Source organism: Acidithiobacillus albertensis, assembly GCF_001931655.1.
GTDB lineage: Bacteria > Pseudomonadota > Gammaproteobacteria > Acidithiobacillales > Acidithiobacillaceae > Acidithiobacillus > Acidithiobacillus thiooxidans.
This window is the reverse complement of record NZ_MOAD01000001.1, coordinates 354,839-410,085: the sequence shown is the minus strand read 5'-3', so window position 1 is coordinate 410,085 and position 55,247 is coordinate 354,839. Positions and strand designations below refer to the sequence as shown.

Below are 55,247 nucleotides of genomic sequence, written 5' to 3'. Positions count from 1 at the left end.
AAAATCCACAAGGTACCGCCGGCTTTTTTGACAATCTGACCATTATGGTTAGCCACTTCCTGGCTGAATTGCGCGGTAATGGTGTGCGTACTCTGAAAAAAATGATGCAACATATCCAGACCGGAGGCGGCATTCGCCCAGGCACTCCAGCTCAGCAAGCAGGCCGCGCCCAGTATTTGCAAATAGCGTGAAACACTACGCCGCTTTAATTCAATCACGACTGGGTGGTGCTGCTGCATAAATTTCTCTGCTCCCGTTACTTTGCAAAGGGCCAACAACACCCACTCTTTCCATTTCTTCGATCATGCGTGCGGCGCGATTATAGCCTACCTTCAGTTGGCGCTGCACGTAAGAAATGCTGGCCTTGCGACTGGTGGTGACAATAGCCACCGCCTGATCGTAAAGGGGATCAGCATCTTCACCTCCGCCACCATCGATATCCTCACCATCTATACTTTCACCACCCTGTAAAATGCGCTCATCATATTGGGGTGCGCCCAACTGGCGTAAGGATTCCACTACGCGATGGACTTCGTCATCACTCACAAAGGCGCCGTGCACGCGCTGGGGATAGCCGGAACCCGGCGGCAGATACAGCATATCCCCCTGGCCCAGCAGGGTTTCTGCACCCATCTGATCGAGAATGGTGCGTGAGTCAATGCGGGAAGAAACCTGAAAGGCAATACGGGTTGGGACATTGGCCTTGATCAGGCCGGTGATTACATCTACAGAAGGACGCTGGGTAGCCATAATCAGATGCAATCCTGCCGCTCTGGCTTTTTGGGCGAGCCGGGTAATCAGCGTTTCCACCTGCTTGCCGACTACCATCATCAAATCTGCAAATTCATCGATAATCACTACAATAGCCGGCAACTTGCTCAAGCTGACAGGTTCGCCATCCAGATCCTTATCGGGACCCGGCAGAGGATGTCCTGCACTCAGGGCCTCCTGGACTTTTTGATTATATCCGGCCAGATTGCGCACCCCGACAAAAGCCATCAGCTTGTAACGTCTTTCCATTTCGGCCACACACCAGCGCAGCGCATTGGCCGCCTCTTTCATATCGGTGACCACCGGCGCCAACAGATGGGGAATACCCTCGTAAATGGACAATTCCAGCATTTTGGGATCAACCATGATAAGGCGTACCTCTTCAGCAGTCGCTTTGAAGAGGATGCTGAGAATCATGGCGTTGACACCCACCGATTTCCCCGCGCCCGTAGTGCCTGCTACCAAAAGATGCGGCATTTTGGCGAGGTCAGCCGAAACAGGCTGGCCACCAATATCCTGGCCCAAAGCCAAAGTCAGAAAACTTTTACTGTGGCTAAAACCGGAGCTGGAGAGAATTTCAGAAAGTCTTACTGTGCGTCGCTTAGGGTTGGGCACCTCAATGCCCATGGTCGCCTTACCCGGAATCGCTTCCACTACGCGTACCCGGGCTGCCAACACCCGCGAGAGATCCTTGCTGAGCCCAGCCACCTGACTCACCTTGACACCGGGAGCGGGCTCAATTTCAAAGCGGGTAATTACTGGGCCGGGATTGGCAGCGACTACCGAGGCCTGGACACCAAAATCCGCCATTTTCTCTTCCAGCATGCGTGACTGCTGGGCGAGTGTTTCTGGATCCAGTTGTCCCGTGGGATCCATAGGATCTGCCGGATCCAAAAGCGCTAGATCGGGAAGACCATCAGCCCGAGGCGGGCCGACCGGTGCCGGTAGCGGCATCTGCCGGGTATTTTTAGCTGCTGATGAAGCAGTCATTGGACGCGGTTTTTTCGCCGCAAAAAAACCGGGGGCTTTCTCAACAGCGGGTTTTGCTTTTTCCGGAATAGCTGCCGGAAGCGGCGCAGAAACCTTGGGTTGCGACTGGCCTGTCTGCCGCCGCGAGAAGCGGGGTAGCGGCAAACGCGCGAACAAGTTCAGGCCACTCAGCCGGTTCGATTCCTGCTGGAATTTTGCCAGCATTTCCCGTGGCCCAAGGCCCGTCAGTAAAAACAGGCCGAAGACAAATACTGCAAAAAACAGCAATGCACTTCCACCGGAACCAATGAGAGGCTCAAAGAACTGAGCAATTTCCTGGCCCACGATACCACCGGCAAGGGTTCCTGTGACCGACCACCAGGCAGGTGGCCAAACTATCGCCAAAAATGTCATCAAGCCCAAAAAAATGGCCAGCCCCCCCACCGGGGCAAGACGTCGGCCGGGTCGTTGGCGAAACCAGTGATTCCAGAGTTGCGCGACCCACCCGATCAACGCCAGAGGGAGCAACCAGGCCGACATCCCCAAAAACTGCACCAGAAACTCTGCCAGATAAGATCCGGCCTCTCCTCCCCAATTTTGTACAGCCTCGCCTTTACCACTGTTGAACCAGCTGGGATCTGCAGGAGAAAAACTCAGCAGGGACATGGCCATGAAAAGGGCGATGGCCAGCATGACCAGTAACAGGGCTTCACGGCGCCAGGATTTTCCGGGCATGGCTTTGGATGGCCCGGCCGGGGTCGGTCGGGTGGTTCGGGAGGCATTACGGGCAGCAGAACTCATGATCGCAAGCTAAACGAGGCATACGCCAGTGTCAAGCTTCAGGAGCATAAGAAACACTTACAAATGCCGCTGTTAGCGCTTCATAATGAAGCATTCGGAGAACTCATTGCGGGTCGCGAACAGTACCCAGATGGTGCCGATGATCGGGATGAATGCGGCCATGAATCCGGAACACATAGGCCAGAACCAAAAGAGCAAAACCCAGCCAGGCGGCCAGCGACCAGTCCAGTGGATAGGCCAGCGGGACGATGGATTCATATAACACCCACCAGAACAGACCGGTGGCCACGACCGGCAGGAGAAAATGATAGAACAGACGTGTGCTGGTTCCTTCGTGATCCGCATGGGCCAGACGCATCAAGGACACATTCATGAAAGTATGTGCGGTGACCAGACCAAACAGGACCGCCGTGGTCAGAACATTAAAGCCATTACTGGCCCCAAATACGGCGACGGCCAACACCGCAACAAAAATGGTCAGCCCGGTAATGACCGAAATGCTGCGTTGTGGAGCCTGGGTATTGCTGACCTGGGCAAAGCGTTCGGAAATCAGCGCATCGCGACCAATGGCAAATAATACCCGGGAAGAGCTGTTCAGCAAGGCAAGACTATCGGCCATGGCACTATTAATGGCGAGAATGACCAGCGCCATGCCACCCACCGGGCCAAGATAACGCAGAAATACGGTCACACCCGGCGCGTCGGCATGAGCAAAACTCGCCATATCGGCGGGACCCCAGCCAACGGTCAAGGCGTAGGCAGAAAGCACCAGCGCTGCGCCCACCAGCGTTAAAGACAGTAATGCCGCCTTACCGATGAGCCTGCCACGCTGAGTTCGGGGTCCGCGCACTTCCTCGCCGAGGGGCGTGTGGCTGCCTATCCCGATAAAACTGGTGATGGCGAAAATCATACCCATGGCCACGCCTTTGAAACCATCGGTCGGAATACTAAACGGGGCCAGAGGATGCACGGGTGCCGCTTTGACAATAATAAGCATGGACGCCACTACCAGAAACGCTACTTCCACAAAACTGGTAATGGCCACCACGCGAATACTGGGGCGAATCCCGGAAATACTGAGTAACCACGGAATACCAATGAAAAACACAATAGATACCAACCAGAACCAGGCAGGTAAGGGATAACCCAGACTTTTTGCCAGCCCCGGCAGAAATACCCCACCCACATAAACCGGAATAGCAGCAACACTGAGCAACTGGTAGAACACCACCATGAAACCGGTCAGCAAGGCTGGTCTGGCCCCCAGACCAGCCGCCACATAGGCGTAGTATCCGCCGGCTGAAGCCCGATGCTTGCTGAGGTGATAAATAGTGTTCATTTCGATGAACATGAGCGCAAAGGCCCAGAGGTAGGACAGGGGTAGAGCCACCAGCGCAAAGGCCGCACCCGCCGTCATGAAGGCCACCACATCACAGGTGGGCGCCATACCGGAGATGCTCTGGCTGATCAGCCCCCAGAGACTGACCACATCCACTTGCAGGGTTTCGGGAGCGGCGGATGCTTTTTCCATAACTACAACCTTTCTATTTGCAACTTTGTTGCATTATTGCCAAGCGCAAACCTTACTGTCAACTATGCAATTTCTGGACACCAAAAACCATCAAAACAAACCCGCGAATAATACTTGTAGTATTGACAAATAGCCGACACTCATCAACACTGCTTACAAAATGTGTAGGCATTTATCATTTGCCGAGCTGTTCATCATGGAGAACTGTTGTGTCTGATGATCTTCCCAACATCACCGAGAGCCTGCTGCAGCAACCGGATATAAACCGTCTGACCGGTACTGCGGCCACTCAACATCCGCCTCGTATATTGCTGCTCTATGGCTCCAATCGGGAAAAATCCTACAGCCGGCTGCTGACCCTGGAAGCAGAGCGACTATTACGCCATTTTGGGGCGGACACGCGGGTATTTCATCCCAGTGGCTTACCGCTGCCCGATGATGCGCCCGCAACCCACCCCAAAGTCATTGAGTTGCGGGAGCTGGTAGAATGGTCGGAAGGGCAGGTTTGGTGTTCACCCGAACGGCATGGCGCAATGACCGGAGTATTCAAGTCACAAATCGACTGGATTCCGCTGAACTCCGGAGCAGTAAGACCGAGCCAGGGAAAAACCCTGGCATTGCTGCAGGTTTGCGGAGGCTCACAATCCTTTAACACGGTTAATCAGATGCGCATTTTAGGGCGCTGGATGCGCATGATCACCATACCGAATCAGTCCTCGGTGCCCAAAGCCTTTCTGGAGTTCGATGAGGCAGGACGCATGAAACCCTCTGCCTACTATGACCGGGTGGTGGATGTGATGGAAGAATTGATGAAATTCACCTTACTGACGCGAGGTCAAAGTGATTACCTGACAGACCGATATTCCGAACGCAAGGAATCTGCTGAGGAGTTATCGCGAAGAGTGAATCAGAAAGAAATATAAATGATGAAAACGGCCCGCAACCGATAACAGCGTGGCGGGATAAATTCACCCTGCATTTGTTACAGGCCTTCCCGGTTGATGTTAAACTGAATCCACACCCTGACTGATGAGGAACCCGATGAGCGACTCCAAAAGCATCATTGATAGCAAACACGCCCGATTAATGATTCTGGGTTCAGGCCCCGGTGGCTACACGGCTGCCATTTACGCAGCGCGGGCCAATCTCCAACCCCTGCTGGTGCAAGGGATGGAGCCTGGTGGTCAATTAATGACAACGACCGATGTAGACAACTGGCCTGGTGCTGCAGAGGGCATCATGGGTCCGGAACTGATGCAGGAACTGGAAAAACAGGCACGGCGCTTTGATACGGAAATGGTGTTTGATCATATTCATAAGGCCGACCTGAGCCAGCGACCCTTCCAACTCAGTGGGGATCAACACAATTACACCTGTGATGCCCTGATTCTGGCGACTGGGGCCTCTGCCAAATATCTGGGTCTGCCCAGCGAAGAAAAATTTCGCGGCAAAGGCGTTTCAGCTTGCGCCACCTGCGACGGCTTTTTCTATCGTAAACAGGATGTCGCAGTCATCGGCGGTGGAAATACGGCCGTCGAAGAAGCGCTTTATTTGAGCAATATTGCCAAGCATGTCACAGTAGTCCATCGTCGCAATAAGTTTCGTGCCGAAAAAATCCTGCAGGACAAGCTGATGGCCAAGGAAAACGTGACCATCATCTGGGATCATGCCGTAGATGAAGTGCTGGGCGATCAGTCGGGCGTCACCGGACTGCGGATCAAGCATATAGAAAACGGTAATACCCAGGACCTAGCTTTGATGGGGGTATTTATTGCCATTGGCCATAAACCCAACACCGACATTTTCAAGGGACAACTGGAAATGGATGCAGGTGGTTACCTGATTACCCGTGGCGGGCGTGACGGGATGGCTACAGCAACCAGCATTGAAGGCGTTTTTGCCGCCGGTGATGTCCAGGATTATGTGTACCGGCAAGCGGTCACCAGCGCCGGAACGGGCTGTATGGCGGCTCTGGATGCAGAACGCTGGCTGGAGCAACAGGAGGATTGAAGCATGAGACGGCGGCGACCACCCAAGACAACACCGGTATCGCTCGCCGTCCATCCTGCTGAAAAGGCTTGCTTTGAAGAAGCCATGGCAGATGTAAAACGCTTTCCGGCGCCGCCCATCCCCGCACGACCCAGCCCCCCGGCACCTTTGCCCTTGCAACGGCAAAAAGACGAACTAGCCGTGCGGACGGCGCTCAGTCGCACATTGAATAGCGACGAAATCCTGGAAGCAGGAGATGAATGGCTCTATTTGCAGCAGGGGCAATCTCCTGCTCTCCTCAGGGATTTACGCAAAGGGCGTTTCCGGATCCAGTCCAGGCTGGATTTACATGGTTGCACGGTTGAAGAAGCCCGACTCGAACTGGCGGCCTTTTTGCACGAAGCCCAGCAGTGGCGCTGGAATTGCGTGTGCATTGTGCATGGTAAAGGGTTGGGTTCCCCGGGACGCATACCAGTACTGAAAAGACTGGTAGGTGGTTGGCTGATGAAGCACCAGGAGGTCCTGGCTTTTACTCAGGCCCGTCCCGGAGAAGGCGGGGGCGGGGCCTTGCAGGTATTGCTCGGCTGGCGCCGCCACCAACATCGTAATTATCGGACTTGAGCCGTATAGCCTTCGCTTTCAATGGCCTGAACTAATGCCTCAGTGTCCATGGAGTCACCCTCCACGGTAGCGCTGTTAGCGTCAAGATGTACTGCAACAGTCTGTACCCCGGGTACTGCCCGAAGTGCTTTTTCTACAGCAGCCACGCAGTGATTGCAGGTCATTCCCTGAACAGACAATTCAATCAGTGCCATATGCTTTACTCAACGCTGGGCAACGCTACGCGGTGCGGAAGGATCCCGACTCACATCCCAGCGCCGGCGAACAGCCATGTCACCTTCCGCCTCGGCCAGGGAGGCCAGAATAGGGCAATTGTCTACTGAACCATGGCCGGGGCAACGCTCTGCCTGGATAGCCAGAGCGCTACGCATTCTCTGCAGATCTGCAATTTTGAAATCAATCTCTGCAATTTTCTGTTCGGTCAGCGCCTTCACATCGCCCATGTCATTTTCGGTGCTGCTACTGATGTCCAGCAACTCTTTCACCTCTGTCAGGGAAAAACCCAGATTCTGGGCGCGGCGGATAAAGCGCAGACGCGACTCGGCGTGACTATCATAAAGACGATAATTGGATTGGGTGCGCTGTACCGGCTGAATCAAGCCAATACGCTCGTAGTAACGCAATGTTTCTGCAGCCAGCCCAGCTTCACGGGCCAAGCGACCTATTGTTACAGGTGTATCCATCTTGTCTCCCTCCTTATATTGCTTATATTGACTGAATTTTCACGCTCCACACGTATAGTGTCCTCATTCTAAAGCATCTAGTCAACACAAAGGTCAAGCCTATCGGCGCGAACTTGCTCATGGCCCAGTAATGCTTCAATACAACTGGTTGCAAATACGCCCGCAGGTAGCGAAAACTCCAGAATCAGGGTGCTGGCATCCTGCCAGTGGTATTGCAGCGAATCCGGACGCGCACGCAGGGCGCGGCGGGCAGCGTCCACGTCCTGCGCGGCTAATTGTTGTGGCCAATGACGGATATTACCCAAAGTCTCTGACTCCTCGGGCAAGGCATCCAGGGCCTGCTTTTCTACGAGGGCAGCCTGATTTTCAGGAGAGAGCCCTCCCCGGCCCGGCAGGGGTCCACTGGGGTGCACATCCCACTCTGCAGAACGCTGCTGCAAGCTCTCCTGCTCATTAGCCTGGGCCAGAAAAATGCTATGCGAACCATTTAATTGCACAATTTCTCCCGCCAAGAGAACATTCCAATTATTTTGGCGTACCCGTTCGGCCAGCACCTGATTAAAAAGTGCAGAGCGCGCCGCTGACAGCAGTAGGCCACGTTGATGACGATCCATTTTGCGCGCTGTACCGGACAACAGGCGACTGACCTCCTGCAAATTACGGTGGCCAAAGCGTTGCGCTCCAAAATAATTGGGAAAGCCCGTTTTTTGCAAATGCTGCAAACGCGTCTCCCACAAAGCTGGTTCGCCCTGACAATGGCGCAAAACCAGGCGAAAATGATTTCCCTTGAGCACCCCCCTGCGGAGCTTGCGGTCATGGCGGGTCATCTCCAGAAAATGGAGATTTTCACTTTCCAGGCTCAGCCAATCCGGCGTTGTCCCGGCTTGTACCGGCACGGAAAAACTCTGTCGGGTAATGGCGTGCCGATCTTTCATTCCCGCATAACCCACATCACGCACGGGGATGCTGGCAAGTTGTGCCAGTCGTTTGGCTACTTCCTGGGTATTCAGTCCGCGCTTTTCAATGAAAAACCAGTAATGCGACCCCGTACCGGAAGGCGTAAAAGGCAGCATTTCCGTAACCTGAAAATCCTCTTCCGTCGATTTGAGTTCGGCTTCCAGCAGGACATCCACATGCGGATAAATGCGTGGGAATAATTCAGACATGTTGAATCAAGGTCACGGCGTGGGCAGCGATTCCTTCACCCCGACCGGCATAACCCAGCTGCTCAGTCGTCGTCGCCTTGATGTTGACCGCATCCTCAGAAACCTGCAGATCTTCGGCAATGTGCGCGCGCATTTGCGGTATATGGCTCGCGAGTTTGGGTCGCTGACAAACAATAGTGGCATCCACATTCCCGACCGAAAAGCCCTTTTCCTGAATCAAAGCATGACAATGCCGGAGCAAAAGACGGGAATCGGCGCCGGCAAAACGTGCATCCGTGTCGGGAAAATGGCGGCCAATATCTCCCAATGCTGCGGCACCCAGCAAGGCGTCACAAATGGCATGCAGCAAGACGTCCGCATCGGAGTGCCCGGCCAGACCCCGCTCATAGGGAATCTTGACCCCTCCGAGTATCAACAGGCGCTCGGGAACCAGAGCATGCACATCAAAACCATGACCAATACGCAGCTGCATCATTTCTCCTCGTCACGGGCCGCCAGGATGGCTGCGGCCAAAGCCAGATCATCTCCCAGGGTAATCTTGATATTATCCCCATGCCCCTGAATCAGACGCGGACGCCAACCCTGAAGCTCCATCGCCGAAGCTTCATCGGTAATGGGCATTGCGGCACCCTGAGCAGATTGCAGAGCTGCAAGCAATGCTGCCAGGGGGAAAGCCTGAGGTGTTAAAGCCCGCCATAACCCTTCCCGATCCACCGTACCCAGGGAAAGGCCGTCTTTTTCGCGCTTGAGGGTGTCGGCAACCGGAATTCCCAGCAATGCCCCCTGCGGTGATTCTCTCAGACTATCCAGCAAATTGCCCAGGTCTTCGGCGCGCAAACAGGGTCGTGCAGCATCATGTACCAGCACCCAGTCCTTATCGGCAGCACCAGCTTTCCGCAAGGCCTCCAAACCGCGACGCACGGAATCAGCTCGTTGCTTCCCGCCTCTTACAGGGGCCAAAGGCAACGCCAAATCATCGCTCAACAAGTCCCGCCAGACTCCGCTTTCCAGATCCTCACCCGGCAACACCAACTGCACTCCGGATATCCGCTTTTCGTGCAGAAAAATGTTCAGGGTATGCGCAAGAACAGGCTGCCCGCGCAGCAAAACATATTGTTTAGCCTGGGTTCCACCAAAACGTTGGCCCCGCCCTCCGGCTGGAATAATGACCCAGATCCGCTCCATCAATTTTCCTCAACTTATGGATTTCAGACGCAGTATCCGCAGTCTATACAGCAGGCGCAAGCGTTTCAGCTTTTGCAGTTTGGGCACGGGCACCTTACACTAGGCTCCCTGAATTTGCTGATATGATATCCCGGATATTTTGGACTTTCCTCTCGCTTTGGGCCCTGCCCCCCGTGCAGGTAATGCACGCAGTTTCAGCCATGTTTTCGGAGCCGCAGATTGCTGGCTGGCAGCCGAAATGCTCCGCAAATGGAAAAAACCTCTGTTGGTGCTCCTGCCCAATCCCCGTGATCTGGAAGAATGGCAGCGCGAGTGGTCATTTTTTGCGCCGGATCTGGATGCGCCCCTGATTTTCCCGGATCGGGAAATTTTGCCCTATGATCGTCTGGCACCTCCGGCTGATGCGACCGCCACCCGTCTCGCGACATTGGCGGCCTTACCCAATTGGCGTGGGCTGTGTCTGGTCCCTCTGGCGGCCGCTCTACAACGTCTTCCGCCCAGGAGTTTTCTTGATCAACATGCCTTTGTACTGGCGGTGGGAGACAACCTCCAGCCCGAGCGCTTTCGACAACGCCTGATTGATGCGGGCTACCGCAATGTCAGCGAAGTTTCCGAACCCGGAGAGCTCGCCTGGCGCGGCGGCATTATTGACCTGTTTCCCAGTGGTAGCCCGCTGCCCTACCGGATTGAGTTATTTGACACCCAGGTAGAAAGCATCCGGGCATTTGATCCGGAAACCCAGCGGACTCTGGAGAAAGTATCCAGGGTATCCCTGCTGCCGGCGCGCGAAATTCCTGTAGATGCCGCAGCACTGAATGAATTCCGCAGCCAGTTTCGGGCCAAATTCAGTGGTGACCCGCAACGTGCCGAAGTCTATCGAGCGGCAAGTCGCGGACAGGTTCCCCAGGGAGCAGAGCATTACCTGCCTCTGTTTTTCCCGGAAAGCAGCCATCTGCTTACCCATTTTCCTCCGGACGGGATCATTTTCATGCCCCCCGGTCTGGAAAGCGCCAGCCAGCAGATTCGCCACGACTGGCAGGAACGCCATGAAGAGCGGGCATACGACACCAGTTATCCGATTTTGCCACCAGACGCACTTATTTTGACGCCTGCCGAATGGGAAACAGCACTCCAGAGTCGTGCACAGGTGCATGGCGAGGTAGAAGGCCCCGGTGCAAGCCTACCCTGCGGACCACTACCAGCCCTGCAGGGAAACAGCGAAACACCCCTGTCCGCACTGGAAACTTTTCTGCGTCTCCTCCCCCAGCAGGGCCGCGCCCTGATTGCTGCAGAATCTCCGGGCCGTCAGGAAGCGCTGTCTGAGCGCCTGAACAAAGCGGGTTTAGGTGCCACCCGCCTGAAAAACTGGCCGGATTTTCTCCTGTCCACAGAAAAAATCGCCATTACCGTAGCCCCTCTGGAGCGCGGTCTGCTGCTGAAAGAGAAAAATCTGGTCCAGCTTGCACTCATCTCGGAAGCGCAGATTTTCGGTGACCGGGTATTTGCGCAAAGACGAAGTGCGCAGGTCCGCCAACGTCATGTGGAAGGCATGGTTCGCGATCTGGGCGAACTGCAGCCCGGCGATGCGGTCACCCACGAGGAATATGGCATTGGTCGTTTTCAGGGGATGAGTACCCCTTTTGCGGCGCAAGGCGATGTCAACGAATATGTGGTGCTGGAATATGCCCAGGGAGATTTGGTGTATGTCCCGGCAGATCATCTGGATCGCATTGCCCGTTATGTGGGAAACGGGGCCGTTGAGCCCGTTCTATCCCGCCTGGGCAGTCCGCATTGGGATAAGGCTAAAACCAGAGCGCGGGGAAAAGCCATTGATGCAGCCAGTGAGCTGCTGGACATATACGCCAGACGAGCGGCCCGCCAGGGCCGTGCTTTTGCAGCTCCAGATGAGGCTTATTGGGACTTTGTTTCCCGTTTCCCCTTTGAAGAAACGCCCGATCAACAACAAGCCATTGACGCCGTCATTGCCGACATGATCAGCCCGCATCCCATGGATCGTCTGGTTTGTGGTGATGTAGGGTTCGGCAAAACCGAAGTGGCGTTGCGGGCAGCCTTTCTGGCCGCCCATGGCGGGGCACAGGTCGTGGTTCTGGTACCGACCACTTTGCTGGCTCAGCAGCACTATGAAAACTTTCAAAACCGTTTTGCCGGAATACCGCTGCGGATCGAGGTCCTGTCCCGTTTTCAGAAGGGCAAAACCCACAAGGAAATCCTGGCCGCCACCCAAGCCGGAGACGTCCGGATTCTGATCGGAACCCATCGCCTGCTCCAGAAAGATGTGGCTTTTAAAGACCTTGGCCTATTGATTCTGGACGAGGAGCACCGCTTTGGTGTGCGGCAAAAGGAGCAGATCAAGGCCCTGCGTGCCGAAGTGGATATTCTCACCCTGACGGCCACGCCTATTCCCCGCACCCTGAATCTGTCCCTGGCCGGATTGCGGGATTTATCCATCATCGCCACTCCACCCCAGCGTCGGCAACCAGTACGTACTTTTGTGCAGATCTGGGAAGACGCTGTGGTCGTCGAGGCCTGTCAGCGCGAATTACATCGGGGCGGACAAATTTATTTTCTGCACAATGAAGTACGGGATATCGAACGCATGGCCAGCAACCTCAAGCGTCTGCTTCCCGAAGCCCGGCTCCGGGTCGCCCACGGGCAAATGCCTGAAGGCGAGCTGGAGGCGGTCATGCTGGATTTTTATCATCAACGCTTCGATATTCTGCTCAGCACCACGATTATCGAATCCGGCATCGACAATCCCCACGCCAATACCATACTCATCAATCGCGCCGATAAATTTGGTCTCGCGCAACTCCACCAGCTCCGGGGCCGGGTGGGACGTTCCCATCAACGGGCCTATGCGTATCTGTTTACCCCCGATGTACGCGCCATGAGTGATGATGCCCGGCGCCGCCTGGATGCCATTCAATCTCTGGAAGATCTGGGGGTCGGCTTTGCCCTGGCCAGTCATGATCTGGAAATTCGTGGAGCCGGTGAACTTCTGGGCGAAGAGCAAAGCGGGCACATGGATGAAGTGGGTTTCACGCTCTTTATGGAATGGCTCAACGACGCAGTTGCCGCCATCCGTGCGGGCAAGGACCCCCGCAGCCTGGCCGAACAACGCGCCAGCGGACCGGAAATTCATCTGAATACGGCGGCACTGATTCCCGACGATTATCTGCCCGACGTGCACTTGCGTTTGCAACTATACAAGCGCCTCAGCGATGTCCGCAGTGATTCCGCCATTGGTGAAATCATGGTGGAAATGATCGACCGATTCGGGCCGTTGCCAGACCCGACTAGAACCTTGCTGTGCCAGACCCAGCTCCGCCTCCTGGCCAGCCAAATCGGCATTGATCAGATTGATGCCGGACCTTCCGGAGCACGCCTGCAATTCGCCCAGGAAAATCAGGTATCCCCGGAAAAAATCATTGCGCTTATTCAGCGTCCGCACAGTGTCTATCAGCTGGATGGCGGCCAACGCCTCAGAATTCGCCAGGATTTACCCGACGGCGAGGCACGCTGCCAAAAGATCATTCAACTCATTGAACCATTAAGGAGTAATGCATGAGCAGCACGCGCCTTGCCATATTGAGTCCCGCCGGACGTGGCCCCATGACTTTACCCTCCAGCATGGGACAATTTGTTCATAGTACGGAAAGCCATCAGGAACTGTGGGGATGCTGGCTACAAAGCTGGAATTTACCGGTTGCCGTCAGCGAAATTGCGCCGTTTCTGGATGAATTATCGCGGCAGGCCTTGCATCAGCAAAGAGAAGTTTTCTGGTCCCCCATGTCCAGTGTAGACAGCGTCTCCCGTATGGTATTGCGCGGCGCCGCGCAGCCCGAGGCGCTGCGCCGTGCATTGACGACCCTGCATCTTCAGAACAGCATGCCTGGCCGCATACTCCATGCCCAGGGCGATAGCCTGGCCATTGCCATTCACGGTCCTCATGGTCCGGTTCCTGCCGCCAATCGTGCCTTGGCCGACGCTCTGGAAGGCATCCAGCTTGATCTGGCCATAACACCACTCTGGGAAGCTGGTCACTTTAAGCTGTTGTTGACCGACATGGACTCCACCTTGATCAGCATTGAATGTATTGATGAAATGGCGGATCACCTGGGTCTCAAGCGGCAGGTTGCCGCCATTACCGAACGCTCCATGGCGGGTGAACTGGACTTTCAGACCTCCCTGCGCGAGCGGGTGCGTTTGCTCCAGGGCACACCCGCCAGCACTATCGACGCCATCATTCGCGAACGCCTGCAACTGAGTCCAGGCGCCCGGGAACTCATCCAGGCGGCCAAGTCTCGGGGTCTGGAAACCGGTGTAGTTTCCGGTGGATTCACCCAGTTTACCCGCCATCTCCAGGAAATGCTGGATCTGGATTATGCCTTTGCCAATACCCTGGAGATTGTCGATGGTAAAATCACCGGGCAGGTTTTGGGTGATATTGTCGATGCCAACGCCAAGGCCGACCTTCTCGATTTGCTGGCCATCAGTGCCGGAACCGATGCCAGTTACTGCATTGCCATTGGCGATGGTGCCAATGATCTGCCGATGTTACGCAAGGCAGGTGTGGGTATTGCCTATCATGCCAAGGCGGTTGTCCGCGCCCAGGCCGATTTTCAGATTCGCTATGGCGGACTGGATACTGCAGCGCATTTTCTTGGCTGGTTCTAAATGGAACCACCCCGAGCATACCTTTCCGGTGGACAGCCCATCCGACGTTTGAAAGCCACGCTGAAGGCACTTTCAGATTCGTAACCCAACGCGTAGGCTATGCTGGCAACGGATTCTTGCCTGCGCACAAGTCGATCAGCAGCGAGCTGCATACGCCAACTGGTGAGATATTCCATAGGTGCTTCGCCAACAGTGGCTTTGAAGCGTTTAGCGAAACTGGAACGAGACAAACCAGCGTGTTGCGCAAGCGCCAACAGGGTCCAGCGATAGCCTGGGTCAGCATGTAGGACGACCAGCGCCGCGCCGATATGGCGATCAGCCAAGGCGAACAACCACCCTATTCCCTGTTCAGAACCATCAGCCAGGAATAGGCGCAAAGCTTGTATCAGCAGCATCTGCGCAATGTGGCCAGCTAATAACTCGCCACCGGGCTGTGGTTCACGGAGCTCCTGCATCAAACGCTCTATCGACTGACGCAAAGCAACACGGTCTGACTCTTCGCGTACCTGTATCACAGGCGGCAACAGGCTAAGCAGCAGATCAGCCTGTGGATCTATAAACTCAAAATAACCGCCCACGCCGCTACATTCTCCCCCGCCGTTGAGAGTAATCACGGCCCCCATCTGCGTATCGGAAATCAATGTCATTACGTCCTGCGCTGGCACATCTGCATCGCTGCCAAAACGGAATGCTAGATCACGCGGCAGCAGCACGCAGTCACCAGCCGTCATCGCAATCGGCGAATTTTTGCCGTCAACCCACAACCAGCAACGTCCTGTAGTCAGTGCGTAGCACTTGATTCCCGGGCCAGATGGAAAATCCAGTGCCCAACGGCCGCCCGCGTCAAGACCGCGAGATGCATAGCTCTGCGGTCGGAGCAAAGACAGCATATCCGAAAGCGGGTCCATGAATTACCTCGGGACCGATAGCCCGATAAATGGAGTATGGCGCAACAAAGGTGAATACCAAACAGAAGCGTTAATGCTCATACTATGCCTGAACCTCGAATCAGTCGCGGAAATAATCGCTGGCTTCAAGGTCTTTGAGCAATAACGGCCCGCGCGGTTGCCAACCCAGCTGTGCGCGTGTCCAACTGCTGGAGCTAGGATTATCCAACGCCATAAACGGACCCAGCCACCCGAACTGCTTTTTTGCTCCTTCAGAAGTCACCGACTTCACTGGCAGGCCCAGCCGTTGGCCAATCATGCCGGCGATGTCAGACATGGCAACACCCTCTTCTGCTACACCATGATAACGGGCACCAGCTGTACCTTTTTCCAACGCAAGCCTGAACAGCTTTGCCGCGTCGTCACGATGCACAGCAGGCCAGCGATTGCGTCCATCTCCAACGTATCCCATCATCCGCTTTTTACGCGCCGTCTGGATTATCTGCCGCATTAGCCCGTTGTCGCCAGCGCCGTGCACGGTGGGTGACAACCGGACAATTGATGTGCGCACACCACTGTCTGCCCACCTTTCGAGCACAGTCTCGGTGATGGCACGTCCATAGCCGGGGGAAGCCGGATCCGGTCCATCCGCCTCTACACCAGGCACATTACGCATAACACCGGCGGCAGCCAAACCCAAAGTACCAAACGTGGCGACCAGCGGGCGGTTCGAGCCCTGCAAGACGGTGCTCATCGCATCAATGGCGCGCCGGTCGGCGTCACTGACGACTTTGAGAAAGCGCTGTACGATTCTATCCGGTGTGCCGCCAGCCAATATATACAGGCAGCTACGCCAAGAGACACTAGATAATCCATGCATGAAAGCGAGATGAATCACACCATCAGACCCTGCAGCAGCTGCGCGCAGACTATCAAGATCATCCAGATCACCCTGATGTGGCTCAATTCCTTGCCTTCGTAGTGCCACCGCCTTCGCGCTGGTGCGGGCTAGCCCGACCACTGTGTGGCCATTTTCCTTCAATTCACGTGCAACCGCCGTACCTATGAAACCCGTCGCGCCAGTAATAAATACACGCATACCAAGAGACTCCCTGATGACAATCATACCCTGTAAATATAAGTTGCACTGCCTGGGCAAACCATTTGCGGGACACCGTAGTTTTTTCGCGATCGTCCTGCATCATGACAACTTGGACTGAAGAACATCTACTACACCCACGCCCATAAAAGGCAGTTGGACGAGGCAACAAGAAACACCAGCTTTACCAAGAGAGTTAGCTTATATTCAGGTGAGTCAGGGGCGTCAGCAAAATATATTGCACATTTTTTAGACTTATTCTATTATTGTTCATAGTGCAGAACACATCGTGATGCATTGTTTCCACAACCGCACAAGGAGATCGTTATGAAGCTTACCAGTATGGAAGGTAAATCGGTTCCACAAGCCACTTTTCGCACCCGCGTCGACAACCAATGGCGGGATATGAGCAGTGACAGCCTCTTCAAGGACAGAACCGTCGTGGTATTTTCATTGCCCGGTGCTTACACCCCGACCTGTTCTTCCAGCCATCTGCCCCGTTACAACGAATTGGCTCCGACCTTTCGGGAAAACGGTGTGGATGAAATTATCTGCCTTTCAGTGAACGATGCTTTTGTGATGGATGCCTGGGCCAAAGAACTGGGCGTAGAAAATATCCGCCTGATTCCCGATGGGAATGGGGATTTTACCCAGGGTATGGGTATGCTGGTAGACAAAAGCGATTTGGGATTTGGTAAGCGTTCCTGGCGCTACTCCATGCTGGTCAAGGATGGCGTCATTAGCAAAATGTTTATCGAGCCTGACAAACCCGGTGATCCCTTTGAAGTCTCCGACGCGGATACCATGTTGCGTTACATCAATCCCGAGGCCAGGGATCCGGAATTTATCACCGTATTTACGCGTGAAGGTTGTCCGCACTGCGCCCGGGCCAAAGCCCTGTTAAAAGAACGTAATATGGTTTTCGAGGAAATCCACACCGGCATGGGGACGGGCATCAGCTCGCGCAGTATTCGCGCAGTCAGTGGCCGCTCGACGGTACCCCAGGTGTTTATTGGCGGACGCCATATTGGTGGTGCAGATGATCTGGAGAAGTTTTTAGGTAAATAAATTTGTATTAACCTGAATCCAGAAAGCCGGAATAAACGCAGCAAAACAAGGAGAAACCAGCGTGAACCAGGATTATGATTTAATCGTCATTGGCGGCGGCAGTGGCGGTATTGCCACGGCCAACCGGGCAGCCAGCTATGGGGCCAAAACTGCATTGATCGCAGCAGGACCACTGGGAGGCACCTGCGTCAATGTCGGTTGTGTGCCTAAAAAAATCTTCTGGAATGCTGCTCACCTGGCCGAACAAATGAGGATGGCAGAAGACTATGGTTTTGATGCGGTTGCCTCCAGTTTTCATTGGGAACGGCTCAAGGCCAAAAGAGACGCTTATATTGATCGTCTCAATGGCCGCTATGCACAGGGACTGGATGGTAATGGCGTTACCTTGATTCGTGGACATGCGCGTTTTCATGACAAAAACCAGGTGGAAGTAGACAGTAAGATTCTGCGTGCCCCGCACATCCTCATCGCTACTGGTGGCCAACCCACCTGGCCGAATATTCCTGGTGCCGAGCTGGGTATCAGTTCGGACGGTTTTTTTGAGTTGGAAAAGGCTCCACGCTGTGTCGCCATTGTCGGAGCCGGTTATATTGCCGTGGAACTGGCTGGCGTTTTGCATGCTTTGGGCAGTGATGTATCACTGCTCATGCGTCGCAAGCATTTTCTGAATGATTTCGAGCCGATGCTCCGTGAACATCTGATGGAGGCCATGCTCCACCAAGGCATCAATTTGCTGGCCCAGCGTCAGGTGCATGAGCTGGAAAAACGCCCTGATGGTTTATGCCTGCACTTTCAGGATGGAGACTGCCTGGGCGGACTGGATGCCGTCATTTGGGCGATTGGCAGACGTCCAAACAGTGCAGAACTGGGGCTGGAAAATGCCGGCATCAGCTCAGACGCAAACGGATTCATTCCCGTGGATGCTTTCCAAAACACCACTGTTCCTGGCATTTATGCGTTGGGCGACGTGACCAGCGCTCCCGCCCTGACCCCGGTGGCTATTGCTGCCGGGAGAAGACTGGCGGATCGCTTATTCAACCAGCAGCCCGAACGCCACCTGGATACCACGCTGGTGCCGACGGTAGTCTTTAGCCATCCCCCCATCGCCACGGTAGGCCTCAGCGAAACGGCCGCGCGGGAAACTTACGGGGATGAAGCCGTCAAGGTGTATCAAACCCGTTTTACCCCGATGTTGCGGGCATTTTCCGAAGACCCTGAAAAAACCGCCATGAAACTGGTGACCGTAGGACGGGAAGAAAAAATTGTCGGTTTGCATGCCATTGGCGATGGCGTCGACGAAATGTTGCAGGGTTTTGCAGTGGCTTTACGCATGGGCGCCAGCAAAAAGGATTTTGACGATACGATCGCCATTCATCCCACCAGCTCGGAAGAGTTGGTCACTTTACGCTGAAAAGTTAAAAAGGCAGATCTGACTGACGATCTGCCTTTTTTAGCCGCTCGTTACTTGCGCCGACTGTGCAAATGTTTAAGTGCTTCCGGGCCTACGGAAACGCCGCAGTCACATTGCGGGCAATCAGCCAGCAGAGGCACCGTACTGGCCAGAATCGCCCGGACTCTTTCCATGCCCTCATGCATGACGGCGTCAATGGCCTCCATGGTGATGGGCTCGCTGGATTTGCCAGCGGCCGGATTGACTACCAACGATATGGGTGCGTAACAAAGACCGATCTCGCGGGCCAATACCGCTTCCGGTGCACCAGTCATGCCCACAATATCTCCACCATCTTTTTCGATGCGCCGAATTTCCGCAATGGTTTCCAGACGGGGACCTTGGGTAGCCGCATAGGTAGCCCCATCTATCACCCCCACATCAGAAATCTTTGCCCCCTCTAAAAGACGTTCACGAATACGTCCGCAGTAGGGTTCGGAAAAATCAATATGGACCACCATGCTTTCGCCACCTTCAAAGAAAGTGCCAGGCCTTCCGCTGGTGTAGTCAATCAACTGGTCCGGAATACATATCACCCCGGATTGCATGGCTGCACTGATACCACCCACCGCCGCCACGGCAATCACATGGGTCACTCCCACATGGTGCAAGGCCCAGATATTGGCACGATAATTCACCCGGTGCGGGGGAATGGTATGTCCGTAACCGTGCCGAGCCAGAAAAACCACTTCCTGCCCGCCCAGATCACCAAAAGTCAGGGGGCCGGAAGCCTCACCAAACGGCGTTCTCACCACCCGACGATTACGGATCTGCAGATTATTGAGTCGCGTCAAACCACTTCCACCAATAATGCCGACCACACCCATTTAGTGATCCTCCGGGAGAAAAAAAATTCCCGGGGCATTACGGCCCAGGCCTCGGGCATCCAGACCATAGCCAAACACAAACTGATCTGGAACCTCCAGACCGACGTAATCTACCTGCAGGTCCACAGATCGCGGCCGCATCTTGCGTACCATCACCGCCGTATGCACCGCCACAGCACCTTCTGCCATGCAATAATCCTGAATGGATTTGAGGGTAATACCTTCATCCAGAATATCATCCACCAGGAGCACAACAGCCCCTGAGAGAGACTCCTTGGGACGCGTACGCCATTGCAACTCGCCACCACTGGTTTCTGAACCGTAGCGACTGACCTGTACACAATCCAGCGTCATGGGAAAATGCAAATGCGGCATGAGCTGGCCCACCACGACAATGGCGCCAGTCAACACACAGAGCAGCACCACCGGGCGATGTGGGGTCAGATGTTCAAGATCCTTATTAATGGCAACGGCCATCCTCTGGATGGCCGCTTCCACCTCTTCCGCGCTGAACAGATGTTCAGCGGGCCCCAAATGGGTAGGTGTCATCTTGGCATCAATATGTAAAGGTGACCACGTCGTCGTCCATGGCCTGCTCAATCACATAAGCGCCACCGACCACGTCGGATACTTCAGGAATCAAATCTTCCTTGGTGCAGTCCCACAATTCCAGAGTCGGAGTGCAGACAAAAAACTTTACGCCAGCCTCATGGGCATCCTTGATGAAATCGTAGACACTTTTGGGACTGCCAGGCATCACGAACATTTTTTCCGCCACGCCTTTTTTGGCCAACTCACCGGCACGGGCGGTCAACACCACTTCCACGTCAAAATCCATTGCGGCAGCAACGGTAGCCTGAAAGAACGGCGCACCCAGTTCCTGGGGGTTGGAAGGATCGGTGTTTACCATAACCATCAACAATTTATCAGCCATCTGTATCTCCTTAAGAATTCGGTCTGCACATCATAGCCGTCCCGACCCGCAACCGCACCATGAAATGATTGATTACACCATAAAAAGTCACGTGTCGAACACTGAAATCAGAGGTTCTCTTCTTCTTCCAACAGCACTTCCCGACGGGCACGTGTGCTTCTGGTAAGAATATCCCGCTCGTCGGCCAGAGCCCGCTTGGCTACCTGGATAGCCTCCAGCAAATCTTCACGTTTGGATTCCATCAAATCTCCGCCGGCATCCATCAATCGAGCAGTTTTTTCCTGGATTTCATCAATCAACACCGCAATGCGTTCTTCCGCCAAAGATTCCAGGTTGTAAAAACGCTCTCTACCCTTGTCCATCGCCTTACGCAATTCCTGACGGGTTTCCGCACCGCTGGCTGGTGCCAGCAATAAGGCGCCTACTGCACCTACCAGAATCCCCACTACAAAACCTTCTGCGTTTCTCATGGTTTTTCTCCTCGCCGTTTCCGGCTTTAACGTTTGCGTGAAAAATAGCGCCAGCCTGTGCGCAAAGCCCGATACCACATACCGAGTTCCTGTACAGGCTGGACCAGGGTTTCGGTGGTTTCCATAATTTCCCGACTGAGGTACTTCATGGTGGAATCCACCCGATTCATCTGCGCCCGCCCCACCTGGGTCATTTTCTTGATATCTACCAAGGCCGACTTCAGCTCAAAAATCAGGGGGCCAACATCCTGTTCAGCACGGGCCAGCAATCTTTCCAAACGCAAAAAAGTCCGAATAAATACGCCCGCAGTCACCGCAATGATCAGCATAATAATGATCAAGACAACGGCAATAACGGTAATGCCTGCGTTAATACCCATTATTTCTCCCTACGTTTTGCAATTTTCCGGCAGCCAGTCCGTGGCTTCCATAAGCCCCGCCGCAACCCGCATATACAGCCATTATAGGCAGCAACAGCGCACCGGGTAAAATAACACCCATCTTATCCACCCCCAGCATGGAAATGCTGCCACAAAATCAGTAACAGCAGAGCAACACCGACACTGCTCAAGACAAAAACCGCTGCCGCCCCACAATCCTTGGCGCGAGCAACCAGGGGATGAAATTCGGGACTGACCAGATCCGCCAGCGACTCTACTGCACTATTCAATAACTCGGTAGCCAACAGCATGGCCATCCACAGCAGGGCCAAACCCCACCACCATAAAGCGACCTGCGCCCAAAGCAAAAACGCCACGGCCGCCAGCACAGCCCATAATTCTGCGCGAAAGCTGGCTTCTTCCCGTGCGGCAATCCTCAGCCCGCGCAGAGCATAGAGTGCGCGCTGCCAGATGGGTTTATTTTTATTCACCAACCCCCCTGCTCGCGCAAAGACAAGGGTTCACCTTCACCGACAATAAAATGATCCAGCAAACGCAACTCCAGTAACTGCATGGCACTTTCCAGACGCCGGGTCAGCGCGAGATCAGCAGAGCTCGGCTCTGCCACGCCGGAAGGATGATTGTGCGCGACAATCAAGGCGGACGCATTCAACTCCAGCGCGCGCTTCACCACTTCGCGAATATGGACTGTCGCAGCATCTATGGTCCCCAAAAACATTTCTTCGAGCTTCAACACCCGGTGGCGATGATCCAGAAAAATGACAGCGAATATTTCCCGGCCGCGATCGCGCAGACTGGCCGACAAATACTGGCGAACGCGCTGTGGGGAGTCCAGGCAACTACCCCGCTGCCAATCTTCTGCCAGATGCCGTCGCCCCATCTCCAATACCGCCTGCAGTAAAGCATATTTCGCATCACCCATACCATGATGCGCACAAAACTGATCCCGGGTAGCCGTCAGCAAGGCCCGCAACCCACCAAAAATTTGCAGCAATTCCCGGGATACATCCACTGCACTTTTACCTTTCACACCAACCCGCAGAAAAATCGCCAAAAGCTCGGCATCAGACAGACTTTGCGCGCCTTTCTGTAATAATCTTTCTCGCGGCCGTTCGTCCACCGGCCAATCAGTAATAGCCATTTGCTCCCTCCTTCCCTTAAACTGGGAATATCATGATAGAAACCCTATTCAACACGACCGAGCCCCTGGCTGGCAAACGAATTCTGCTGGGAATTTGTGGCAGCATTGCGGCCTATAAAAGTCCGGAAATAGTCCGCCATTTGCTGCGCATGGGTGCGGAAGTGCGCGTAGTCATGACCCAAAGTGCCAGGCAGTTTGTTACACCCATCACTTTACAGGCCCTGAGTGGTCAGCCGGTACGCCAGGATTTATTTGCCGCTGAGGAAGAAGCCGCAATGGATCATATTCGCTTGGCGCGCTGGCCGGATGCCATTATTGTGGCGCCGGTGACGGCAAATAGTCTTGCCCGTTTTTCCCTGGGCCTTGCCGATGATCTACTCAGTACCCTGCTGCTGGTCACGCACGCACCCGTTTTTCTTGCTCCGGCCATGAACGCCAGCATGTGGTCACATTCTGCAACCCAGGGACATGTCCGGCGTTTGCTTGAATTTGGTGCCCAATTTCTGGGCCCTGATGCCGGAGTTTTGGCTTGTGGCGAAGAGGGTGCGGGACGCATGTTGGAACCAGAGCAGATAGTTAGCCAACTGCGCCTGGCTCTGGCCAGCAAAACGCTTTCTGGAAAGCAAATACTGGTTACTGCAGGCCCCACTTGGGAAAGCCTAGATCCAGCCCGGGGACTGACCAACCGGGCAAGCGGCAAACAGGGATTTGCACTGGCTCAGGCTTGTGCTGAAGCCGGTGCGCAGGTAAGACTCATCAGCGGTCCCAGTCATGAAGCAACGCCGCCAGGGATTGTGCGCGAAGATGTCACCTCGGCTCAGGAGATGCTCGAGGCCTGCCTGCATAGTCTGGAAATACCCACGGATTTATTGATTGCCAATGCCGCAGTTGCGGACCATCGACCCACTCTGCAAAGCCCGCATAAAACGCCCAAATCAGCAGTTCCTGAGCAGATTGCGTTAACGCAGAATCCAGATATCGTGGCCAGCATTCATCGTCACCCCCAACGCCCACGGGTCATTGTTGCCTTTGCCGCAGAAACCCGGGATCACTTGGATTCAGCACGCGCCAAAGCAAGCCGCAAGGGGGCCGATACCATAATTGTCAACGATATCAGCAGGAGCACGACTGGAATGGGCTGTGAAATCAATGCCTGCACCCTACTCCACGATAAAATGCAAATAGAAATTCCAGCTTGCCGTAAAATTGATATGGCAAGAATACTCATCCGCCACATCAGCAAAATCCACTTCGCCAGCGAGGTTCATCATTCCCGTGACTAATTTGCAAATTCGCATCCTCGACCCACGCATTGGTAAACAATGGCCTTTACCCCATTATGCCAGCGCTGACGCCGCTGGGATGGATTTACGCGTCTGCCTGGATGAGCCCTTGCATCTGTTGGCAAACACTGTGGAGTTAGTATCAGCTGGCTTTGCCATGCACATCGGTGATCCCGGAATCACCGCACTCCTGTTACCCCGCTCCGGGCTCGGACATAAGGGACTGGTATTGGGTAATCTAACCGGTCTCATTGATGCGGATTACCAGGGACCCATAAAAATGTCACTATGGAACCGCAGTCAAGATGAAATTGTCATTGAACCGGGAGAACGGGTAGCACAGATGGTTCTGGTACCCGTTATTCGCCCCGAAATTCTGGTGGTGGATGAGTTTGCTGCCACAGAGAGGGGTAGTGCCGGATTTGGCAGCACCGGACAGCAATAATTCAGCGATTTATTTTTTCGGCATATAAACAGCGCAATATCCATGGGGACTAATTTTGCCCGACACGACCTTGCACGCCCCATCTTCGTTGGGTTTGGCTCCAGGGATAAAAAATTTGCAATTACTGCACATTTCCTTGCCGTTGGGGTGGGTAACATACTGCACTGAGGCCTGACTAGCCTTACTGGTTGCGGCCTCTGCGATATTGGACAGCACTGCCGGTACCACTGCGGCTGCCAAAACCACCTTACCACTCGACCGGAACCATTCACGACGGGTCAACTTCTTCATACACTCCTCCTATTAGCATGGGTACCGAAGAATAAGCACAACGATACCAAACTACTATAGTACATAGTCATGTTGAATGTGTAGATAGAAACCTAAAAAAAGCACAAAAAAACGGCCCAGATTTTCATCATGGACCGATTTGTGCTTCAAAAGCCCTTGTACAGCGATATCAGGCAGTAGCAACCTGACGATCGACCAACTCGACAATAGCCAAAGGGGCATTGTCACCAGCACGAAAGCCATATTTCACAATACGCAAATAACCACCGGGACGCGCAGCATAATGTGGGCCGAGATCATCGAAAAGTTTAACCACGGCCTGCCGATCACGCAAGCGCGCAAAAGCCAGACGACGCTTGGCAACCGTGGCATCCTTCGCCAAGGTTATCATCGGTTCGGCAAAGCGGCGCAGCTCTTTGGCCTTTGGAAGCGTCGTAACAATACGCTCATGGTGAAACAAGGACACCATCATGTTGGCAAACATGGCCTGCCGATGGCTGCTATTTCTATTTAGTTGCTTACCACTTTTGCGATGACGCATAACCCATTCCCTCTACCAAATTCTGAACATTAGCCGTTAACATCAACGTCTGCGCCGCGCCCGGAAATGGGCGGCAGGTTCTCCGGCGGCCAGTTTTCAACACGCATACCCAGACTGAGGCCATGGGCCACCAGCACTTCCTTGATTTCAGTGAGTGATTTTTTGCCGAGATTAGGAGCTTTCAATAGTTCCTGTTCGGATTTTTGAACCAGATCACCAATGTAAAAAATATCTTCTGCTTTGAGACAATTGGCAGAACGAACCGTCAGCTCCAGATCATCCACGGGACGTATCAGCAAGGGCATCAGATCCTGACCGTTTTGTACCTGAGAAGCTTCAGGCTCCTGCTGGTTTTCAGCGCCAGCCAAAACGCCCAACTGACTACGCAGAATCCGTGAGGCCTCCTGAACAGCCCAAACCGGATCAACGACGCCGTTGGTTTCCACATCCAGTACCAAGCGATCCAAATCGGTACGCTGTTCTACACGCGCATTTTCGACCTGGTAACTAACTTTCAAAACCGGACTGAAACTGGCATCCAGCGCCATCACGCCAATACGTTTCTCATGATTCTGACGCCGGGTAGCTGCAGCATCATAGCCGCGACCATCGTCAATCCGCAGATGCATGACCAGTTCGACATCCCGAGTCAAAGTAGCTATGACCTGATCAGGATTGGCCACTTCAATACCATGCTCAGAAACAATATCTGCACCGGTCATCAAACCCGGGCCACGCTTGCGCAAGGTAACCATCACATCACTGTGTCCCTGGGAGCGGACCGCAAGCATTTTCAGATTGAGGAGAATATCCACGACATCTTCCTGCACCCCTTCGATGCTTGAATATTCGTGCAGAACACCCTCAATCTCCACCTCGGTCACTGCCGCTCCCTTCAGCGAAGAAAGCAGAATACGCCTCAAACCACTGCCCAAGGTGTGACCAAAGCCACGTTCCAGAGGGCCCAAAGACAGGCGCGCACGACGTACGGAAATTTCTTCAACTTCTACGCCCTGCGGACGTAACAAATCACCAACATCAGTCATAAGCGTTCCTCAACCCCCGGTCTTACTTAGAGTACAACTCCACGACGACCTGTTCGTTCAAATCCGGTGCGATATCTTCACGCGCCGGTACGGCCTTAATTGTTGCACTGAGTGTGGCAGCATCCATGCTCACCCATTCAGGAAATCCGCGACCACCGGCTGCTTCAACCGCAGCTACAATCCGTACATGTTGACGGGCAGATTCAGCCACACTCACCACATCGCCGGCGCGGACCTGATAGGATGGAATATCAACGCGGCGGCCATTGACCAGAACATGGCCATGGCGAACGACCTGACGGGCTTCCGCACGCGAAGATCCAAATCCAAGCCGGTACGCAACATTGTCCAGACGCAGTTCCAGAAGACGCAGCAGGGTCTCACCGGTTACACCCCGAGTCTGACTGGCCCGCTCGAAATAACGTCGGAACTGACCTTCGAGAACACCATAAATGCGCCGAATTTTCTGCTTTTCACGCAGCTGACCGCCGTATTCGCTCACTCTTCCACGACGCTGACCATGTTGGCCTGGTGCATAGGCACGAATGCTCACAGGACATTTGTCCGAAAAGCATTTCTCACCTTTCAGAAAGAGCTTGCCGCCTTCACGACGGCACAAACGACAACTGGGACCCGTATATTTAGCCACTAACTACCTCCACCTAAAAATTAAACACGCCGCTTTTTAGGCGGACGGCAGCCGTTATGGGGAATCGGCGTGACGTCGCGAATACTCGCAATGCGAAAGCCGATGGAATGCAGCGCACGAACAGTACTTTCCCGACCGGGCCCAGGACCGCGCACTTCTACATCCAGATTTTTGACACCATATTCCTGCGCTTTTTTACCCGCGTTTTCCGCTGCCACCTGAGCGGCAAAAGGGGTGCTTTTGCGCGACCCACGGAAACCGGAGCCACCAGAGCTGGCCCAAGTCAGGACATTGCCCTGACGGTCACTGATGGTGATGATGGTGTTATTAAATGACGCATATATATGCGCTACTCCATCAAGTACGTTTTTCTTTACTTTCTTCCGCACACGGGAGTTTGTCTGAGTTTTCGCCATTACCGGAATCTTCCTAGTTAACGAGTGATCGATTTGGCAGGACCCTTACGTGTCCGTGCGTTCGTCTTGGTACGCTGGCCGTGAACAGGAAGTCCACGACGATGCCTAATACCGCGATAGCAACCAAGATCCATCAATCGTTTGATGTTCATGGTTACCTCACGACGGAGATCACCTTCCACCAGAAATTTGGCGACCTCAGCCCGAATGCGTTCCAGCTCGGGTTCGCTGATGTCCTTGACGCGCATATCAAAAGCAATATCAGCTGCAGATAAAATACTCTGCGAACGAGTTCTGCCGATACCATAAATATACGTCAAAGCAATTTCTATTTGCTTGTTGTTTGGAATATTAACACCAGCGATGCGGGCCATCCGCAATTCCTCCAAAAGACTAAGTGGGTCAATCCCACAGACTGATAAATTTAGTCGCCTTAACCTTGACGTTGCTTGTGACGGGGTTCCACGCAAATGACCCGCACCACACCGTTACGACGGACTATCTTGCAATTACGACAGAGCTTTTTTACCGACGCCCGAACTTTCATTACAACCCCCTATTTGGCACGATATATAATGCGACCCTTGGTTAAATCATAGGGCGTCATTTCTACGGTCACCTTATCTCCTGGCAGGATACGGATATAATGCATACGCATTTTGCCGGATATATGTGCATTCACTACATACCCATTTTCGAGACGCACTTTAAAAGTTGCACTCGGCAGGTTTTCAATCACTTCGCCCTGCATCTCCAGAGTATCTTCTTTAGACATCTAATCTTTTTCCCTCACCGCTTCCACGATTCTGGCAAACACTTCATCCGCCTCACCATGACCATCAATCTGATGGTAGGCTGGCCGATCGTGATAATAAGCGATCAAAGGAGCTGTTTCCGCCTGATAAACCGCCAGACGTTTTCTGATCACATCCGGCTGGTCATCTTCACGCTGGACCAGACTGCCCCCACATTGATCACAAACTGCAGTGACCAATGAAGGATGATAGCGTTCGTGATAAATCGCGCCACAACCAGAACACACACGCCGTCCTGAAAGCCGCACAACAATTTCCTCATCATCCAGTGCAATATGCAGTACAGCAGAGATGACCCCACCGCTATCCTGCAATAGTTGGTCTAATGCATGCGCTTGATACACGGTGCGCGGGAAGCCGTCGAATATCACCCCAGCAACCGCATCTTCCAACGTCAAGCGCTCTGCAACAATACCAATGATAATGTCGTCGCTGACCAGTGCTCCGGAATCCATCACTGCAGCAGCACGACGTCCTATATCACTACCAGACTGAACAGAGGCGCGGAGCATATCACCGGTAGAGACATGAGGCAAGCCTAAATATTGAGCCAGTCGCTGAGCCTGTGTACCCTTACCCGCTCCTGGAGCACCCAGAAAAATGAGGTGTCTGGCCAAACTCATCGTCCACTCAGGGGATTCTTACGAATCAACCCTTCATATTGATGCGTAAGCAGATGACTTTGAATCTGACCCATGAGATCCATCATTACTACAACCACAATCAGCAAACTGGTGCCACCTAAATAAAAAGGCACGTTGTACTGAACAATGAGAAATTCCGGCAACAAGCAGACCAGTGTCAGGTAAATGGCTCCCCAAAGGGTTAGACGCGTTAAAATCCTGTCCATGTAACGGGCAGTATGTTCCCCTGGTCTGATCCCTGGAACAAACGCACCGGACTTTTTGAGGTTATCGGCCGTGTCTCTCGGATTAAAGACCATTGCCGTATAAAAGAAGGCAAAAAATACAATGGCCGTAGTAAATACGACGACATATAGCGCAGAACCCGGACTCAAGGCCTGGCCGAAGCGCGCCAACCATTCCATACCTGGGACATTGGCAAACCACCCCGAAAGCGTAGCTGGCAACAATAATATGCTGGTCGCAAAAATCGGTGGAATAACGCCACTCATATTGACCTTGAGGGGCATGTGCGTGCTTTGTCCACCATAAATTTTACGTCCAACCTGACGCTTGGCGTACTGAATAGGAACACGTCTTTGGGCGCTTTCCATAAAGACCACAAAAGCGGTAACCAGAAGAGCCAGAACAAATAGTGCCACCACAAACAGCGGCTGGAACTGCCCGGTTTGCATCAACTCAAAGGTTGTCCCGATAGCATCAGGTAGCCCCGCGACAATCCCCGCGAAAATGATCAGCGATATGCCATTGCCAATACCTCGCTCGGTGATTTGTTCACCAATCCACATGAGAAAAACCGTACCGCAGGCCAGAGAGATCGTCGTGGTAAACAAAAACAAAGGACCAGGATCAATTACAACAGGAATATGACCTGCGTGCATTTTTTCAATGGCAACAGCAATACCCAGCCCTTGCATGAGGGCGAGACCGACCGTGGCATAACGCGTGTATTCGGTGATTTTTCTACGGCCTGACTCGCCTTCTTTTTTTAGTTCTTCCAGCTTGGGGAAAACAGAACCCGCCAGTTGGAAAATAATGGAAGCGCTGATATAGGGCATGATCCCCAATGCAAAAACTGTCAAGCGCGACAGAGCACCGCCGGAGAACATGTTGAACATGCCGAGAATTGTTCCGCGCTGCTCATTGAAAAAAGAAGCCATAGCAGCCGGATCAATGCCCGGAACCGGAATATGCGCACCAATACGAAAAACCAGCAAAGCACCCAGCAGAAACAAAATGCGGTTACGTAATTCATTGATCTTACCAGCGCCCTTTGCGGCACCCGCAATGTTACGCAACCCGGCCATTATTCTTCGACCTTTCCGCCAGCACTTTCAATCGCAGCCTTGGCTCCCGCACTGACTCTCAATCCACGCACGGTAAGCGCTTGGCTCAATTCACCCGTCAAAATAACCTTAACGACGTCCGGAATGCCCCGAACAATGCGCCGCAACAGTAGGCCTTCCATGTCGACCACACCATCAATCGCTGCATTTTCCAGCTGGGACAAGGTTACCTCGCAAGTACGGGCACCAAAGGTATTCCGAAATCCTCTTTTAGGAATACGGCGTTGCAAGGGCATCTGACCGCCCTCAAAACCGACCTTGTGGTAACCACCTGACCGCGCATGCTGCCCCTTGTGACCACGACCTGCGGTTTTACCGAGGCCACTTCCAATGCCGCGTCCGACACGACGACGGTCTTTCTTGGCACCCTCTGCAGGCGCTATTGTATTTAATTTCATGACAACTCTTCCCAGCGCAATAGGTAAGGCACTTTATTGACCATGCCACGGATTTCTGGCGTATCAGGACGTTCAACAGTATGGTTGGTGCGGCGCAAACCAAGGCCGACCACAACACGGCGATGATTCTCGGTCACCCCAATTAAACTTTTTACCAGAGTAATGCGTAACTGTTTACTCATCATGACCTCCATCACCACGAATTTCCTTCAGGCTTTTGCCACGCTTCATGGCGATGGCCTGGGGGCTGGAAAGCTTGTTGAATGCATCAAAAGTTGCACGCACCACATTGATAGGATTATTGGAACCCAGCGACTTAGCCACCACGTTGCGCAAGCCAACTGCTTCACAGACAGCGCGCATGGCACCACCAGCAATAACACCACTACCTTCTGGAGCAGGACGCAACATGACACGAGCAGCACCATGACGACCTTCTACCGGGTAGGGAATTGTGCCACCACGCATCAATGGGATTTGCGTCATCCAACGACGAGCCTGGTCTGTGGCTTTCTGGATTCCCGCAGGAACCTCCTTGGCTTTACCACGACCAAACCCGACCTTGCCATCACCATCGCCGACAACCATCAGTGCTGCAAAACCAAATTGCCGACCGCCCTTGACCACCTTAGATACACGATTGATATGAATCAGCTTTTCCTGCATACCATCGCTGGGCTGAGCATCACGATTTTCCCTTGCCATTTTTCAGATCTCCGTCAGAACGACAACCCGCCCTCGCGGGCGGCGTCGGCCAGGGCTCGCACCCGACCATGATAACGATAACCGCTTCGGTCAAAGGCTACTTCCTTCACACCAGCAGCCAATGCTTTGGCGGCAACCCGCTGACCGATGGTCACTGCCGCAGCCACATCGGCACCTCGGGGCATGGTCGCACGCAACTCACCTTCCACGCTGGATGCCTGGGCAATGACGACCCCCTTGGAATCATCAATGACCTGTGCATAGATGTGCTTTCCGGAACGAAAGACGCAAAGTCTTGGTTTGGCCTGAGATGCAATTCGGGCACGGGTTTTACGTGCACGACGGAGTCTGGATGTATTTTTATTCATGATTACCTGCCTCAACCATTATTTCTTCTTGGCTTCTTTACGACGGACATTTTCACCTGCATAACGTACACCTTTACCTTTGTACGGTTCAGGAGGACGATACGCACGAATGTCTGCGGCAATTTGCCCGATTTTCTGCTTATCAATACCCTTGATCACGATTTCTGTCTGGGTCGGCGTTTCAATCGTAATGTCGTCAGGTACCGGATAATCTACAGGATGTGAAAATCCCAGACTCAAGCTTAGAGTTTTGCCTTTTGCTTGCGCACGATAACCCACACCGATAATTTCAAGTTTCTGCTCAAAACCTACCGAGACGCCATGCACCATATTGTTTAACAGGGCACGCATTGTACCGGCAAAAGCATTTTGCCCATCAGCCCAGGCTAAGGTAGCGACTCCATCGTCCACCTGCAGCGTCACACTGGAGTGAAATGGAGTGGACATCTGACCTTTGGGACCTTTTACATGCAAATACTTATCAGCCACATGAACTTCCACACCTTTAGGAAGAGTAACAGGCTGTTTCCCTACTCGAGACATACTGAATCTCCCTTAAGAGACTACGCAGAGTACTTCACCACCAATCCCGGCAGTACGTGCCGCACGATCAGTCATGATTCCCTGCGAAGTTGAAATGATGGCAATGCCAAATCCATCCCGAACCTTGGGAAGATCATCAGCACCCCGATAAATACGCACACCCGGTCTACTTACACGACGGATCTCGGCAATAACCCCGGCTCCGGCATAATACTTAAGAGTCAGATTCAGAACCGGATGACCATCCTGTGTTTCTTCCCGGAAATCGGTAATATAACCTTCTTCAACCAGAACGCGAGCAATGGCGCGTTTCAGTTTTGAAGCAGGCATTAAGACTTTCGCTTTATTTACTTGTTGCGCATTTCTAATGCGCGTAAGCATATCAGCAATAGGATCCGTTACGCTCATCGTGTTTCCTCACCAGCTCGCTTTGACAATACCGGGAATTGAACCCGCCGAGGCATGCTTACGCAGGCACAAACGACACAGGCCAAATTTCCGATAGTAACCACGTGAACGTCCGCACAATTTGCAACGGTGGTACGCACGCACCTTAAACTTTGGGGTCCTTTCGGACTTTGCAATCAATGATTTTTTTGCCACGCGTCAAACTCCCTTCAAGGCCGGAAGGGCATCTTGAAGGCTTTTAACAGCCCAAGGCCCTCTTCATCATTCTTGGCGGTGGTAGTGAACACCACGTCCAACCCGCGCAAACGATCAATTTTATCATATTCAATTTCAGGGAATATGATTTGTTCTTTCACACCCAAGGTGTAGTTACCACGGCCATCAAAAGATTTTGGTGACAGACCACGGAAATCGCGAATACGGGGAATAGCTACCGTTACCAGGCGATCGAGAAACTCATACATGACCAGACCACGTAAAGTCACCATGCAACCAATTGGATAACCATCCCGAATTTTAAAAGCAGCAACCGATTTACGGGCACGGGTAACTACCGGCTTCTGACCCGCAATTTTAGTCATGTCACCAACGGCGGCTTCAAGAATCTTCTTGTCACCAACTGCTTCTCCCACACCCATATTCAAGGTGATTTTGAGAATTTTGGGTACTTCCATCACGCTTTGATAACCGAAATCCTGCATCAGCTTGGGGGCGATGGCGCTTTTGTACAAAGTATGTAAACGTGCTTCCATTTTATATTTTACCCTTAACGGCCGCTGATAACTTCGCCGCTGCTCTTGAAAACCCGAACCTTACGTTCGCCTTCCAGCGTTTTATAACCAACTCTGTCTGCAGCTCCCGCAGTAGCATTGAAAATAGCCACATTGGAAATATGAAGTGGCGCTTCTTTTTCGACAATGCCGCCAGGCTTGCCCATACGATCAGGACGAACGTGACGCTTGATCATGTTCACCTTCTCCACCAGCACCCGTGACTCGCTACGAAGAACTTTCAGCACCTTACCGCGCTTACCTTTGTCCTTACCGGCCAGAATCACGACTTCATCATCCTTACGCAACTTCAACATGGTCATCCCCTACAGCACTTCTGGCGCTAACGAAATTATTTTCATGAAATTAGCCCCGCGCAATTCACGGGTTACCGGTCCAAAAATACGCGTACCAATAGGCTGTAACTGATTGTTAAGCAGTACCGCTGCATTGGTATCAAATCGGATCAAGGAACCATCCTCACGACGAACGCCTTTGCGAGTACGGACAACCAGGGCATTGTAAACATCGCCCTTTCTGACCTTACCACGAGGCACTGCGTCCTTGATGCTGACCTTGATAACATCGCCAATGTCCGCATAACGCCGGTGCGAGCCGCCGAGAACCTTGATGCACATCACTTCCCGCGCACCACTGTTGTCCGCGACGCTTAATCTAGTCTGCATCTGAATCATGCGTTATCTCCTTCGACAACACCCTGGCTGAGCACATTCACCAGACGCCAGCTTTTGGTTTTAGACAAAGGCCGACATTCTTCAATTTTTACCGTGTCACCAATGTGGCAGGCATTATCAGCGTCGTGCGCATGAAACTTTTTGGAACGACGAATATATTTTTTGTAAAGCGGATGCTGGATACGTCTTTCGACCAGAACTACAATGGTTTTATCCATACGGTCGCTAACAACAGTGCCAACGAGACTACGGGGATTTTTTACTTCACTCATCACTGCACTCCCTTCTTGGCACTAATCACTGTACGCACACGGGCAATATCTCTGCGCACTGTACGCAAACGGGTGGTCTTGGCGAGCTGACCAGTAGCATGCTGCATGCGTAACTTGAACTGCTCTTCCAGCAATTGCATGAGTTCAGTCTGGCAGCCGGCCAGATCCAGTTTTTGTATTTCTTGTGCTTTCATCCCATCACCCGCCGACTTACAAATACGGTCTGCACTGGAAGTTTGGCCGCACCCAAAGCGAAAGCTTCACGGGCCACTTCCTCACTGACACCTTCCATTTCATAAAGAACTTTACCAGGCTGGATCAGCGCCACCCAATACTCAGGGTTACCTTTACCTTTACCCATCCGGACTTCTGCCGGCTTTTTACTGATGGGCTTGTCCGGAAAAATACGGATCCAGATCCGACCGCCACGTTTTACATGACGACTAATGGCACGCCGAGCGGCTTCCAACTGACGCGCAGTAATTCTGCCCCGGCCAATGGCTTTAAGGCCAAATTCGCCAAAGCTTACCTTACTCCCACGCGTCGCTATGCCGCGATTGCGTCCCTTGTGTTGTTTACGAAATTTCGTACGTTTAGGCTGCAGCATCTGAAGCTCCCGTTACTTCTGGTGAGCACCGGTATTTTGTACCGTGCTCCATTCCAGAATTTCGCCCTTAAAAATCCATACCTTGACGCCAATAATACCGTAGGTGGTTTTCGCCTCAGCAAAACCGTAATCAATATCTGCTCGCAGGGTGTGCAAAGGCACCCGCCCTTCCCGATACCATTCAGTACGAGCAATTTCTGCACCACCCAATCGACCGGCACAATTAATGCGCATACCCAGCGCTCCGAAACGCATGGCATTGGTAACGGCTCTTTTCATCGCCCGACGGAACATGATTCGGCGTTCCAGCTGTTGTGCAACACTTTCAGCAACCAGCTGCGCATCCAATTCGGGCTTACGAATTTCTTCGACATTAATATGAACCGGAACACCCATGCGCTTTTGCACATCGTGACGTAACTTTTCGATGTCTTCGCCCTTTTTGCCGATAACGATACCAGGGCGCGCAGTATGTACTGTGATACGCGCACTCCGTGCAGGACGTTCGATAATGATATCGGAAACAGCTCCACCGGAAAGTCTCTCACGAATGAACTGGCGGATTTTAATATCTTCCAGCAACTTTTCCTGGAAATCGCCCTTCCCGTACCAACGGGAGTTCCAATTCTTAATGATTCCCAGACGCAGTCCGACTGGATTGGTTTTTTGTCCCATAGCTTCCTCAGTTAACTCTCTGCGACCACAATCGTGATATGGCTGGTCCGTTTCAGGATCCGTGAGCCCCGACCTTTTGCCCGGGCCGCAAAGCGCTTCAGCACCGCACCACCGTCAATCAGAATCTGTTCGACGAAAAGGGCGTCCACATCGGCACCTTCATTGTTTTCTGCATTAGCGATTGCTGATTCGAGACATTTCCGAATGGGCAATGCTGCTTTCTTGTTGGTAAACTGCAAAATCTCCAACGCCTTGTCTACCGGTTTGCCGCGCACCAGGTCAGCAACCAGTCGCGCTTTTTGGGGAGACATCTGCAGTCCTTTAAGTACAGCTGATGATTTCATCTGATTCCCCTTTATCGCTTGGCTTTTTTGTCAGCCACGTGACCTTTGAAGGTCCGTGTCAGTGCAAATTCACCGAGCTTATGGCCAACCATGTTCTCGTTGACCACAACAGGAATGTGCTGACGACCATTATGTACACTGATGGTCAGACCGATGAAATCAGGGGTAATAGTGGAACGACGCGACCATGTTTTGATCGGACGTCGGCTACTACTCGCCTGTGCACTTTGTACTTTACGGTCCAGATGTTCATCAATGAACGGACCTTTTTTAATGGAACGTGGCACGTCAAATCCCCTTAACCACTAACGCGAACGACGTCGTACAATCATATTGCTTGTACGCTTGTTTTTACGGGTACGATAACCCTTGGTCGGTTGCCCCCAAGGTGAAACCGGATGCCGACCACCGGAAGTACGACCTTCACCACCACCGTGGGGGTGATCTACCGGGTTCATTACCACACCACGTACGGTTGGGCGAACACCGCGCCAACGTGTGGCACCAGCCTTACCCAACTGCTGAGATCCGTGTTCCTCATTACCGACCTCACCAATGGTAGCGCGGCAGGATACATGAATTCGACGCACTTCACCAGAGCGCAAACGTAACTGAGCATATTCTCCATCACGCGCCATGAGCTGAGCCGATGCACCTGCCGAACGGGCAATCTGACCACCCTTGCCCGGACGCATTTCAATATTATGCACTACCGAACCTACAGGGATACCGCGCAGAGGCATGCAGTTACCGGGCTTAATGGGCGTTTGTTCAGCAGAAAGGATGGCGTCACCGACGTTCATTCCTTTGGTGGCCAGAATGTAACGACGTTCTCCGTCGACATAACAAACGAGGGCAATATGTGCCGAACGATTGGGATCATACTCCATACGTTCCACCTTACCGGGAACATCAAACTTATTGCGCTTAAAATCGATAAGACGATAATGTGACTTGTGCCCACCACCTTGGTGGCGTCGGGTGATTCGCCCATGGTTATTACGGCCGCCACTATGTGACTGGGATTCCACCAACGTCGGATATGGATCCCCTTTGTGCAGACGCGTATCTACGCTCTTAACGACAAAACGTCGACCTGCAGAGGTGGGTTTGGTTTTAATCAATGCCATTTTTTAGTTCCTTTCCTCAGGCCACGCCGTAGTCAATGCTGTTGCCTTCGGCCAGACGTACATAAGCCTTTTTCCAGGAAGAGCGGCGGCCAACGTGCCGTCCCATACGCTTTTCCTTGCCCATGTAATTGCAGGTCTGAACAGACAACACCTGAACTTCAAATAGTTTTTCAACAGCCGACTTAATTTCAAGCTTAGTAGAGTCGCGCGCCACTTTGAAAACAAACTGGTTAGACTGCTGCTGCACCATAGTGCTTTTTTCGCTGATGACCGGGGCTAAAAGGACCAGATATTTACGTTCTGCGTTCATCCGTACACCTCACCTAATTTCATGACTGCGTCCTGATCCATCAGCACACGGCCATATTGGAGAAGATCTGCAGGACCGATATCCTGCCAGCCGGCAATACCGACTCTCGGAAAATTGCGCAAGCTTAAGAATAAATTGACTGGCACTTCACCCATGACCAGGAGAAAATCCATACCACCGGCCTGATCAATCCATTCACGCGCGTTTTTACTGCGTGCTTCGGAAAAATCTTCCTGCTGAATAATCTGCAACCGACCCTGGCGCAACAACTCTGCCAGGACAGTACGCATGGCACCTGCCCACATCTTTTTATTGACCTTTTGGTGATAGTTTTCACCACCAGCAGGGAACACCCGACCACCACCACGCCAGATTGGGCTGCGCGTTGTACCAGCGCGCGCACGACCGGTACCCTTTTGCTTCCAGGGTTTACGACCACCACCGCGCACAGCAGAACGATTCTTCTGGTGCGCAGTTGCAGCCCGCATGCCAGCCATTTGCGCTACAACCACCTGGTGCAATAGCGCTTCGTTGTAGGGAACGTCAAAAACACCGTCGGCAATTTCAACCAGACTGTTTTTGCCGCTGGCAATCTCCAGACTTTGGACTTGCATATTTCTCTCTCCTAACCGCGCACTGCAGGACGCACGATGACATCACCATCGCGTGCACCAGGAACAGCACCTTTGATCATCAGCAAATGCCGAGCTTCATCAATTCGCACCAATTCAAGGTTCAGCGTAGTGACCTGTTCATCACCTAAATGTCCAGCCATCTTCTTGCCCTTGAATACCCGACCAGGTGTCTGCCGACAACCAATGGAGCCCGGTGCATTGTGCGCCCGTGAGTTACCATGACTGGCGCGGTTACTCCGGAAATTATGACGCTTGATGGCCCCAGCAAATCCTTTACCTTTGCTGGTTCCAGTTACATCGACCTTTTGACCGGCGGTAAACACATCAAGACTAATCTCACTACCACTGCTGTATGCCCCGGTATCTTCAACCCGGAACTCTCTCAGCAAGCGACCGGGGACTACACCACTTTTACGGAAGTGTCCTGCCAGTGCAGACGTTACCCTTTGGGGACGACGTTCACCGCAGGCCACCTGTACGGCACAGTAACCATCAGTGGCGATATCTTTAATCTGGGTCACCTTGTTCGGTGCCACATGAATGACGGTTACCGGCAGAACCCGCCCATCATCCGAGATGATACGCGTCATACCTACTTTCCGTCCGATCAGACCCATTACCATTTTCTTGTCCTTTCTAAAATTACAGCTTGATCTCGACGTCGACACCCGCTGCAAGATCCAGCTTGATCAGCGCATCTACGGTTTTATCATTGGGATCGAGAATATCGAGCAAGCGCTTATGAGTCCGCTGTTCAAACTGATCCCGGGCGTTCTTATCCACATGGGGTGAACGCAACACCGTGAAGCGCTCGATTTTGGTGGGCAGAGGAATAGGACCGCATACCCGAGCCCCGGTCCGCCGGGCTGTTTCAACGATTTCTGCTGCAGAAATATCCAGCATGCGGTAATCGTATGACTTCAAGCGAATACGAATTTTTGAACTGTCCATTATTCGACCACCTTCGAAACGACGCCGGCACCCACCGTACGGCCGCCTTCACGTACCGCAAAGCGCAAGCCTTCTTCCATCGCAATCGGGGCAATCAGGGCAACCTTGAACAACACGTTGTCACCAGGCATCACCATCTCTACACCTTCCGGCAATTCCACCGCACCGGTTACGTCCGTGGTGCGGAAGTAAAACTGTGGACGATAGCCATTGAAAAACGGGGTGTGGCGTCCGCCTTCTTCTTTCGACAGGACATACACTTCCGCTTCAAAACGGGTGTGCGGTTTGATGCTGCCGGGCTTGGCCAGTACCTGTCCACGCTCCACGTCGTCTTTCTTGGTGCCACGCAGCAACACGCCGACGTTGTCGCCAGCCTGTCCCTGATCCAGTATCTTCCGGAACATTTCCACACCGGTCACAATGCTCTTGGCGGTGTCGCGGATGCCGATGATTTCAATTTCATCACCAACCTTGACAATACCGCGCTCAATACGCCCGGTGACCACGGTGCCACGTCCGGAAATCGAGAAGACGTCTTCGATCGGCATCAGGAAGGGCTTGTCAACCGGACGCTCAGGCAACGGAATGTAGCTGTCCAGGGCGTCTGCCAGTTTGAAAATAGCGGGTTCGCCGATGTCGCTCTGATCGCCTTCCAGGGCCTTCAGGGCGGAGCCAATGATTACCGGTATATCGTCTCCCGGGAAATCATACTTGGACAGCAGTTCGCGGACTTCCATTTCGACCAGCTCAAGCAGTTCGGCGTCATCCACCATGTCAGCCTTGTTCAGGAACACGACAATGAAAGGTACGCCCACCTGACGGGCCAGCAGGATGTGTTCACGCGTCTGCGGCATGGGGCCGTCCGCCGCTGAACAGACCAGAATGGCACCATCCATCTGCGCCGCTCCGGTGATCATGTTCTTGACGTAGTCGGCGTGTCCGGGGCAGTCCACGTGAGCATAGTGACGCGCTTCCGTCTCATACTCGACGTGCGAGGTCGCGATCGTGATGCCACGCGCCCGTTCTTCTGGCGCATTGTCAATCTGATCATAGGCCCGTACTTCTCCACCAAACTTCGTCGACAGCACCTTCGTCAGCGCCGCCGTCAATGTGGTCTTNACCATGGTCCACGTGACCAATCGTTCCCACGTTTACATGCGGCTTCGTCCGCTCAAATTTCCCTTTGGACATCTTGAACTCTCCCGTTACGACTAGCGCTGACTTTTCTTGACAATGGCCTCGGCCACATGGCCGGGGACTTCCATATACTTCTCAAACTGCATGGTGTAGGTGGCACGCCCCTGTGACAATGAACGGACCGTCGTTGCATAACCAAACATTTCCGACAGCGGCACTTCACAACGAATGACCTTGGCACCGGCTTCGTCTTCCATACCCTGCATCATGCCGCGACGACTATTGATGTCACCGATGATATCACCCATGTATTCTTCCGGCGTCACCACTTCCACCGCAAAAATAGGCTCTAACAGCACTGGATTAGCTTTTGCTGCACCGGCTTTGAAACCCATGGACCCTGCTATTTTAAATGCAGCCTCCGATGAGTCGACGTCATGATAAGAACCGTCAAAAATGGTTACCTTGACGTCCACTACCGGGAAGCCGGCGATAATACCATTTTCGAGGGCTTCTTCAACACCTTTTTGCGTAGGTCCGATAAATTCTTTGGGAACCGTACCGCCAACCACACCATTTTCGAAACTAAATCCGGTTCCGGGTTCCAAAGGTTCCAGACGCAACCAGACATGACCATACTGACCGCGACCACCAGACTGACGGACAAACTTTCCTTCAGCCTCTACGGTCTTGCGGATTGTCTCACGATAAGCGACCTGAGGCGCACCCACCGTGGCCTCGACGTTAAACTCGCGTTTCATACGATCTACAATGATTTCAAGATGAAGCTCGCCCATACCGGAAATAATCGTCTGTCCTGATTCCTGATCAGTACGCACCCGGAAGGAGGGATCTTCCTGAGCCAACTTACCCAGGGCAATACCCATTTTTTCCTGATCGGCCTTGGTTTTGGGCTCGACAGCAACATGAATGACCGGCTCAGGGAATTCCATCTGTTCAAGCGAAATAGGTTTATTGAGATCACAGAGGGTGTCACCGGTATAGGCAGTTTTCAAACCTACTGCAGCAGCAATATCACCTGCCAAAACTTCCTTGATTTCATGACGCTCATTAGCATGCATCTGGAGCACACGACCAATACGTTCTTTTTGATTGCGACCCGGGTTCAATACCGTGGAGCCAGCTGTCAGAACGCCTGAATACACCCGGAAGAAGGTCAGCTGGCCCACAAATGGATCTGTAGCAATTTTGAATGCCAATGCAGAAAAAGGCTCTTCATCATCGGCAGAACGCACAATTTGCGCGCCGGAATCCGGATCTGTGCCAACTACTGCCTCAATATCTACAGGCGAAGGCAAGTAATCTAAAACCGCATCTAATGCAGCCTGTACACCTTTATTTTTGAAAGCACTGCCGCACAGAACCGGAACGGTTACGCCAGCAATGGTCGCCTTGCGCAAAGCAGCCTGAAGCTCTGGGATGGAGATTTCCTCCCCTTCCAGATATTTCATCATGACTTCTTCATCCGCGTCAGCAATGGCTTCAATCATGAAGTGACGGGCGCCTTCGGCTTCTTCACGCAGGTCTGCAGGAATTTCTTCTTCAGTAAAGCGCGTCCCTTGAAGGGCATCATCCCAGTTGATGGACTTCATTTTCATCAAGTCGATGACACCACTGAAACGGTCTTCTTCACCGATGGGCAACTGGACCGGAACCGGGTTCCCTTTCAACTTGGTTGCAATTTGCTCGACTACCCGCTTGAAGTTGGCACCCTGACGATCCATTTTGTTCACAAAAGCAATGCGTGGGACCTTGTATTTATTAGCCTGACGCCATACCGTTTCGGACTGGGGCTGCACACCGCCCACTGCGCAGAAAACCGCCATAGCGCCGTCGAGGACGCGCAACGAACGCTCCACTTCAATGGTGAAGTCTACGTGTCCGGGGGTATCAATGATATTGATGCGATGTTCCGCACGCTGTCCATCCATACCTTTCCAGAAACAGGTCGTTGCGGCAGAAGTAATGGTAATGCCGCGCTCCTGTTCCTGAGCCATCCAGTCCATAACGGCAGTACCCTCATGCACCTCACCAATCTTATGAGACACGCCTGTGTAAAATAAGATACGTTCAGTGGTAGTCGTTTTGCCGGCATCAATATGCGCCATAATGCCGATATTGCGATAACGTTCAATGGGGGTCGTGCGAGCCACAGTTTAGTCCTTTTGGGTGAGAGGCCGATCAATTACCAACGGAAATGCGCAAAGGCCTTGTTGGCTTCTGCCATACGATGGGTTTCTTCACGCTTGCGAACTGCGTTTCCACGATTTTCTGCTGCCTCAAGAATCTCGGCGGCGAGACGGTTACCCATGGATTTTTCATTCCGCTTGCGCGCTGAATCACGCAGCCAGCGCATGGCCAAAGCCATTCTCCGGTCGGAACGAATTTCTACCGGCACCTGATAAGTAGCACCGCCGACGCGACGACTTTTGACTTCGACGACCGGACGGACATTGTCAATGGCCCTGCGAAATACTTCCAGAGCATCACTTTTACTGCGCTCCGCAACCATTTCAAGGGCACCGTAGACAATTTTTTCCGCCGTGCTTTTTTTGCCGTCACGCATCATGACATTCGCAAATTTGGCGATGACTTCTTCTTTATACTTGGGATCCGGGAGAACAATCCGCTTGGGGACTTCACGACGTCTGGGCATGGCGCAACAACTCCTTCAATCTTTGCTTATTTGGGACGCTTGGCGCCGTACTTGGAGCGGGACTGCTTGCGGTTTTTCACGCCAGCGGTATCCAGGGTACCACGCACAATATGATAACGAACGCCGGGCAAATCCTTCACACGACCACCCCGGATGAGTACCACCGAGTGCTCCTGCAGGTTATGACCTTCACCAGGAATATAGCTACTTACCTCAAAACCATTCGTGAGACGCACACGGGCGACCTTACGCAATGCCGAGTTCGGCTTTTTAGGCGTCGTGGTGTAAACACGGGTACAAACTCCACGTTTTTGTGGATTAGCATCCAGGGCTGGCACCTTACTTTTGGCGACAGGCCGCTTGCGTGGCTTGCGCACGAGTTGATTTAATGTGGGCATTTACAATCTCCAGAGTACGATGATGGCACCCAGCCTCACCGATGAGAGGGCGCATTCTAGTGAGGCTTGCCCTGACTGTCAAGGCAAACCTCGGACATACCTTACAAAATTACGGATTTTCGCTGTTCAGCAAGGCTTCTGCAGCAACAGATGATGATTCCCCACCAGTCGCCAACACTTCGCCACGATTCAGACGGCGGCGATGTTCATGGTAGGCAAGCCCAGTGCCGGCGGGAACCAGACGACCGACAATGACGTTTTCCTTGAGTCCACGCAGGTCATCCAGCTTTCCTGACACCGCTGCTTCGGTTAGTACACGCGTAGTTTCCTGGAAACTGGCCGCTGAAATAAAGGACTCGGTGGACAAGCTGGCCTTGGTAATACCGAGCAGCATCGGCGTAAAGCGCGCCGGTTCCTTGCCATCCCGCTCCAACTGGGCATTTTCATCTTCAACCCGGGCCCGATCCACCTGGTCGCCTGTAATAAATGTTCCGTCCCCACTGGAAGTCACCTCTACCCGCCGCAGCATCTGGCGCAGAATCACTTCAATGTGTTTGTCGTTAATACGCACACCCTGTAATCGATAGACGTCCTGCACTTCGTCGACAATGTAATTGGCAAGCGCCTGGACACCCAACACCCGCAAGATGTCATGGGGTACTGGCTGACCTTCCACCAATTGCTCACCGGGAACAACACGCTCCCCTTCGTACACCGTAACGTGACGGCCCTTGGGAATGAGATACTCATGCTGTTCAGCGTTTTCGTCGGTAATGATGAGGCGCTGCTTACCCTTGGTATCCTTGCCAAAACCGACAATGCCTTCGTGCTCCGCAATAATCGCAAAGTCCTTGGGACGACGGGCTTCAAACAACTCGGCCACACGTGGCAAACCACCGGTAATATCACGGGTTTTCGTGGTACCGGCGGGCAGACGGGCCAAAATGTCGCCCGGGAATATCTCCATCCCTTCCTGTACCGCAATAATCGCTCTGGCGGGCAGGAAATAACGTGCTGGTAAATCGGTTCCCGGCAACTTGAGGTCCTGGCCCTTTTCATCAAGGATGCCAATGACCGGTCGCAAATCCCGACCCTGCGGTGGACGCTGTTTCGTGTCAATGACCATCAAGGTCGACAGACCGGTTATTTCATCGGTCTGAATAGCGACACTGGCACCTTCTACAGCATCTTTCAGTGATATTCTACCGCCTACCTCGCTGACAATCGGACGCGTATGCGGATCCCATTCAGCAACCCGCATACCAGCCGTCACCGGAGTATTATCATTGACGAGTAATGTCGCGCCGTAAGGCATTTTGTAACGTTCTTTTTCACGACCCTGTTCGTCTGTCACGGTCACTTCACCGTTACGACCGACAACGACGTGACGACCACTGGAGTGCGTTACAATGCGCAAGTTCGACTGATAATGGAATACGCCACCCTGCTTCACATCCAGACTGCTTTGCGCAGCAGAACGACTGGCGGCACCACCAATATGGAAAGTTCGCATGGTCAACTGGGTACCCGGTTCGCCAATGGATTGCGCAGCGATGACGCCAACTGCTTCGCCTGCGTTCACCAGATGACCTCGGGCCAGATCACGTCCATAACACAGGACACAAACCCCGTGCCGTGAATGACAGGTGAGCGGTGATCGTACCTTCAATGCATCCACCCCCAGTTCGTCAAGCTGGCCCAAATGCTGCTCCGCCAACATGGTATTGCGGGGGATGACAATCTCTCCGGTATTCGGATGCAGAAGATCTTCGGAAAGCACCCGACCGAGCACCCGGTCGCGCAAGGGTTCGATGACTTCGCCACCTTCCACCAGCGAGGTCATGGGCAGACCTTCTTCCGATCCACAATCGCGTTCAACCACCACCAGATCCTGGGTTACGTCCACCAATCTGCGGGTCAGGTAACCGGAGTTTGCGGTTTTCAGCGCCGTATCCGCCAGTCCCTTACGTGCGCCATGGGTCGAGATGAAGTACTGGAGAACGTTGAGTCCTTCACGGAAGTTGGCGGTGATGGGCGTTTCAATGATGGAGCCATCCGGCTTGGCCATCAGGCCGCGCATTCCGGCCAACTGACGAATCTGGGCCGCAGAACCACGCGCTCCGGAATCCGCCATCATGAAGATGGAATTAAACGAATCCTGTTGCACCTTGCTGCCGTCTGGAAGTTCAACGGTTTCCTTGCTGACCCGATCCATCATGGCTTTCGCCACTTCATCGGTGGCTCTTGACCAGATATCGACGACTTTATTGTAACGTTCACCCTCGGTGACCAGGCCAGACGTATATTGGGCCTGAATAGCTTTCACCTCGTCTTCGGAGCGGCTGAGAATTCCTTCCTTCTCCTGCGGGGTCACCATATCGCCAGCACCGAAAGAAATGCCCGCGCGGGTCGCCATACGGAAGCCGGTGTACATCAGCTGGTCCGCAAAAATGACGGTGTCTTTGATTCCCAGGGTGCGGTAACACGTATTGATCAGTTCGCCAATGACTTTTTTCTTCAGCACCCGGTTGATGACACTGAAGGATAGCCCTTCGGGCAAAATATCGCCGAGCAGGGCGCGTCCGGCGGTAGTTTCAATGCGCTCGCCCCGGAAACGGACCGTGATGCGGGCATGGAGTCCCACCTGACCAGTTTCATAAGCCCTACGTACTTCGCGAATATCGGAGAACATGCCTCCGGTACCCTTGGCATCAGCACGCTCCTGACTGGCATAGTAAAGTCCCAGCACAATATCCTGCGACGGCACGATGACCGGATCACCATTGGCAGGACTGAGAATGTTATTGGTGGACATCATTAATGTCCGGGCTTCGAGCTGCGCCTCCAAAGACAGCGGTACATGGACCGCCATCTGGTCACCGTCAAAGTCGGCGTTGTAGGCCGCACAAACCAGCGGATGCAACTGAATGGCCTTGCCCTCGATCAACACCGGTTCAAATGCCTGGATGCCCAGACGGTGCAGGGTCGGGGCGCGGTTCAGCATGACCGGATGTTCGCGAATGACTTCTTCGAGAATATCCCAAACCTCGGGTTTTTCCTGCTCTACCAAGCGTTTGGCCGCCTTGATAGTCGTCGCCAAACCGCGCTCTTCCAGCTTGTTGAAAATAAAGGGTTTGAACAACTCCAGCGCCATTTTCTTGGGAAGGCCGCACTGATGCAGACGCAACTCGGGACCAACCACAATGACCGAACGGCCGGAGTAATCGACCCGCTTACCCAGCAGGTTCTGGCGGAAACGCCCCTGCTTACCCTTGATCATATCTGCCAACGACTTGAGCGGACGCTTGTTGGGGCCGGAAATGGCGCGACCACGACGACCATTATCCAGAAGGGCATCAACCGCTTCCTGCAACATGCGTTTTTCGTTGCGCACGATAATATCCGGCGCTTTCAATTCCAACAGGCGCTTCAGACGGTTGTTGCGGTTAATAACGCGACGATATAAATCGTTGAGATCCGAAGTCGCAAAACGACCGCCATCCAAAGGCACCAGAGGACGCAGATCGGGTGGCAGTACCGGCAAAACTTCCAGGATCATCCATTCCGGACGATTCCCCGAAGATTCGAAACCTTCAAGAATTTTCAGACGCTTGCTCAGTTTTTTGGTTTTGGTGTCCGAGTTACTTTCACGCAGTTCGTTACGGATACGTTCAATTTCCTGAACCAGTGGAATGCCGCGCAGCAGATCGCGAATACCTTCTGCACCCATCTTGGCGACAAATTCGTCACCATGTTCTTCGAGCGCATCCAGATACTGGTCTTCACTCATGATCAGACCACGTTCCAGCGCGGTCACACCGGGGTCTACCACCACATAAGCCTCAAAATACAGAACGCGCTCGATATCCCGTAATGGCATATCCAGAATCATACCCATACGACTGGGCAAGGACTTGAGGAACCAGATATGCGCTACCGGGCTGGCGAGCTCAATGTGGCCCATACGCTCACGCCGCACGCGCGCCTGGGTGACTTCCACACCACATTTTTCGCAAACCACACCACGATGCTTGAGACGCTTGTACTTGCCACAAAGACATTCGTAGTCCTTGATCGGGCCGAAAATCTTGGCACAGAACAAACCTTCGCGCTCAGGCTTGAAAGTCCGGTAGTTAATGGTCTCAGGCTTTTTTACTTCACCAAACGACCAGGAACGCACCTTGTCCGGAGAGGCAATACCTATCCGTATGGCATCAAATTCTTCTTGCTGATCGTTTTGTTTAAAGAGCTTCAGTAAGTCTTTCAACGCATCCATCCTTGCCCGCCCGGGGCGGAAATATTACTTGGACTGTTCCAATTCAATGTCGATACCCAGCGAACGCAGCTCTTTCAACAGCACGTTGAAAGATTCCGGCATTCCGGCATCCATACGGAAATCACCTTTGACGATGGACTCATACATTTTACTGCGGCCACTGACGTCATCAGACTTCACGGTCAGCATTTCCTGCAATGTATAAGCGGCTCCATACGCCTCCAGGGCCCAGACTTCCATTTCACCGAAGCGCTGGCCACCAAACTGAGCCTTACCCCCCAGCGGTTGCTGGGTAACCAGACTGTACGGTCCGGTGGACCGGGCATGCATTTTGTCATCGACCAGATGGTGCAGCTTGAGCATATAGAGGTAACCCACCGTCACAGGACGATCAAAGGCTTCGCCGGTACGCCCATCGTACAGGGTGACTTGACCACTGCGCGGTAACCCTGCCAGCTCCAGCATATCGCGGATTTCTTCTTCCGCAGCGCCGTCAAATACGGGAGTCGCCATCGGAACGCCACCGCGCAGGTTCCGCGCCAGTTCCCGGATTTCCTCATCCGACAGGCTATCGAGATCTTCTTTCTTGCCTGCCCGATTGTAGATTTCCGCCAGGAAGGCACGCATTTCCTTCATGGCCACATCGCTTTCGAGCATTCCGGCAATTTTTTTACCCAGCCCTTTGGCAGCCCAACCCAGATGGGTTTCCAGAATCTGACCCACGTTCATACGTGACGGCACACCCAGCGGATTGAGGACAATATCTACTGCCGTTCCATCAGCCAGATGCGGCATATCTTCTACGGGAACAATTTTGGATACCACACCCTTGTTACCATGGCGCCCGGCCATTTTGTCACCGGGTTGCAGATGACGCTTGATGGCTACATGCACCTTGACCATTTTCAGGACACCAGGACTCAGATCATCGCCCTGGGTGAGCTTGCGACGTTTTTCTTCCAGCACCGCATCCAAACGTTGACGCTGTTCTTCCAACTGGGCACGGATTTGTTCCAGTGCGTCATTACCTTCATCGGAACGCAAACGGATTTCAAACCATTGCGCGCGGGGTAGATCTTTCAGATACGCCTTGGTCACCTTGTTGCCGGCTGCAAGTCCATTGGGACCGCCCTCAGCCACCTTACCCGTCAACAGTCGCTCAATACGCTGGTAGCTGTCTTCTTCAACAATACGGTACTGATCGTTCAGATCCTTACGAATCCGGGTCAGTTCGTGTTCTTCGATAGACTTGGCGCGCGCATCTTTGTCAATACCATCACGGGTAAATACCTGGACGTCTATGACCGTTCCATACATACCTGCCGGCATACGCATGGAATTATCCTTCACGTCCGAAGCCTTCTCTCCGAAAATGGCGCGTAACAATTTTTCTTCCGGGGTCAGCTGGGTTTCACCCTTGGGGGTCACCTTACCTACCAGGATGTCTCCGGGGGCCAGTTCTGCGCCGATTACGACAATACCGGATTCATCCAGATGACGCAGGGCACCTTCAGCCACATTGGGAATATCCCGCGTGATTTCTTCCGGCCCAAGTTTGGTATCACGGGCAAACACCGAGAACTCTTCAATATGGATGGTGGTATAACGATCTTCAGCCACCACCCGTTCCGAAATCAGAATGGAGTCTTCAAAGTTGTACCCATTCCAGGGCATGAAAGCCACCAGCATGTTCTGACCCAGAGCCAGCTCACCCATCTCCGTGCTGGGTCCGTCCGCCAAAACATCCCCACGGCTGACCACATCACCGACTTTGACTACCGGACGCTGATTCAAGGTCGTATTCTGGTTGGAACGGGCGTACTTGACCAAATTGTAGATATCTACGCCGGGTTCTTCGGCCAGTGTTTCTTCATCATTGACCCGAATCACAATGCGAGCGCCATCGACAATATCGACCACACCACCGCGCCGCGCTACTACTGCCGCACCGGAATCAATAGCCACCACCCGTTCCATGCCTGTGCCAACCATGGGCGCATCGGAACGAATGGTCGGAACCGCCTGGCGTTGCATGTTGGAGCCCATCAACGCGCGGTTGGCGTCATCATGCTCCAGGAAGGGGATCATGCTGGCCGCGACCGAAACAATCTGGCGGGGAGAAATATCCATAAACTGCACCTGATCCCGATTAGCCAGGGTCGTCTCGTTTTTGTGGCGGCAGGAGATAAGTTCTTCCACCAGCAGGCCATCATCATCCAGGACCGAGTTCGCCTGGGCGATTACATAATTACCTTCTTCAATGGCCGAGAGGTATTCGATTTCATCCGTCGCTCGACGATCTACTACACGCCGGTAAGGTGTTTCCAGAAATCCGTAGTCGTTAGTCCGGGCATAGCAGGCCAAACTGTTGATCAAACCGATATTTGGACCTTCCGGCGTTTCAATCGGACAGATCCGGCCATAGTGGGTCGGATGCACGTCACGGACTTCAAAACCGGCTCGTTCACGAGTCAAGCCACCCGGTCCCAGAGCGGAAACACGACGCTTATGAGTGACCTCGGAAAGCGGATTGGTCTGATCCATAAACTGGGAAAGCTGACTGGAGCCAAAGAACTCATTGACCACCGCAGCAATCGGCTTGGCATTGATAAGATCCTGAGGAGTCAACCCTTCACTTTCGGCGAGGGCCAGACGATCTTTGACCGCCCGTTCAACACGCACCAGTCCCAGACGGAACTGGTTCTCCATCAACTCGCCCACAGAACGCACACGGCGGTTGCCGAGATGATCAATATCGTCAATTTCGCCGATGCCGTTGCGCAGGGATACCAACACCTTGAGTACGGCCAGGATATCCTCGCTGCTCAGCACTCCGGGACCCGTAATTTCTTCACGCCCGACGCGACGATTGAACTTCATCCGTCCGACGGCCGACAGATCATAGCGATCCGGGCTGAAAAACAGACCCTGGAAAAGATTCTGAGCAGCGTCCTTGGTCGGCGGCTCACCCGGACGCATTAAACGATAGATTTCCATCTGCGCTTCATGGGCATCACGGGAAGTATCAATTCGCAGCGTCTCGGAAATATAGGGACCCCGATCAATTTCATTGATGTACAGGGTGTGCAGTGATAAAGAAGGTCCCTTGCGCAGCACATCGAGCACTTCTCCGGTAATGGGCTCATTGACTGCCAGCAACACTTCACCGGTTTCCGGGTTGACGACGTCCTTGGCAAGCACTTTGCCCAGAACAAACACATCCGGTACGGGCAACTGCTGTAATCCCGGAACTTCGGCCAATGCTTTGATATGCCGTGCAGTAATGCGCTTGCCAGTAGCCACGATGACTTCTCCCGTGGTCGGATTGACGATATCAAAGCTGGCAATTTCCCCCTGAAGACGTTGGGGAATCAAGTCATAATGCAACTCTCCATCCAGAATATGGAAGGTATCGGTCTCAAAAAACATTTCGAGAATGTCTTCGGTACTATAACCCAGGGCTCGCAACAAAGTTGTTGCCGGCAATTTGCGACGCCGATCAATACGCGCGTAAACATGGTCCTTGGGATCAAACTCAAAATCCAGCCAGGAACCGCGATAGGGAATAATACGGGCATTAAATAACAGTTTGCCCGAGGAATGGGTTTTACCCCGATCGTGGTCAAAAAACACACCTGGTGAACGGTGCAACTGCGAAACAATAATACGCTCGGTTCCATTGATGACAAACGAACCGTGTTCGGTCATGAGCGGTATTTCCCCCATGTACACGTCCTGTTCCTTCACATCTTTGACCCGCTTGGCGCCGGTACTGTCATCTTTTTCCATGACCGCCAGGCGCAACCGTACGCGCAGGCCGGCATTAAAGGTCAGACCGCGCTGACGACATTCCACCACATCAAAAGCCGGTTTTTCCAGGCGATAGGACACATAATCCAGCATGGCATTGCCGGAATAACTCTCCATTGGAAAAATCGAGCGGAAAACCGCCTCTAACCCTGTTTCCTTGCGCGCCGCCGGAGCCGCTGACTCCTGGAGGAACTCCCGATAAGAATCCATCTGCGTAGCCAGCAGATATGGCACTGCGAGAATGCTCTGGCTTTTGCCAAAGTCTTTACGAATCCGTTTCTTTTCAGTAAAAGAGTAGGCCATGGATGCTCCGCGCGACGACTGCAAGGTTTAGGGAAAACATTTAAAGCTGCTTTCCACAAACGATGAATGGGCTGGCAACCGTATTTGTTGCCAGCCGGATAAACTGCTTAATACATGTACAACTGATTACTTGATCTCCGCCTCGGCACCAGCCTCGACGAGTTGGGCCTTGACGCTTTCGGCCTCAGCCTTGGCGACGCCTTCTTTCACAGCCTTGGGCGCGCCGTCGACCAGATCCTTGGCTTCTTTCAAGCCAAGACCGGTAATGGCACGCACTACCTTGATGGTATTCACCTTGTTGGCACCAGCACTGGTCAGTATGACATCAAATTCAGTCTGCTCTTCTGCTGCAGCAGCTCCATCACCACCAGCGGCACCACCGGCAGGGGCGGCAACAGCCACTGCGGCTGCAGAAACACCAAATTTTTCTTCCATTTCCTTAATCAGTTCAGAAAGTTCAAGAACCGTCATACCTGCAATAGCGTCTAAAATTTCAGCTTTGGACAATGCCATTTTTACAACTCCTTCATCATTAATTTTGAGTTAGGCAGCGCGTTGATCGCGAACTGCTGCAAGGACCCGAACAAAACGACTCGGAACCTCGTTGAGGGTGCGTACGAAACCGGATACGGGTGCCTGCATGGTGCCGAGCAACTTGGCCAGCAATTCTTCACGAGACGGCATCTTGCTCAATTGGGCAATAGCCGCAGCATCAATCTGCTTGCCACTCAATACACCACCGGTAATCACCAGCTTGTCAAAACGCTTGGCGAAATCCGTAAAAATTTTGGCTAATGCCACCGGATCTTCCGCTGCCGCAAATACCAGGGGTCCCTTCAACAAAGAGTCCATGACCGCGAATGGCGTGCCCGCCAGGGCCCGCTTCAACAGCGTGTTTTTTACCACCTGAACATGTACTGACTGTTTCAGTGCTTCTGCCCGAAACGCCGTCATTTGTGCCACAGTCAAACCACGATACTCTGCTACCACAGTGGCTTGCGCCTCTGCGATTTTGGCTTGAAGGGCGATGACGACCTGTTCCTTTTCTGCGAGTTTAAGACTCACGTGAATGTCACCTCCTATCTAACCGAGGCGGCCAAAAGGCTGGCGCGCCGTCGCCTACGCAGGGAAAAACATTAAGGCTTGCGCCCCCTGCGGTCTTTGTACGCCGGCTCACGCCGACCTTTCCGCCCGAAGACAGAAACTGTTACGCCAAGCCAGAAAGATCTACGCCGACCCCGGGACCCATGGTCGGAGATAAACTGACTTTACGAATATAAATACCCTTACTGGTGGCCGGTTTGGCTTTACGCAAGCTGTCAATCAGCGCCATCAGGTTTTCCTGCAGTGCTTTAGCTTCAAAGGAAGACTTGCCAATACTGCTATGCACAATACCGCCCTTGTCGGCACGGTAACGCACCTGACCACCCTTGGCATTGACTACCGCAGTACGCACATCTGCCGTGACGGTACCCACTTTGGGGTTTGGCATCAAACCACGCGGCCCCAGAACCGGGCCCAAAGTGCCGACAATACGCATCGCATCTGGAGTGGCAATGACCACGTCAAAATCCATCTGTCCGGCCTTGACCTGTTCGGCCAAATCTTCCATACCAACAATATCAGCTCCAGCTTCACGGGCTTCATTAGCCTTGTCAGCTGTTGCAAACACGGCGACCCGCATTTGTTTACCGGTGCCATTGGGCAACACTACCGCGCCGCGAACCACCTGATCGGATTTGCGGGGATCAATCCCCAGACCGACTGCGACATCTACTGATTCATCGAACTTGGCTGTGGCCATTTTCTTGACTAGCTCCAATGCTTCTTCAATGGCGTAGCGTTGGTTGCGATTGACCAAATCACGAGCAACGGTACTCCGTTTGGATTTATTAGCCATGTCTTAGCCCTCCACCGTCAGGCCCATACTCCGGGCAGTACCACGCACACTCCGTTTGGCCGATTCCAGATTTTCGGTATTTAGATCGGGCATCTTGGTCTTGGCGATTTCCTCGACCTGCGCCTCTGTCACCTTACCGACCTTCATGGTATTTGGACGGCCGCTACCTTTTGGTAAGCCTGCAGCTTTCATCAACAACACGGCAGCGGGTGGTGTTTTAACTTCAAAAGTAAAACTTTTGTCTGCAAATACTGTAATCACCACGGGCAAAGGCAAACCGGGTTCTACGCCCTGAGTTTGGGCATTAAAAGCCTTGCAAAATTCCATGATATTGAGGCCGCGCTGACCCAAGGCCGGGCCAATGGGCGGACTCGGATTGGCTTGGGTAGCCTTAACCTGTAATTTGATATAACCTGTTATTTTCTTTGCCATTACTCAGCTCCTGTGAGGTGCAAACGCCGTCAGGCTCCCTCGTCATGTAACCGTCAGACTTTTTCTACCTGACCGAAATCCAGCTCTACGGGGGTGGAGCGACCAAAAATGGTGACCGATACCCGCAGTTTACTTTTCTCAAAATTGACTTCTTCAACTACACCATTGAAGTCCTTGAAAGGACCGTCGATGACCCGCACCTGCTCGCCCGCATCGAAACTGAATTTCGGACGCGGCTTTTCAACGCCTTCCTTGATGCGATCCATGATGGCATCGGTCTCTGCATCACTAAGCGGATGCGGACGCCCGACCGAGCCGCCCACAAAACCGGTGACCCTGGGCGTGCTTTTCACCAGGTGCCAGGTTGTATCATCCATTTCCATTTGCACGAGAACGTAGCCTGGATAAAACATGCGCTGTGAATTGGTTTTTTGACCATTGCGCATTTCCACGACTTCTTCCACAGGGACCAGTATCTCGCCAAAACAATCGCTAAGACCCTCGCGTTGCGCCCGCTCGCGAATTTCTGCCTGAACTTTCTTCTCAAAACCCGAGAATGCATGCACTACATACCAACGCATAGCCATTTAGCCAACTCCTCCGAGTAGTAGCCGTACCACACCAAGGAGTGCCAGATCGACCAACCACAGAAAGGCCGCAATAACGGCAATCAACCCTATGATAATGGCAGTGCTCCGCAATACTTCAGGGCGGGTTGGCCAGACGACTTTCAGCAATTCAAGATACGCTTCCCGAAAAAATACCAAAAGCTTCTTTCCGCTTTCACTATAGGCAAACAAGCCTGCCGCAATCAGCAGGCCGACTGCCAACCCAACACTCGGGTAATACGTCCCGATACGCGTGGGGATCAGAAAATACGCGAACACCCCGAGGGCAGCGAAACCTGCCGCAAAATAGAGCTTCACTTTTTCCGACATGACCACCGCACCTTTAATAATGGCAGGGCAGGAGGGGATCGAACCCCCAACCTGCGGTTTTGGAGACCGCTGCTCTACCAATTGAGCTACTGCCCTGCAGACGGCAAACGGCGGACAGGCCGCCGTTCAACTTTACAACTAAACTGACTTACTCAACTACCTTGGAAACGACGCCGGCACCCACCGTACGGCCGCCTTCACGTACCGCAAAGCGCAAGCCTTCTTCCATCGCAATCGGGGCAATCAGCGCAACCTTGAACAACACGTTGTCACCAGGCATCACCATCTCTACACCTTCCGGCAATTCCACCGCACCGGTTACGTCCGTGGTGCGGAAGTAAAACTGTGGACGATAGCCATTGAAAAACGGGGTGTGGCGTCCGCCTTCTTCTTTCGAC

At 53.1% G+C, this 55,247-nt stretch carries 70 protein-coding genes and 1 tRNA gene (1 of these 71 cut by a window edge); 9 read left to right on the top strand and 62 right to left on the bottom strand.

Annotated features, from left to right (window positions below):
• From lolA to BLW97_RS02165, 3 genes are all read right to left on the bottom strand, one after another.
• A protein-coding gene (gene lolA / locus BLW97_RS02175; RefSeq protein ID WP_075322160.1) for an outer membrane lipoprotein periplasmic chaperone LolA crosses the window boundary here: on the bottom strand, positions 1-239 show its 5' portion. It extends 436 nt beyond the left edge of the window; the window shows 239 of its 675 coding nt (coding positions 1-239); it begins with the start codon at positions 237-239; its stop codon lies off the left edge, out of view.
• Positions 211-2,541 carry a DNA translocase FtsK gene (locus tag BLW97_RS02170; RefSeq protein WP_075322159.1) on the bottom strand — a complete coding sequence of 777 codons (2,331 nt, stop codon included), beginning with the start codon at positions 2,539-2,541 and terminating at the stop codon, positions 211-213. The genes lolA and BLW97_RS02170 overlap by 29 nt, the downstream gene beginning before the upstream one ends.
• Before the next feature lie 103 nt (positions 2,542-2,644).
• Positions 2,645-4,072, bottom strand: a complete 1,428-nt coding sequence (locus BLW97_RS02165; protein WP_075322158.1) for an APC family permease — start codon at positions 4,070-4,072, stop codon at positions 2,645-2,647.
• 209 nt (positions 4,073-4,281) lie between these two features.
• Between BLW97_RS02165 and arsH the strand changes: the two genes are divergently transcribed.
• The 3 genes from arsH (at position 4,282) to BLW97_RS02150 (ending at position 6,682) form a co-directional block, all read left to right on the top strand.
• Positions 4,282-4,995, top strand: coding sequence for an arsenical resistance protein ArsH (gene arsH / locus BLW97_RS02160; RefSeq protein ID WP_075322157.1), 714 nt, complete (start codon positions 4,282-4,284; stop codon positions 4,993-4,995).
• A 118-nt stretch (positions 4,996-5,113) separates the two neighbouring features.
• The gene (gene trxB, locus BLW97_RS02155; RefSeq protein WP_031573736.1) at positions 5,114-6,082 is read left to right on the top strand and encodes a thioredoxin-disulfide reductase; all 969 of its coding nucleotides are present in this window, start codon (positions 5,114-5,116) and stop codon (positions 6,080-6,082) included.
• Positions 6,083-6,085: 3 nt separating this feature from the next.
• Complete coding sequence (locus BLW97_RS02150) at positions 6,086-6,682, top strand: Smr/MutS family protein (protein WP_031573733.1); 597 nt, start codon at positions 6,086-6,088, stop codon at positions 6,680-6,682.
• Here the strand turns inward: BLW97_RS02150 and BLW97_RS02145 are convergent.
• The 5 genes from BLW97_RS02145 to ispD form a co-directional block, all read right to left on the bottom strand.
• Positions 6,670-6,876, bottom strand: a complete 207-nt coding sequence (locus BLW97_RS02145) for a CopZ family metallochaperone (protein WP_010641491.1) — start codon at positions 6,874-6,876, stop codon at positions 6,670-6,672. The genes BLW97_RS02150 and BLW97_RS02145 overlap by 13 nt on opposite strands.
• A 9-nt stretch (positions 6,877-6,885) precedes the next feature.
• Entirely contained in the window at positions 6,886-7,365 is a 480-nt protein-coding gene (locus BLW97_RS02140) for a heavy metal-responsive transcriptional regulator (protein ID WP_010641489.1), read from the bottom strand.
• Between the two features lie 77 nt (positions 7,366-7,442).
• Positions 7,443-8,531 carry a tRNA pseudouridine(13) synthase TruD gene (gene truD / locus BLW97_RS02135; protein ID WP_010641483.1) on the bottom strand — a complete coding sequence of 363 codons (1,089 nt, stop codon included), beginning with the start codon at positions 8,529-8,531 and terminating at the stop codon, positions 7,443-7,445.
• On the bottom strand, positions 8,524-9,006 hold the full coding sequence (gene ispF, locus BLW97_RS02130) for a 2-C-methyl-D-erythritol 2,4-cyclodiphosphate synthase (RefSeq protein ID WP_031573719.1): 483 nt from the start codon (positions 9,004-9,006) through the stop codon (positions 8,524-8,526). Before ispF ends, truD begins: the two co-directional genes overlap by 8 nt.
• Positions 9,003-9,716, bottom strand: a complete 714-nt coding sequence (ispD, locus tag BLW97_RS02125) for a 2-C-methyl-D-erythritol 4-phosphate cytidylyltransferase (RefSeq protein WP_031573717.1) — start codon at positions 9,714-9,716, stop codon at positions 9,003-9,005. Before ispD ends, ispF begins: the two co-directional genes overlap by 4 nt.
• Positions 9,717-9,855: 139 nt before the next feature.
• Between ispD and mfd the strand changes: the two genes are divergently transcribed.
• A complete protein-coding gene (mfd, locus tag BLW97_RS02120; RefSeq protein ID WP_075322156.1) occupies positions 9,856-13,305 on the top strand; it encodes a transcription-repair coupling factor in 3,450 nt (1,149 codons plus the stop codon).
• Positions 13,302-14,414, top strand: a complete 1,113-nt coding sequence (gene serB / locus BLW97_RS02115) for a phosphoserine phosphatase SerB (RefSeq protein WP_075322155.1) — start codon at positions 13,302-13,304, stop codon at positions 14,412-14,414. The genes mfd and serB overlap by 4 nt, the downstream gene beginning before the upstream one ends.
• Here the strand turns inward: serB and BLW97_RS02110 are convergent.
• Positions 14,411-15,322, bottom strand: a complete 912-nt coding sequence (locus tag BLW97_RS02110; RefSeq protein ID WP_075322154.1) for an AraC family transcriptional regulator — start codon at positions 15,320-15,322, stop codon at positions 14,411-14,413. The two genes, serB and BLW97_RS02110, sit on opposite strands and share 4 nt — an antisense overlap.
• Before the next feature lie 100 nt (positions 15,323-15,422).
• The gene (locus BLW97_RS02105; protein WP_075322153.1) at positions 15,423-16,400 is read right to left on the bottom strand and encodes an SDR family oxidoreductase; all 978 of its coding nucleotides are present in this window, start codon (positions 16,398-16,400) and stop codon (positions 15,423-15,425) included.
• A 327-nt stretch (positions 16,401-16,727) separates the two neighbouring features.
• On the opposite strand from BLW97_RS02105, the gene BLW97_RS02100 reads away from it, so the two are divergent.
• Entirely contained in the window at positions 16,728-17,468 is a 741-nt protein-coding gene (locus BLW97_RS02100) for a glutathione peroxidase (RefSeq protein ID WP_024894025.1), read from the top strand.
• Positions 17,469-17,529: 61 nt separating this feature from the next.
• Entirely contained in the window at positions 17,530-18,879 is a 1,350-nt protein-coding gene (gorA, locus tag BLW97_RS02095; RefSeq protein WP_075322152.1) for a glutathione-disulfide reductase, read from the top strand.
• Positions 18,880-18,929: 50 nt separating this feature from the next.
• Here the strand turns inward: gorA and BLW97_RS02090 are convergent, their stop codons facing one another.
• The 7 genes from BLW97_RS02090 to radC all read right to left on the bottom strand — a co-directional run bounded on the left by BLW97_RS02090 (position 18,930) and on the right by radC (position 22,691).
• Positions 18,930-19,745, bottom strand: a complete 816-nt coding sequence (locus BLW97_RS02090; protein ID WP_075322151.1) for an S-methyl-5'-thioinosine phosphorylase — start codon at positions 19,743-19,745, stop codon at positions 18,930-18,932.
• Entirely contained in the window at positions 19,746-20,294 is a 549-nt protein-coding gene (locus tag BLW97_RS02085; RefSeq protein WP_024894022.1) for a hypoxanthine-guanine phosphoribosyltransferase, read from the bottom strand.
• Between the two features lie 7 nt (positions 20,295-20,301).
• Complete coding sequence (locus BLW97_RS02080) at positions 20,302-20,679, bottom strand: DsrE family protein (RefSeq protein WP_010641460.1); 378 nt, start codon at positions 20,677-20,679, stop codon at positions 20,302-20,304.
• A gap of 107 nt (positions 20,680-20,786) precedes the next feature.
• Positions 20,787-21,149 carry a YtxH domain-containing protein gene (locus BLW97_RS02075; RefSeq protein WP_024894021.1) on the bottom strand — a complete coding sequence of 121 codons (363 nt, stop codon included), beginning with the start codon at positions 21,147-21,149 and terminating at the stop codon, positions 20,787-20,789.
• A gap of 26 nt (positions 21,150-21,175) precedes the next feature.
• A complete protein-coding gene (locus BLW97_RS02070) occupies positions 21,176-21,529 on the bottom strand; it encodes a hypothetical protein (protein WP_010641456.1) in 354 nt (117 codons plus the stop codon).
• A gap of 122 nt (positions 21,530-21,651) precedes the next feature.
• The gene (locus BLW97_RS02065; RefSeq protein WP_010641454.1) at positions 21,652-22,020 is read right to left on the bottom strand and encodes a diacylglycerol kinase; all 369 of its coding nucleotides are present in this window, start codon (positions 22,018-22,020) and stop codon (positions 21,652-21,654) included.
• The gene (radC, locus tag BLW97_RS02060; protein ID WP_010641452.1) at positions 22,017-22,691 is read right to left on the bottom strand and encodes a RadC family protein; all 675 of its coding nucleotides are present in this window, start codon (positions 22,689-22,691) and stop codon (positions 22,017-22,019) included. The genes BLW97_RS02065 and radC overlap by 4 nt, the downstream gene beginning before the upstream one ends.
• Positions 22,692-22,723: 32 nt before the next feature.
• Between radC and coaBC the strand changes: the two genes are divergently transcribed.
• A complete protein-coding gene (gene coaBC / locus BLW97_RS02055; RefSeq protein ID WP_075322150.1) occupies positions 22,724-23,974 on the top strand; it encodes a bifunctional phosphopantothenoylcysteine decarboxylase/phosphopantothenate--cysteine ligase CoaBC in 1,251 nt (416 codons plus the stop codon).
• On the top strand, positions 23,967-24,419 hold the full coding sequence (gene dut, locus BLW97_RS02050; RefSeq protein WP_075322149.1) for a dUTP diphosphatase: 453 nt from the start codon (positions 23,967-23,969) through the stop codon (positions 24,417-24,419). Before coaBC ends, dut begins: the two co-directional genes overlap by 8 nt.
• A gap of 9 nt (positions 24,420-24,428) precedes the next feature.
• On the opposite strand, the gene BLW97_RS02045 is transcribed toward dut, so the two are convergent.
• The 45 genes from BLW97_RS02045 to BLW97_RS01825 form a co-directional block, all read right to left on the bottom strand.
• Positions 24,429-24,710, bottom strand: coding sequence for a high-potential iron-sulfur protein (locus BLW97_RS02045; protein ID WP_075322148.1), 282 nt, complete (start codon positions 24,708-24,710; stop codon positions 24,429-24,431).
• A gap of 169 nt (positions 24,711-24,879) precedes the next feature.
• Positions 24,880-25,251, bottom strand: coding sequence for a 50S ribosomal protein L17 (gene rplQ, locus BLW97_RS02040; protein WP_031573699.1), 372 nt, complete (start codon positions 25,249-25,251; stop codon positions 24,880-24,882).
• A gap of 29 nt (positions 25,252-25,280) precedes the next feature.
• Positions 25,281-26,297 (bottom strand): DNA-directed RNA polymerase subunit alpha, encoded by a 1,017-nt coding sequence (locus BLW97_RS02035; protein WP_075322147.1) that lies wholly within the window; start codon positions 26,295-26,297, stop codon positions 25,281-25,283.
• A 22-nt stretch (positions 26,298-26,319) separates the two neighbouring features.
• Positions 26,320-26,946 carry a 30S ribosomal protein S4 gene (gene rpsD / locus BLW97_RS02030; protein WP_075322146.1) on the bottom strand — a complete coding sequence of 209 codons (627 nt, stop codon included), beginning with the start codon at positions 26,944-26,946 and terminating at the stop codon, positions 26,320-26,322.
• A 20-nt stretch (positions 26,947-26,966) separates the two neighbouring features.
• Entirely contained in the window at positions 26,967-27,362 is a 396-nt protein-coding gene (gene rpsK / locus BLW97_RS02025; protein WP_010639656.1) for a 30S ribosomal protein S11, read from the bottom strand.
• 17 nt (positions 27,363-27,379) lie between these two features.
• Positions 27,380-27,736 carry a 30S ribosomal protein S13 gene (gene rpsM / locus BLW97_RS02020; protein WP_010639657.1) on the bottom strand — a complete coding sequence of 119 codons (357 nt, stop codon included), beginning with the start codon at positions 27,734-27,736 and terminating at the stop codon, positions 27,380-27,382.
• A gap of 59 nt (positions 27,737-27,795) precedes the next feature.
• Positions 27,796-27,909 carry a 50S ribosomal protein L36 gene (gene rpmJ, locus BLW97_RS02015; protein WP_009568281.1) on the bottom strand — a complete coding sequence of 38 codons (114 nt, stop codon included), beginning with the start codon at positions 27,907-27,909 and terminating at the stop codon, positions 27,796-27,798.
• Positions 27,910-27,918: 9 nt separating this feature from the next.
• On the bottom strand, positions 27,919-28,137 hold the full coding sequence (gene infA / locus BLW97_RS02010; protein WP_010639668.1) for a translation initiation factor IF-1: 219 nt from the start codon (positions 28,135-28,137) through the stop codon (positions 27,919-27,921).
• Complete coding sequence (locus BLW97_RS02005) at positions 28,138-28,800, bottom strand: adenylate kinase (protein ID WP_010639669.1); 663 nt, start codon at positions 28,798-28,800, stop codon at positions 28,138-28,140. It abuts the gene before it with no gap.
• A complete protein-coding gene (gene secY / locus BLW97_RS02000) occupies positions 28,797-30,128 on the bottom strand; it encodes a preprotein translocase subunit SecY (RefSeq protein ID WP_010639671.1) in 1,332 nt (443 codons plus the stop codon). Before secY ends, BLW97_RS02005 begins: the two co-directional genes overlap by 4 nt.
• A complete protein-coding gene (gene rplO / locus BLW97_RS01995) occupies positions 30,128-30,565 on the bottom strand; it encodes a 50S ribosomal protein L15 (RefSeq protein WP_075322145.1) in 438 nt (145 codons plus the stop codon). The genes secY and rplO overlap by 1 nt, the downstream gene beginning before the upstream one ends.
• Complete coding sequence (gene rpmD, locus BLW97_RS01990) at positions 30,562-30,747, bottom strand: 50S ribosomal protein L30 (RefSeq protein WP_077218175.1); 186 nt, start codon at positions 30,745-30,747, stop codon at positions 30,562-30,564. The genes rplO and rpmD overlap by 4 nt, the downstream gene beginning before the upstream one ends.
• Entirely contained in the window at positions 30,740-31,270 is a 531-nt protein-coding gene (rpsE, locus tag BLW97_RS01985; protein ID WP_010639676.1) for a 30S ribosomal protein S5, read from the bottom strand. Before rpsE ends, rpmD begins: the two co-directional genes overlap by 8 nt.
• 14 nt (positions 31,271-31,284) lie before the next feature.
• Entirely contained in the window at positions 31,285-31,638 is a 354-nt protein-coding gene (gene rplR / locus BLW97_RS01980; RefSeq protein ID WP_075322144.1) for a 50S ribosomal protein L18, read from the bottom strand.
• 18 nt (positions 31,639-31,656) lie between these two features.
• A complete protein-coding gene (rplF, locus tag BLW97_RS01975; protein ID WP_010639680.1) occupies positions 31,657-32,181 on the bottom strand; it encodes a 50S ribosomal protein L6 in 525 nt (174 codons plus the stop codon).
• Between the two features lie 12 nt (positions 32,182-32,193).
• A complete protein-coding gene (gene rpsH, locus BLW97_RS01970) occupies positions 32,194-32,589 on the bottom strand; it encodes a 30S ribosomal protein S8 (RefSeq protein WP_010639682.1) in 396 nt (131 codons plus the stop codon).
• A gap of 9 nt (positions 32,590-32,598) precedes the next feature.
• Positions 32,599-32,784: a type Z 30S ribosomal protein S14 gene (locus BLW97_RS01965; protein ID WP_010639684.1), complete on the bottom strand. Its 186-nt coding sequence runs from the start codon at positions 32,782-32,784 to the stop codon at positions 32,599-32,601.
• Between the two features lie 14 nt (positions 32,785-32,798).
• Positions 32,799-33,341 (bottom strand): 50S ribosomal protein L5, encoded by a 543-nt coding sequence (gene rplE / locus BLW97_RS01960; RefSeq protein WP_010639686.1) that lies wholly within the window; start codon positions 33,339-33,341, stop codon positions 32,799-32,801.
• Between the two features lie 14 nt (positions 33,342-33,355).
• Entirely contained in the window at positions 33,356-33,676 is a 321-nt protein-coding gene (gene rplX / locus BLW97_RS01955) for a 50S ribosomal protein L24 (RefSeq protein WP_075322143.1), read from the bottom strand.
• Positions 33,677-33,685: 9 nt separating this feature from the next.
• Positions 33,686-34,054 carry a 50S ribosomal protein L14 gene (gene rplN, locus BLW97_RS01950; RefSeq protein ID WP_075322142.1) on the bottom strand — a complete coding sequence of 123 codons (369 nt, stop codon included), beginning with the start codon at positions 34,052-34,054 and terminating at the stop codon, positions 33,686-33,688.
• Positions 34,051-34,326 (bottom strand): 30S ribosomal protein S17, encoded by a 276-nt coding sequence (gene rpsQ, locus BLW97_RS01945; protein WP_010639691.1) that lies wholly within the window; start codon positions 34,324-34,326, stop codon positions 34,051-34,053. Before rpsQ ends, rplN begins: the two co-directional genes overlap by 4 nt.
• Positions 34,326-34,520, bottom strand: a complete 195-nt coding sequence (gene rpmC / locus BLW97_RS01940; RefSeq protein WP_075322141.1) for a 50S ribosomal protein L29 — start codon at positions 34,518-34,520, stop codon at positions 34,326-34,328. Before rpmC ends, rpsQ begins: the two co-directional genes overlap by 1 nt.
• The gene (gene rplP, locus BLW97_RS01935) at positions 34,517-34,933 is read right to left on the bottom strand and encodes a 50S ribosomal protein L16 (protein ID WP_010639694.1); all 417 of its coding nucleotides are present in this window, start codon (positions 34,931-34,933) and stop codon (positions 34,517-34,519) included. The genes rpmC and rplP overlap by 4 nt, the downstream gene beginning before the upstream one ends.
• 12 nt (positions 34,934-34,945) lie before the next feature.
• Positions 34,946-35,608 (bottom strand): 30S ribosomal protein S3, encoded by a 663-nt coding sequence (rpsC, locus tag BLW97_RS01930; RefSeq protein WP_010639696.1) that lies wholly within the window; start codon positions 35,606-35,608, stop codon positions 34,946-34,948.
• An 11-nt stretch (positions 35,609-35,619) separates the two neighbouring features.
• Positions 35,620-35,952 carry a 50S ribosomal protein L22 gene (gene rplV, locus BLW97_RS01925; protein WP_010639697.1) on the bottom strand — a complete coding sequence of 111 codons (333 nt, stop codon included), beginning with the start codon at positions 35,950-35,952 and terminating at the stop codon, positions 35,620-35,622.
• A gap of 11 nt (positions 35,953-35,963) precedes the next feature.
• Positions 35,964-36,239, bottom strand: a complete 276-nt coding sequence (gene rpsS, locus BLW97_RS01920) for a 30S ribosomal protein S19 (protein WP_010639699.1) — start codon at positions 36,237-36,239, stop codon at positions 35,964-35,966.
• 18 nt (positions 36,240-36,257) lie between these two features.
• On the bottom strand, positions 36,258-37,082 hold the full coding sequence (gene rplB, locus BLW97_RS01915; protein WP_031573671.1) for a 50S ribosomal protein L2: 825 nt from the start codon (positions 37,080-37,082) through the stop codon (positions 36,258-36,260).
• 16 nt (positions 37,083-37,098) lie between these two features.
• Complete coding sequence (gene rplW / locus BLW97_RS01910; protein ID WP_010639703.1) at positions 37,099-37,392, bottom strand: 50S ribosomal protein L23; 294 nt, start codon at positions 37,390-37,392, stop codon at positions 37,099-37,101.
• On the bottom strand, positions 37,389-38,006 hold the full coding sequence (rplD, locus tag BLW97_RS01905) for a 50S ribosomal protein L4 (protein WP_075322140.1): 618 nt from the start codon (positions 38,004-38,006) through the stop codon (positions 37,389-37,391). Before rplD ends, rplW begins: the two co-directional genes overlap by 4 nt.
• Positions 38,007-38,017: 11 nt before the next feature.
• Positions 38,018-38,650, bottom strand: coding sequence for a 50S ribosomal protein L3 (rplC, locus tag BLW97_RS01900; protein ID WP_075322139.1), 633 nt, complete (start codon positions 38,648-38,650; stop codon positions 38,018-38,020).
• Positions 38,651-38,669: 19 nt separating this feature from the next.
• Positions 38,670-38,978, bottom strand: a complete 309-nt coding sequence (rpsJ, locus tag BLW97_RS01895) for a 30S ribosomal protein S10 (RefSeq protein WP_012536086.1) — start codon at positions 38,976-38,978, stop codon at positions 38,670-38,672.
• Positions 38,978-40,087, bottom strand: a complete 1,110-nt coding sequence (gene tuf, locus BLW97_RS01890) for an elongation factor Tu (RefSeq protein WP_479714973.1) — start codon at positions 40,085-40,087, stop codon at positions 38,978-38,980. The genes rpsJ and tuf overlap by 1 nt, the downstream gene beginning before the upstream one ends.
• 102 nt (positions 40,088-40,189) lie before the next feature.
• Positions 40,190-42,289: an elongation factor G gene (fusA, locus tag BLW97_RS01885; RefSeq protein ID WP_075322138.1), complete on the bottom strand. Its 2,100-nt coding sequence runs from the start codon at positions 42,287-42,289 to the stop codon at positions 40,190-40,192.
• Positions 42,290-42,321: 32 nt separating this feature from the next.
• Positions 42,322-42,792: a 30S ribosomal protein S7 gene (gene rpsG, locus BLW97_RS01880; protein WP_075322137.1), complete on the bottom strand. Its 471-nt coding sequence runs from the start codon at positions 42,790-42,792 to the stop codon at positions 42,322-42,324.
• Between the two features lie 26 nt (positions 42,793-42,818).
• Positions 42,819-43,190: a 30S ribosomal protein S12 gene (gene rpsL, locus BLW97_RS01875; RefSeq protein ID WP_010641426.1), complete on the bottom strand. Its 372-nt coding sequence runs from the start codon at positions 43,188-43,190 to the stop codon at positions 42,819-42,821.
• A 109-nt stretch (positions 43,191-43,299) separates the two neighbouring features.
• On the bottom strand, positions 43,300-47,466 hold the full coding sequence (rpoC, locus tag BLW97_RS01870) for a DNA-directed RNA polymerase subunit beta' (protein ID WP_242947652.1): 4,167 nt from the start codon (positions 47,464-47,466) through the stop codon (positions 43,300-43,302).
• A 24-nt stretch (positions 47,467-47,490) separates the two neighbouring features.
• Positions 47,491-51,579 (bottom strand): DNA-directed RNA polymerase subunit beta, encoded by a 4,089-nt coding sequence (rpoB, locus tag BLW97_RS01865; protein ID WP_075322135.1) that lies wholly within the window; start codon positions 51,577-51,579, stop codon positions 47,491-47,493.
• Positions 51,580-51,705: 126 nt separating this feature from the next.
• Positions 51,706-52,092 carry a 50S ribosomal protein L7/L12 gene (gene rplL, locus BLW97_RS01860; protein WP_024895005.1) on the bottom strand — a complete coding sequence of 129 codons (387 nt, stop codon included), beginning with the start codon at positions 52,090-52,092 and terminating at the stop codon, positions 51,706-51,708.
• A gap of 30 nt (positions 52,093-52,122) precedes the next feature.
• Complete coding sequence (gene rplJ, locus BLW97_RS01855) at positions 52,123-52,644, bottom strand: 50S ribosomal protein L10 (protein WP_010641415.1); 522 nt, start codon at positions 52,642-52,644, stop codon at positions 52,123-52,125.
• Between the two features lie 142 nt (positions 52,645-52,786).
• A complete protein-coding gene (gene rplA, locus BLW97_RS01850) occupies positions 52,787-53,479 on the bottom strand; it encodes a 50S ribosomal protein L1 (protein ID WP_010641413.1) in 693 nt (230 codons plus the stop codon).
• 3 nt (positions 53,480-53,482) lie between these two features.
• Positions 53,483-53,911 carry a 50S ribosomal protein L11 gene (rplK, locus tag BLW97_RS01845; protein WP_010641411.1) on the bottom strand — a complete coding sequence of 143 codons (429 nt, stop codon included), beginning with the start codon at positions 53,909-53,911 and terminating at the stop codon, positions 53,483-53,485.
• A 53-nt stretch (positions 53,912-53,964) separates the two neighbouring features.
• Positions 53,965-54,498, bottom strand: a complete 534-nt coding sequence (gene nusG, locus BLW97_RS01840) for a transcription termination/antitermination protein NusG (protein ID WP_010641409.1) — start codon at positions 54,496-54,498, stop codon at positions 53,965-53,967.
• Complete coding sequence (secE, locus tag BLW97_RS01835) at positions 54,499-54,849, bottom strand: preprotein translocase subunit SecE (protein WP_010641408.1); 351 nt, start codon at positions 54,847-54,849, stop codon at positions 54,499-54,501.
• 20 nt (positions 54,850-54,869) lie between these two features.
• Positions 54,870-54,945 (bottom strand) — tRNA-Trp (locus tag BLW97_RS01830).
• Positions 54,946-54,997: 52 nt separating this feature from the next.
• A partial coding sequence (locus tag BLW97_RS01825; protein WP_479714972.1) for an EF-Tu C-terminal domain-related protein occupies positions 54,998-55,247 on the bottom strand: 250 nt, incomplete at its 5' end.

What these genes read in the sequence shown, in the direction of transcription:
- BLW97_RS02145 (WP_010641491.1), bottom strand. Translation starts at nt 6,876, where the DNA reads ATGGCACTGATTGAATTGTCTGTTCAGGGAATGACCTGCAATCACTGC.
- BLW97_RS02045 (WP_075322148.1), bottom strand. Translation starts at nt 24,710, where the DNA reads ATGAAGAAGTTGACCCGTCGTGAATGGTTCCGGTCGAGTGGTAAGGTG.
- BLW97_RS02035 (WP_075322147.1), bottom strand. Translation starts at nt 26,297, where the DNA reads ATGACTGATGTTGGTGATTTGTTACGTCCGCAGGGCGTAGAAGTTGAA.
- ispD (WP_031573717.1), bottom strand. Translation starts at nt 9,716, where the DNA reads ATGGAGCGGATCTGGGTCATTATTCCAGCCGGAGGGCGGGGCCAACGT.
- rplP (WP_010639694.1), bottom strand. Translation starts at nt 34,933, where the DNA reads ATGCTGCAGCCTAAACGTACGAAATTTCGTAAACAACACAAGGGACGC.
- BLW97_RS02070 (WP_010641456.1), bottom strand. Translation starts at nt 21,529, where the DNA reads ATGGGTATTAACGCAGGCATTACCGTTATTGCCGTTGTCTTGATCATT.
- secY (WP_010639671.1), bottom strand. Translation starts at nt 30,128, where the DNA reads ATGGCCGGGTTGCGTAACATTGCGGGTGCCGCAAAGGGCGCTGGTAAG.
- BLW97_RS02170 (WP_075322159.1), bottom strand. Translation starts at nt 2,541, where the DNA reads ATGAGTTCTGCTGCCCGTAATGCCTCCCGAACCACCCGACCGACCCCG.
- truD (WP_010641483.1), bottom strand. Translation starts at nt 8,531, where the DNA reads ATGTCTGAATTATTCCCACGCATTTATCCGCATGTGGATGTCCTGCTG.
- rpoB (WP_075322135.1), bottom strand. Translation starts at nt 51,579, where the DNA reads ATGGCCTACTCTTTTACTGAAAAGAAACGGATTCGTAAAGACTTTGGC.
- rpsC (WP_010639696.1), bottom strand. Translation starts at nt 35,608, where the DNA reads ATGGGACAAAAAACCAATCCAGTCGGACTGCGTCTGGGAATCATTAAG.
- rpsJ (WP_012536086.1), bottom strand. Translation starts at nt 38,978, where the DNA reads ATGGACAGTTCAAAAATTCGTATTCGCTTGAAGTCATACGATTACCGC.
- rplR (WP_075322144.1), bottom strand. Translation starts at nt 31,638, where the DNA reads ATGAATAAAAATACATCCAGACTCCGTCGTGCACGTAAAACCCGTGCC.
- rplW (WP_010639703.1), bottom strand. Translation starts at nt 37,392, where the DNA reads ATGAACGCAGAACGTAAATATCTGGTCCTTTTAGCCCCGGTCATCAGC.
- rpmJ (WP_009568281.1), bottom strand. Translation starts at nt 27,909, where the DNA reads ATGAAAGTTCGGGCGTCGGTAAAAAAGCTCTGTCGTAATTGCAAGATA.
- rplO (WP_075322145.1), bottom strand. Translation starts at nt 30,565, where the DNA reads ATGAAATTAAATACAATAGCGCCTGCAGAGGGTGCCAAGAAAGACCGT.
- trxB (WP_031573736.1), top strand. Translation starts at nt 5,114, where the DNA reads ATGAGCGACTCCAAAAGCATCATTGATAGCAAACACGCCCGATTAATG.
- BLW97_RS02110 (WP_075322154.1), bottom strand. Translation starts at nt 15,322, where the DNA reads ATGGACCCGCTTTCGGATATGCTGTCTTTGCTCCGACCGCAGAGCTAT.
- rplB (WP_031573671.1), bottom strand. Translation starts at nt 37,082, where the DNA reads ATGGCATTGATTAAAACCAAACCCACCTCTGCAGGTCGACGTTTTGTC.
- BLW97_RS02105 (WP_075322153.1), bottom strand. Translation starts at nt 16,400, where the DNA reads ATGCGTGTATTTATTACTGGCGCGACGGGTTTCATAGGTACGGCGGTT.
- rplC (WP_075322139.1), bottom strand. Translation starts at nt 38,650, where the DNA reads ATGGTAATGGGTCTGATCGGACGGAAAGTAGGTATGACGCGTATCATC.
- rpsL (WP_010641426.1), bottom strand. Translation starts at nt 43,190, where the DNA reads ATGCCCACATTAAATCAACTCGTGCGCAAGCCACGCAAGCGGCCTGTC.
- rpsQ (WP_010639691.1), bottom strand. Translation starts at nt 34,326, where the DNA reads ATGAGTGAAGTAAAAAATCCCCGTAGTCTCGTTGGCACTGTTGTTAGC.
- BLW97_RS02090 (WP_075322151.1), bottom strand. Translation starts at nt 19,745, where the DNA reads ATGGGTGTGGTCGGCATTATTGGTGGAAGTGGTTTGACGCGACTCAAT.
- BLW97_RS02100 (WP_024894025.1), top strand. Translation starts at nt 16,728, where the DNA reads ATGAAGCTTACCAGTATGGAAGGTAAATCGGTTCCACAAGCCACTTTT.
- rplL (WP_024895005.1), bottom strand. Translation starts at nt 52,092, where the DNA reads ATGGCATTGTCCAAAGCTGAAATTTTAGACGCTATTGCAGGTATGACG.
- rpsM (WP_010639657.1), bottom strand. Translation starts at nt 27,736, where the DNA reads ATGGCCCGCATCGCTGGTGTTAATATTCCAAACAACAAGCAAATAGAA.
- rplD (WP_075322140.1), bottom strand. Translation starts at nt 38,006, where the DNA reads ATGCAAGTCCAAAGTCTGGAGATTGCCAGCGGCAAAAACAGTCTGGTT.
- BLW97_RS02080 (WP_010641460.1), bottom strand. Translation starts at nt 20,679, where the DNA reads ATGGCTGATAAATTGTTGATGGTTATGGTAAACACCGATCCTTCCAAC.
- nusG (WP_010641409.1), bottom strand. Translation starts at nt 54,498, where the DNA reads ATGGCTATGCGTTGGTATGTAGTGCATGCATTCTCGGGTTTTGAGAAG.
- rplN (WP_075322142.1), bottom strand. Translation starts at nt 34,054, where the DNA reads ATGATTCAGATGCAGACTAGATTAAGCGTCGCGGACAACAGTGGTGCG.
- coaBC (WP_075322150.1), top strand. Translation starts at nt 22,724, where the DNA reads ATGATAGAAACCCTATTCAACACGACCGAGCCCCTGGCTGGCAAACGA.
- BLW97_RS02150 (WP_031573733.1), top strand. Translation starts at nt 6,086, where the DNA reads ATGAGACGGCGGCGACCACCCAAGACAACACCGGTATCGCTCGCCGTC.
- serB (WP_075322155.1), top strand. Translation starts at nt 13,302, where the DNA reads ATGAGCAGCACGCGCCTTGCCATATTGAGTCCCGCCGGACGTGGCCCC.
- rpmC (WP_075322141.1), bottom strand. Translation starts at nt 34,520, where the DNA reads ATGAAAGCACAAGAAATACAAAAACTGGATCTGGCCGGCTGCCAGACT.
- rplV (WP_010639697.1), bottom strand. Translation starts at nt 35,952, where the DNA reads ATGAAATCATCAGCTGTACTTAAAGGACTGCAGATGTCTCCCCAAAAA.
- rplF (WP_010639680.1), bottom strand. Translation starts at nt 32,181, where the DNA reads ATGTCTCGAGTAGGGAAACAGCCTGTTACTCTTCCTAAAGGTGTGGAA.
- ispF (WP_031573719.1), bottom strand. Translation starts at nt 9,006, where the DNA reads ATGATGCAGCTGCGTATTGGTCATGGTTTTGATGTGCATGCTCTGGTT.
- secE (WP_010641408.1), bottom strand. Translation starts at nt 54,849, where the DNA reads ATGTCGGAAAAAGTGAAGCTCTATTTTGCGGCAGGTTTCGCTGCCCTC.
- BLW97_RS02165 (WP_075322158.1), bottom strand. Translation starts at nt 4,072, where the DNA reads ATGGAAAAAGCATCCGCCGCTCCCGAAACCCTGCAAGTGGATGTGGTC.
- rplE (WP_010639686.1), bottom strand. Translation starts at nt 33,341, where the DNA reads ATGGAAGCACGTTTACATACTTTGTACAAAAGCGCCATCGCCCCCAAG.
- rpsH (WP_010639682.1), bottom strand. Translation starts at nt 32,589, where the DNA reads ATGAGCGTAACGGATCCTATTGCTGATATGCTTACGCGCATTAGAAAT.
- rpsK (WP_010639656.1), bottom strand. Translation starts at nt 27,362, where the DNA reads ATGGCGAAAACTCAGACAAACTCCCGTGTGCGGAAGAAAGTAAAGAAA.
- BLW97_RS02005 (WP_010639669.1), bottom strand. Translation starts at nt 28,800, where the DNA reads ATGAGTTTGGCCAGACACCTCATTTTTCTGGGTGCTCCAGGAGCGGGT.
- infA (WP_010639668.1), bottom strand. Translation starts at nt 28,137, where the DNA reads ATGTCTAAAGAAGATACTCTGGAGATGCAGGGCGAAGTGATTGAAAAC.
- BLW97_RS02085 (WP_024894022.1), bottom strand. Translation starts at nt 20,294, where the DNA reads ATGACACCTACCCATTTGGGGCCCGCTGAACATCTGTTCAGCGCGGAA.
- rplQ (WP_031573699.1), bottom strand. Translation starts at nt 25,251, where the DNA reads ATGCGTCATCGCAAAAGTGGTAAGCAACTAAATAGAAATAGCAGCCAT.
- rplA (WP_010641413.1), bottom strand. Translation starts at nt 53,479, where the DNA reads ATGGCTAATAAATCCAAACGGAGTACCGTTGCTCGTGATTTGGTCAAT.
- rpsE (WP_010639676.1), bottom strand. Translation starts at nt 31,270, where the DNA reads ATGGCAAGGGAAAATCGTGATGCTCAGCCCAGCGATGGTATGCAGGAA.
- rplX (WP_075322143.1), bottom strand. Translation starts at nt 33,676, where the DNA reads ATGTTGAAGTTGCGTAAGGATGATGAAGTCGTGATTCTGGCCGGTAAG.
- BLW97_RS02140 (WP_010641489.1), bottom strand. Translation starts at nt 7,365, where the DNA reads ATGGATACACCTGTAACAATAGGTCGCTTGGCCCGTGAAGCTGGGCTG.
- rpoC (WP_242947652.1), bottom strand. Translation starts at nt 47,466, where the DNA reads ATGGATGCGTTGAAAGACTTACTGAAGCTCTTTAAACAAAACGATCAG.
- rpmD (WP_077218175.1), bottom strand. Translation starts at nt 30,747, where the DNA reads ATGAGTAAACAGTTACGCATTACTCTGGTAAAAAGTTTAATTGGGGTG.
- rplK (WP_010641411.1), bottom strand. Translation starts at nt 53,911, where the DNA reads ATGGCAAAGAAAATAACAGGTTATATCAAATTACAGGTTAAGGCTACC.
- rpsG (WP_075322137.1), bottom strand. Translation starts at nt 42,792, where the DNA reads ATGCCCAGACGTCGTGAAGTCCCCAAGCGGATTGTTCTCCCGGATCCC.
- radC (WP_010641452.1), bottom strand. Translation starts at nt 22,691, where the DNA reads ATGGCTATTACTGATTGGCCGGTGGACGAACGGCCGCGAGAAAGATTA.
- BLW97_RS02075 (WP_024894021.1), bottom strand. Translation starts at nt 21,149, where the DNA reads ATGAGAAACGCAGAAGGTTTTGTAGTGGGGATTCTGGTAGGTGCAGTA.